This is a genomic window from Pseudomonas sp. TE4620, from assembly GCF_056279045.1.
In genome coordinates this window covers 5,113,849-5,171,519 of record NZ_JBWBQO010000001.1, presented here as the reverse complement: position 1 = coordinate 5,171,519, position 57,671 = coordinate 5,113,849, and the positions used below count along the sequence as shown (strand labels likewise).

At 58.5% G+C, this 57,671-nt stretch carries 49 protein-coding genes and 1 pseudogene (2 of these 50 only partly in view); 21 read left to right on the top strand and 29 right to left on the bottom strand.

Annotated elements, in window-relative coordinates; genetic code table 11:
* Both aroE and hemF read right to left on the bottom strand, forming a co-directional pair.
* On the bottom strand, nt 1–90 hold the 5' end (the start) of the coding sequence (gene aroE / locus ACZ9A3_RS24070; RefSeq protein WP_258595672.1) for a shikimate dehydrogenase. The gene continues 735 nt to the left of window position 1, outside the view; 90 of the gene's 825 nt are visible here — the first part of the coding sequence; it begins with the start codon at nt 88–90; its stop codon lies off the left edge, out of view.
* Between the two features lie 54 nt (nt 91–144).
* Nucleotides 145–1,071 carry an oxygen-dependent coproporphyrinogen oxidase gene (hemF, locus tag ACZ9A3_RS24065; RefSeq protein WP_045200751.1) on the bottom strand — a complete coding sequence of 309 codons (927 nt, stop codon included), beginning with the start codon at nt 1,069–1,071 and terminating at the stop codon, nt 145–147.
* Between the two features lie 131 nt (nt 1,072–1,202).
* On the opposite strand from hemF, the gene ACZ9A3_RS24060 reads away from it, so the two are divergent.
* Nucleotides 1,203–2,180: an NADPH:quinone reductase gene (locus ACZ9A3_RS24060; RefSeq protein WP_045200753.1), complete on the top strand. Its 978-nt coding sequence runs from the start codon at nt 1,203–1,205 to the stop codon at nt 2,178–2,180.
* A 90-nt stretch (nt 2,181–2,270) separates the two neighbouring features.
* Here the strand turns inward: ACZ9A3_RS24060 and tsaC are convergent, their stop codons facing one another.
* Both tsaC and dprA read right to left on the bottom strand, forming a co-directional pair.
* The gene (tsaC, locus tag ACZ9A3_RS24055; RefSeq protein ID WP_045200754.1) at nt 2,271–2,828 is read right to left on the bottom strand and encodes an L-threonylcarbamoyladenylate synthase type 1 TsaC; all 558 of its coding nucleotides are present in this window, start codon (nt 2,826–2,828) and stop codon (nt 2,271–2,273) included.
* Nucleotides 2,829–2,865: 37 nt separating this feature from the next.
* Nucleotides 2,866–3,966: a DNA-processing protein DprA gene (gene dprA, locus ACZ9A3_RS24050; protein WP_258716095.1), complete on the bottom strand. Its 1,101-nt coding sequence runs from the start codon at nt 3,964–3,966 to the stop codon at nt 2,866–2,868.
* Between the two features lie 241 nt (nt 3,967–4,207).
* Here dprA and def point away from each other — a divergent pair, with 241 nt between their 5' ends.
* From def to ACZ9A3_RS24025, 5 genes are read left to right on the top strand one after another with little or no spacing between them, the layout of a single operon-like run.
* On the top strand, nt 4,208–4,714 hold the full coding sequence (def, locus tag ACZ9A3_RS24045; RefSeq protein WP_038605133.1) for a peptide deformylase: 507 nt from the start codon (nt 4,208–4,210) through the stop codon (nt 4,712–4,714).
* 57 nt (nt 4,715–4,771) lie between these two features.
* Entirely contained in the window at nt 4,772–5,704 is a 933-nt protein-coding gene (gene fmt, locus ACZ9A3_RS24040; RefSeq protein ID WP_093377705.1) for a methionyl-tRNA formyltransferase, read from the top strand.
* Nucleotides 5,701–7,011: a 16S rRNA (cytosine(967)-C(5))-methyltransferase RsmB gene (rsmB, locus tag ACZ9A3_RS24035; protein WP_045200760.1), complete on the top strand. Its 1,311-nt coding sequence runs from the start codon at nt 5,701–5,703 to the stop codon at nt 7,009–7,011. Before fmt ends, rsmB begins: the two co-directional genes overlap by 4 nt.
* Nucleotides 7,012–7,030: 19 nt before the next feature.
* Nucleotides 7,031–8,404: a Trk system potassium transporter TrkA gene (trkA, locus tag ACZ9A3_RS24030; protein ID WP_010222685.1), complete on the top strand. Its 1,374-nt coding sequence runs from the start codon at nt 7,031–7,033 to the stop codon at nt 8,402–8,404.
* A gap of 13 nt (nt 8,405–8,417) precedes the next feature.
* A complete protein-coding gene (locus tag ACZ9A3_RS24025) occupies nt 8,418–8,729 on the top strand; it encodes a tetratricopeptide repeat protein (RefSeq protein WP_213602828.1) in 312 nt (103 codons plus the stop codon).
* Nucleotides 8,730–8,804: 75 nt separating this feature from the next.
* Here the strand turns inward: ACZ9A3_RS24025 and ACZ9A3_RS24020 are convergent, their stop codons facing one another.
* Both ACZ9A3_RS24020 and ACZ9A3_RS24015 read right to left on the bottom strand, forming a co-directional pair.
* Complete coding sequence (locus ACZ9A3_RS24020) at nt 8,805–9,692, bottom strand: lysophospholipid acyltransferase (RefSeq protein ID WP_093377718.1); 888 nt, start codon at nt 9,690–9,692, stop codon at nt 8,805–8,807.
* A 39-nt stretch (nt 9,693–9,731) separates the two neighbouring features.
* Nucleotides 9,732–10,283: a DNA-3-methyladenine glycosylase I gene (locus ACZ9A3_RS24015; protein WP_045199362.1), complete on the bottom strand. Its 552-nt coding sequence runs from the start codon at nt 10,281–10,283 to the stop codon at nt 9,732–9,734.
* 82 nt (nt 10,284–10,365) lie between these two features.
* Between ACZ9A3_RS24015 and glyQ the strand changes: the two genes are divergently transcribed.
* The 4 genes from glyQ (at nt 10,366) to ACZ9A3_RS23995 (ending at nt 14,733) form a co-directional block, all read left to right on the top strand.
* On the top strand, nt 10,366–11,313 hold the full coding sequence (glyQ, locus tag ACZ9A3_RS24010) for a glycine--tRNA ligase subunit alpha (protein WP_045199646.1): 948 nt from the start codon (nt 10,366–10,368) through the stop codon (nt 11,311–11,313).
* Nucleotides 11,310–13,364, top strand: a complete 2,055-nt coding sequence (gene glyS / locus ACZ9A3_RS24005) for a glycine--tRNA ligase subunit beta (RefSeq protein WP_045199365.1) — start codon at nt 11,310–11,312, stop codon at nt 13,362–13,364. Before glyQ ends, glyS begins: the two co-directional genes overlap by 4 nt.
* Before the next feature lie 3 nt (nt 13,365–13,367).
* Nucleotides 13,368–13,901, top strand: coding sequence for a D-glycero-beta-D-manno-heptose 1,7-bisphosphate 7-phosphatase (gene gmhB, locus ACZ9A3_RS24000; protein ID WP_093377728.1), 534 nt, complete (start codon nt 13,368–13,370; stop codon nt 13,899–13,901).
* A 61-nt stretch (nt 13,902–13,962) separates the two neighbouring features.
* A complete protein-coding gene (locus ACZ9A3_RS23995; RefSeq protein ID WP_045199369.1) occupies nt 13,963–14,733 on the top strand; it encodes a lysophospholipid acyltransferase family protein in 771 nt (256 codons plus the stop codon).
* Between the two features lie 174 nt (nt 14,734–14,907).
* Here ACZ9A3_RS23995 and ACZ9A3_RS23990 read toward each other — a convergent pair whose 3' ends face one another.
* Nucleotides 14,908–16,530: an MFS transporter gene (locus ACZ9A3_RS23990; protein ID WP_045199370.1), complete on the bottom strand. Its 1,623-nt coding sequence runs from the start codon at nt 16,528–16,530 to the stop codon at nt 14,908–14,910.
* A 100-nt stretch (nt 16,531–16,630) separates the two neighbouring features.
* A complete protein-coding gene (locus ACZ9A3_RS23985; protein WP_476253199.1) occupies nt 16,631–18,280 on the bottom strand; it encodes a GMC family oxidoreductase in 1,650 nt (549 codons plus the stop codon).
* Nucleotides 18,281–18,417: 137 nt separating this feature from the next.
* Here ACZ9A3_RS23985 and ACZ9A3_RS23980 point away from each other — a divergent pair, with 137 nt between their 5' ends.
* On the top strand, nt 18,418–19,305 hold the full coding sequence (locus ACZ9A3_RS23980; RefSeq protein ID WP_045199374.1) for a LysR family transcriptional regulator: 888 nt from the start codon (nt 18,418–18,420) through the stop codon (nt 19,303–19,305).
* 4 nt (nt 19,306–19,309) lie between these two features.
* On the opposite strand, the gene ACZ9A3_RS23975 is transcribed toward ACZ9A3_RS23980, so the two are convergent.
* Genes ACZ9A3_RS23975 through ACZ9A3_RS23965 form a run of 3 tightly spaced genes read right to left on the bottom strand, consistent with a single transcriptional unit; the run spans nt 19,310 to nt 22,323 of the window.
* A complete protein-coding gene (locus ACZ9A3_RS23975) occupies nt 19,310–20,128 on the bottom strand; it encodes a sulfite exporter TauE/SafE family protein (protein WP_093377741.1) in 819 nt (272 codons plus the stop codon).
* The gene (locus ACZ9A3_RS23970; RefSeq protein ID WP_195885357.1) at nt 20,125–21,402 is read right to left on the bottom strand and encodes an NAD(P)/FAD-dependent oxidoreductase; all 1,278 of its coding nucleotides are present in this window, start codon (nt 21,400–21,402) and stop codon (nt 20,125–20,127) included. Before ACZ9A3_RS23970 ends, ACZ9A3_RS23975 begins: the two co-directional genes overlap by 4 nt.
* A 36-nt stretch (nt 21,403–21,438) precedes the next feature.
* Nucleotides 21,439–22,323 carry an MBL fold metallo-hydrolase gene (locus ACZ9A3_RS23965; protein ID WP_045199380.1) on the bottom strand — a complete coding sequence of 295 codons (885 nt, stop codon included), beginning with the start codon at nt 22,321–22,323 and terminating at the stop codon, nt 21,439–21,441.
* Between the two features lie 239 nt (nt 22,324–22,562).
* Between ACZ9A3_RS23965 and ACZ9A3_RS23960 the strand changes: the two genes are divergently transcribed.
* From ACZ9A3_RS23960 to ACZ9A3_RS23935, 6 genes are all read left to right on the top strand, one after another.
* Nucleotides 22,563–23,876 carry a sigma-54 interaction domain-containing protein gene (locus ACZ9A3_RS23960; RefSeq protein WP_476253198.1) on the top strand — a complete coding sequence of 438 codons (1,314 nt, stop codon included), beginning with the start codon at nt 22,563–22,565 and terminating at the stop codon, nt 23,874–23,876.
* Nucleotides 23,877–24,028: 152 nt separating this feature from the next.
* Nucleotides 24,029–25,534: a DUF3300 domain-containing protein gene (locus ACZ9A3_RS23955; protein ID WP_258595636.1), complete on the top strand. Its 1,506-nt coding sequence runs from the start codon at nt 24,029–24,031 to the stop codon at nt 25,532–25,534.
* A 14-nt stretch (nt 25,535–25,548) separates the two neighbouring features.
* On the top strand, nt 25,549–26,439 hold the full coding sequence (locus tag ACZ9A3_RS23950) for a DUF2950 domain-containing protein (protein WP_258595634.1): 891 nt from the start codon (nt 25,549–25,551) through the stop codon (nt 26,437–26,439).
* Nucleotides 26,440–26,956: 517 nt separating this feature from the next.
* On the top strand, nt 26,957–28,564 hold the full coding sequence (locus ACZ9A3_RS23945) for a recombinase family protein (protein WP_476253197.1): 1,608 nt from the start codon (nt 26,957–26,959) through the stop codon (nt 28,562–28,564).
* Nucleotides 28,561–29,469: a plasmid partitioning protein RepB C-terminal domain-containing protein gene (locus ACZ9A3_RS23940; protein ID WP_459730183.1), complete on the top strand. Its 909-nt coding sequence runs from the start codon at nt 28,561–28,563 to the stop codon at nt 29,467–29,469. The genes ACZ9A3_RS23945 and ACZ9A3_RS23940 overlap by 4 nt, the downstream gene beginning before the upstream one ends.
* Complete coding sequence (locus ACZ9A3_RS23935) at nt 29,469–30,443, top strand: plasmid partitioning protein RepB C-terminal domain-containing protein (RefSeq protein ID WP_460119447.1); 975 nt, start codon at nt 29,469–29,471, stop codon at nt 30,441–30,443. Before ACZ9A3_RS23940 ends, ACZ9A3_RS23935 begins: the two co-directional genes overlap by 1 nt.
* Before the next feature lie 61 nt (nt 30,444–30,504).
* Here ACZ9A3_RS23935 and ACZ9A3_RS23930 read toward each other — a convergent pair whose 3' ends face one another.
* From ACZ9A3_RS23930 to ACZ9A3_RS23885, 10 genes are all read right to left on the bottom strand, one after another.
* Nucleotides 30,505–32,880 carry a TOTE conflict system archaeo-eukaryotic primase domain-containing protein gene (locus ACZ9A3_RS23930; protein ID WP_476253196.1) on the bottom strand — a complete coding sequence of 792 codons (2,376 nt, stop codon included), beginning with the start codon at nt 32,878–32,880 and terminating at the stop codon, nt 30,505–30,507.
* Nucleotides 32,881–33,093: 213 nt separating this feature from the next.
* On the bottom strand, nt 33,094–34,251 hold the full coding sequence (locus tag ACZ9A3_RS23925) for a hypothetical protein (protein WP_476253195.1): 1,158 nt from the start codon (nt 34,249–34,251) through the stop codon (nt 33,094–33,096).
* A 283-nt stretch (nt 34,252–34,534) separates the two neighbouring features.
* Nucleotides 34,535–35,269: a metallophosphoesterase gene (locus tag ACZ9A3_RS23920; RefSeq protein WP_476253194.1), complete on the bottom strand. Its 735-nt coding sequence runs from the start codon at nt 35,267–35,269 to the stop codon at nt 34,535–34,537.
* 125 nt (nt 35,270–35,394) lie between these two features.
* Nucleotides 35,395–35,802, bottom strand: coding sequence for a DUF6957 family protein (locus tag ACZ9A3_RS23915; RefSeq protein WP_460119455.1), 408 nt, complete (start codon nt 35,800–35,802; stop codon nt 35,395–35,397).
* A gap of 97 nt (nt 35,803–35,899) precedes the next feature.
* Complete coding sequence (locus ACZ9A3_RS23910) at nt 35,900–36,232, bottom strand: hypothetical protein (protein ID WP_476253193.1); 333 nt, start codon at nt 36,230–36,232, stop codon at nt 35,900–35,902.
* 15 nt (nt 36,233–36,247) lie between these two features.
* The gene (locus tag ACZ9A3_RS23905; protein ID WP_110599691.1) at nt 36,248–36,604 is read right to left on the bottom strand and encodes a hypothetical protein; all 357 of its coding nucleotides are present in this window, start codon (nt 36,602–36,604) and stop codon (nt 36,248–36,250) included.
* Nucleotides 36,605–36,643: 39 nt separating this feature from the next.
* On the bottom strand, nt 36,644–38,518 hold the full coding sequence (locus ACZ9A3_RS23900; protein WP_460119461.1) for a TniQ family protein: 1,875 nt from the start codon (nt 38,516–38,518) through the stop codon (nt 36,644–36,646).
* Between the two features lie 10 nt (nt 38,519–38,528).
* Complete coding sequence (locus tag ACZ9A3_RS23895) at nt 38,529–39,437, bottom strand: TniB family NTP-binding protein (protein ID WP_153403956.1); 909 nt, start codon at nt 39,435–39,437, stop codon at nt 38,529–38,531.
* The gene (locus tag ACZ9A3_RS23890) at nt 39,434–41,359 is read right to left on the bottom strand and encodes a Mu transposase C-terminal domain-containing protein (RefSeq protein ID WP_476253192.1); all 1,926 of its coding nucleotides are present in this window, start codon (nt 41,357–41,359) and stop codon (nt 39,434–39,436) included. The genes ACZ9A3_RS23895 and ACZ9A3_RS23890 overlap by 4 nt, the downstream gene beginning before the upstream one ends.
* Entirely contained in the window at nt 41,349–42,065 is a 717-nt protein-coding gene (locus ACZ9A3_RS23885) for a Tn7 transposase TnsA N-terminal domain-containing protein (RefSeq protein WP_476253191.1), read from the bottom strand. The genes ACZ9A3_RS23890 and ACZ9A3_RS23885 overlap by 11 nt, the downstream gene beginning before the upstream one ends.
* Before the next feature lie 149 nt (nt 42,066–42,214).
* Here ACZ9A3_RS23885 and ACZ9A3_RS23880 point away from each other — a divergent pair, with 149 nt between their 5' ends.
* From ACZ9A3_RS23880 to ACZ9A3_RS23870, 3 genes are all read left to right on the top strand, one after another.
* A complete protein-coding gene (locus ACZ9A3_RS23880) occupies nt 42,215–43,084 on the top strand; it encodes a hypothetical protein (protein ID WP_476253190.1) in 870 nt (289 codons plus the stop codon).
* Nucleotides 43,085–43,704: 620 nt separating this feature from the next.
* Complete coding sequence (locus ACZ9A3_RS23875; RefSeq protein ID WP_476253189.1) at nt 43,705–44,772, top strand: helix-turn-helix domain-containing protein; 1,068 nt, start codon at nt 43,705–43,707, stop codon at nt 44,770–44,772.
* On the top strand, nt 44,753–45,241 hold the full coding sequence (locus ACZ9A3_RS23870; protein ID WP_476253188.1) for a PIN domain-containing protein: 489 nt from the start codon (nt 44,753–44,755) through the stop codon (nt 45,239–45,241). The genes ACZ9A3_RS23875 and ACZ9A3_RS23870 overlap by 20 nt, the downstream gene beginning before the upstream one ends.
* Nucleotides 45,242–45,384: 143 nt before the next feature.
* On the opposite strand, the gene ACZ9A3_RS23865 is transcribed toward ACZ9A3_RS23870, so the two are convergent.
* The 3 genes from ACZ9A3_RS23865 to ACZ9A3_RS23855 form a co-directional block, all read right to left on the bottom strand.
* Nucleotides 45,385–46,791, bottom strand: coding sequence for a hypothetical protein (locus tag ACZ9A3_RS23865; RefSeq protein WP_476253187.1), 1,407 nt, complete (start codon nt 46,789–46,791; stop codon nt 45,385–45,387).
* 95 nt (nt 46,792–46,886) lie between these two features.
* Complete coding sequence (locus tag ACZ9A3_RS23860; RefSeq protein WP_476253186.1) at nt 46,887–47,846, bottom strand: restriction endonuclease; 960 nt, start codon at nt 47,844–47,846, stop codon at nt 46,887–46,889.
* 190 nt (nt 47,847–48,036) lie between these two features.
* The gene (locus ACZ9A3_RS23855) at nt 48,037–48,921 is read right to left on the bottom strand and encodes a DUF6602 domain-containing protein (protein WP_476253185.1); all 885 of its coding nucleotides are present in this window, start codon (nt 48,919–48,921) and stop codon (nt 48,037–48,039) included.
* Nucleotides 48,922–49,226: 305 nt separating this feature from the next.
* Here ACZ9A3_RS23855 and ACZ9A3_RS23850 point away from each other — a divergent pair.
* Nucleotides 49,227–49,456: pseudogene (locus tag ACZ9A3_RS23850) on the top strand (hypothetical protein).
* A 487-nt stretch (nt 49,457–49,943) separates the two neighbouring features.
* Here the strand turns inward: ACZ9A3_RS23850 and ACZ9A3_RS23845 are convergent.
* From ACZ9A3_RS23845 to gyrB, 5 genes are all read right to left on the bottom strand, one after another.
* Nucleotides 49,944–53,282, bottom strand: coding sequence for a type I restriction endonuclease subunit R (locus ACZ9A3_RS23845; RefSeq protein WP_476253184.1), 3,339 nt, complete (start codon nt 53,280–53,282; stop codon nt 49,944–49,946).
* A 16-nt stretch (nt 53,283–53,298) separates the two neighbouring features.
* Nucleotides 53,299–54,519, bottom strand: coding sequence for a restriction endonuclease subunit S (locus ACZ9A3_RS23840; RefSeq protein WP_476253183.1), 1,221 nt, complete (start codon nt 54,517–54,519; stop codon nt 53,299–53,301).
* Nucleotides 54,516–55,472 carry a hypothetical protein gene (locus ACZ9A3_RS23835; protein ID WP_476253182.1) on the bottom strand — a complete coding sequence of 319 codons (957 nt, stop codon included), beginning with the start codon at nt 55,470–55,472 and terminating at the stop codon, nt 54,516–54,518. The genes ACZ9A3_RS23840 and ACZ9A3_RS23835 overlap by 4 nt, the downstream gene beginning before the upstream one ends.
* Entirely contained in the window at nt 55,462–56,781 is a 1,320-nt protein-coding gene (locus ACZ9A3_RS23830; RefSeq protein WP_476253350.1) for a type I restriction-modification system subunit M, read from the bottom strand. The genes ACZ9A3_RS23835 and ACZ9A3_RS23830 overlap by 11 nt, the downstream gene beginning before the upstream one ends.
* A gap of 305 nt (nt 56,782–57,086) precedes the next feature.
* On the bottom strand, nt 57,087–57,671 hold the end of the coding sequence (gene gyrB, locus ACZ9A3_RS23825; RefSeq protein ID WP_045199388.1) for a DNA topoisomerase (ATP-hydrolyzing) subunit B. The gene runs 1,833 nt beyond the window's last position; only the last 585 of its 2,418 coding nucleotides appear in the window; the start codon falls outside the window, past its right edge; its stop codon occupies nt 57,087–57,089.

The following is a 57,671-nucleotide window of genomic DNA, read 5'->3' as shown; positions in this document are numbered from 1 at the left end:
TTGCTGGCCGGTCTGGTCGGCGAACAGGCGATGGATCAGCGGTGATTTGCTGTGGCCGATCGGGTTGCCGAATACAACGTACTGGTCCATTCAGGCGGTTCCTGGGTGAAGGTCGGGCAGGGCCGGAAAGTTATCCACAACGGCTCAGTGGCTGGCCTTGGCCTCACCAAGCCAGTCACGATCCTGCAGGAAATACTCGGTCAGGCGCGCTTCTTCGCTGCCTGGCGCGGCCTTCCAATCGTACCCCCAACGCACCTGCGGTGGCAGCGACATGAGGATCGATTCGGTACGTCCGCCCGATTGCAGGCCGAACAGCGTGCCACGATCGTAAACCAGGTTGAACTCGACATAACGGCCGCGTCGGTATTCCTGGAACTCACGCTGCTCGGCGCTATAGGGCTGGTCTTTACGGCGCTGGATGATCGGCAGGTAGGCCTCGACATAGGCATCGCCGATGGCGCGGATGAAAGCGAAGCAGGTGTCGAAGTCCCACTCGTTGAGGTCATCGAAAAACAGACCGCCGATGCCGCGTGGCTCGCCACGGTGCTTGAGGTGGAAATAGCGGTCGCACCAGGCCTTGTAGCGCGGATAAACATCGGCACCGAACGGCGCACAGGCGCGCTCGGCGACCTGGTGCCAGTGCACGCAGTCTTCTTCGTTGCCGTAGTAGGGGGTCAGGTCGAAGCCGCCACCAAACCACCAGACCGCTTCTTCGCCTTCTTTCTCGGCGATGAAAAACCGCACGTTGGCGTGGGAAGTCGGCACATGCGGGTTGTGCGGGTGGATCACCAGCGACACCCCCAGGGCTTCGAAACCGCGCCCGGCCAGTTCTGGTCGATGAGCACTGGCCGACGGCGGCAACCCGCTGCCGAATACGTGGGAGAAGTTCACACCGCCTTTTTCGATGACCTTGCCGTCGCCGATCACCCGGGTCCGCCCGCCACCGCCGGCCTCGCGCGTCCAGGCATCCTCGACAAAACGGGCGCCGCCGTCTTCGTTTTCGAGGGCGGTGCAGATACGGTCTTGCAGGTCGAGCAGGTAGGCTTTCACGGCCTCGGTGCGGCTAGTCATCAGGTCACCTGGAAGCGGGCTAAGGCAAATTCGGCGCGTAGCATACCACCGGCGGCGGGCTGGCCGCAGTTGACGGCGATCAAGCAAAGGCGTCCGATAGGGGTTTTCCCGCTAGCTTCAGGAGAGTGCAGATGGCCAAGCGTATCCAGTTCAGCCAGCATGGCGGCCCCGAAGTCCTGACCCTGGTCGACTTCGAGCCGGCAGCGCCCGGCCCGCAGCAGGTTCGCGTGCGAAACCAGGCGATCGGCCTGAACTTCATCGACACCTACTTTCGCAGCGGCCTCTATGCTCCGCCGTCGCTGCCCTCCGGGCTGGGTACCGAAGGCGCCGGGGTGGTCGAGGCGGTAGGCGAGCAGGTCAGCCGGCTCAAGGTTGGCGATCGCGTCGCCTACGCCGGCGGCCCGCTCGGAGCCTACAGCGAAGTGCACGTGCTGCCCGAAGCCAATCTGGTCAAACTCCCCGACAGCATCAGCTTTGAGCAGGCGGCGGCGGTGATGCTCAAGGGCCTGACCGTGCAGTACTTGCTCAAGCAGACCTACGCGGTGCAGCCGGGCGAGACCATTTTGTTCCACGCCGCCGCCGGTGGCGTCGGTTCCCTGGCCTGCCAATGGGCCAAAGCCCTGGGCGCCAGGTTGATCGGTACTGTCAGTTCTGCCGAGAAAGCCGAGCGGGCCAAGGCCCTGGGCGCCTGGGCAACCATCGACTACAGCCGGGAAGACGTCGCCCAGCGAGTGCTGGAGCTGACCGACGGCAAGAAATGCCCGGTGGTGTACGACGGCGTTGGCCAGGACACCTGGCTGACCTCACTGGACTGCCTGGCGCCGCGCGGGCTGATGGTCAGCTTCGGCAATGCCTCAGGGGCGGTGAGCGGGGTTAATCTGGGAATACTGGCGCAGAAGGGCTCGCTGTATGTCACCCGGCCAACCCTGGCCAGCTACGCCAACAACGCCGAGAACACCCAGGCCATGGCCGACGACCTGTTTGCGATGATCGCCAGCGGCAAGCTGGCTGTGGATATCCACCAGCGTTATCCACTGAGCGAGGCGGCCAAGGCGCAGAGCGAGCTGTCGGCGCGCAGGACAGTGGGGTCGACGGTGTTGCTGCCTTGAAACAGTGGTGAATTGATCGCGGGACAAGCCCGCTCCTACACAGTCGCTAGGAGCGGCGGTGCGGCGACCCGACTTGTCCCGCGATTGGCCTCAACCAGCCCGCACAACCTCACCGCTCGCCAAATCGCGAATCACACTCGGGTTACGCCGCCCGCCCAAAGCGCCACCGAGCACCAGGTCCAACTGTCCACGGAAGTACTGCTCGACGCGCAAGCGGGTCTTGGCTGCCGGGCGACCTTGCGGGTTGGCTGAAGTGGAAATCAGCGGGCCGACCAATGCACAAAGGTCACGTACCACCGGGTGATCGCTAACGCGCAACGCCACGGTGTCGTGCACCCCGGTTATCCACTCGGGCAGCAGGTTCTGATGTGGCACCAGCCAGGTGTTCGGCCCCGGCCAGGTGGCAGACATGCGGTCGAGCCAGGTTTCAGGGAAATCCTCGAAAAGGAAGTCGAACTGGCGGATATTGTCGGCGATCAGGATCAGACCCTTATCGACCGAACGCGACTTGATCGCCAGCAGGCGATCCACCGCCTCTTCGTTCCATGGGTCACAGCCCAGGCCCCAGACCGCCTCGGTCGGATAGGCAATCACCGCACCGGCCCGAATTTCACGCGCGGCTTGTTGCACACGCCAACTGCTCACCATTGTTTTCACTCCGCATAAAGGCAGATGAGCAGTGTACTTAGCCGGGCCGGGCAAACCAACGTCCGGCTTCACTACAGACCCTTCCAGCCAGTTCCAGCTCGGTCAGCGCCGCCAGCACCCGGGGCAACGGCCAGCCGCTGCTGCTGGCCAGGCCCTCGGTAGTTTGCGGTGCGGCCAGCAACAGATCGACCAGTTCATGGCCGGCAATGGCGTCCACCTGCAACGGCGGCAAGCGTTGCCAACCCTGCAGGGTTTCGACGATCTGATCGACAGTCTCCACCAGCAAGGCGCCGTCGCGAATCAACTGGTGACACCCCTTGGAGCCCGGGTGATGAATCGAACCCGGAATGGCATATACCTCGCGGCCTTGCTCGGCCGCCAAACGCGCGGTGATCAGCGAGCCACTGGCAAGGCTCGCCTCGACCACCAATACACCCAGCGACAGGCCACTGATGATCCGGTTACGCCGGGGAAAGTTGCCCGCAACGGGCCCGGCATCCAGCGGAAACTCGGAGACCACCGCGCTACCTTGCTCGATCATCGCCGCCGCCAGCGCTCTGTGCCGCTGTGGATAAAGTTTTTGCAGCCCTGTGCCGAGCACGCCGATGGTCTGCCCGCCAGCGTCCAGGGCAGCCTGGTGTGCGGCGCCATCGACGCCCAGGGCCAGGCCGCTGGTAATGACAAAACCACCCCGAGCGAGGCTGCGCGAGAAGGCCGCAGCCGTATCGAGCGCCGGCCTCGATGCCCTGCGGCTGCCGACGATCGCCAGCTGGGGTTTTTCCAGAATCGCCGGGTTGCCGGCGATGAACAGCAGCGGCGGGGCGTCGCCCAGTTCCGCCAGCAAACCTGGATAGCCAGGGTCGTCCCACATCAGTAAATGCTGGTCGCGGGCCTCTAACCAGCGCATTGCCGCGGCGGCGCCTTCGCGTACTTCAAGGCTGCGCCGGGCATCGCTGCTGTCTGCGGGTACGCCCAGCGTACGCCAGGCCGTGGCCGGCGCACTGAGCGCTGCCGAGGCATTGCCAAAGGCCTGGATCAATGTGTGAAAACGCCGCGGCCCTAGGGACGGCAGCAAGTGAAGGCGCAATCGCGCTTCGAGTTCGGCGGGAGAACACGCCGGCGATAGGGGTTGCGACATGACGATCATCCTTGATCGGGAAGCGTGGGCCAGCCGTGAACAAGCTGTGGATAACTCTGTTGATAATACTTTGACAACCGGTTGACGGATTTCCCTCGGCGGCATTCTTTCAGGCTTGGCGCCATGGGTGGAAAAGCACCCTGAAACCTTAGCTGACCTTTGCCAGGTGCCGAATGCGCCGAATCCCTTTATTATGTGTACTCATGTTTGTAATTCATCGCACAGTGCAGCTCATACGCTTATGGCCATTCTGAACATCCTCGAATTCCCGGACCCGCGCCTTCGCACCATCGCCAAGCCGGTGACCGAAGTCGACGACGGCGTTCGCCAGTTGATCGATGACATGTTTGAAACCATGTACGAAGCCCCTGGCATCGGCCTTGCCGCTACCCAGATCAACGTGCACAAGCGCATCGTGGTCATGGACCTGAGCGAAGATCGCAGCGAGCCACGGGTGTTCATCAACCCCGAGCTCGAAATGCTGACCGACGAAATGGATCAGTATCAGGAAGGCTGCCTTTCGGTGCCCGGCTTCTACGAGAACGTCGACCGCCCGGTGCGGGTCAAGGTCAAGGCGCTGGACCGCGATGGCAAGCCGTACGAGCTGATCGCCGAAGGCCTGCTGGCGGTGTGCATCCAGCACGAATGCGATCACCTCAACGGCAAGCTGTTCGTTGATTACCTGTCGACGCTCAAACGCGACCGGATCAAGAAGAAGCTGGAAAAACAGCATCGCCAGCAAGCTTGATCTGCTCTTCCCAAAGGCTTGCTCCGGCAAGCCTTTTTCTTTTTAAGCGAGAACTCCATGCGCATTGTCTTCGCAGGCACCCCAGAGTTTGCCGCCGAACACCTCAAGGCCCTGATCGCCAGCCCCTATGAAGTGGTAGCGGTCTACACCCAACCGGACCGCCCGGCCGGTCGTGGGCAAAAACTGATGCCCAGCGCGGTCAAGCAATTGGCTGTGGATAACGCCATTGCGGTGCTGCAACCAGCGACCCTGCGCAATGCCGAGGCCCAAGCGGAGCTGGCGGCGCTCAAGCCGGACCTGATGGTAGTGGTCGCCTATGGCCTGATCCTGCCCCAGGCGGTGCTGGATATTCCGCGCCTGGGCTGCATCAACAGCCACGCCTCGCTGCTGCCGCGCTGGCGTGGCGCCGCGCCGATCCAGCGCGCGGTCGAAGCCGGTGACAGCGAAAGCGGCGTCACCGTGATGCGCATGGAAGCGGGCCTGGACACCGGGCCGATGCTGCTCAAGGTCAGCACCCCGATCAGCGCCAGCGACACGGGTGGCAGCTTGCACGACCGCCTGGCCGAAATGGGCCCGCCGGCCGTGCTCGAGGCCGTTGCCGGTCTCGCCGCGGGCACCTTGCAGGGTGAAGTCCAGGACGACAGCCTGGCCACTTATGCACACAAGCTGAACAAGGACGAAGCGCGCCTGGACTGGAGCCGCCCGGCCGTTGAGCTGGAGCGCCTGATTCGCGCCTTCAACCCGTGGCCGATCTGCCACAGCACCCTCAACGGTGAAGCGCTGAAGGTGCTCGGCGCGAACTTATCCACAGGCTCCGGCAACCCGGGTGAAATCCTCTCTGCCAGCAAGGACGGCCTGATCGTCGCCTGCGGCGAGCAGGCGCTGTGCCTGACCCGCCTGCAATTGCCGGGTGGCAAGGCGCTGAACTTCAGCGACCTGTTCAACAGCCGCCGCGAGAAATTCACCACCGGCACGGTGCTTGGCCAATGAATCCACGTCTGGCAGCCGCCCGCGCCCTGGCGGCAGTACTCAGTGGCAAGGCGTCGCTGAACAGCTCGCTGCCAAGCCAGCTGGACAAGGTCGAAGTGCGTGACCGTGGCCTGACCCAGGACCTGGCCTTCGGCACTGCGCGCTGGCAGCCACGGCTGTCGGCCCTGGCCGAACGCCTGCTGCAAAAACCGTTCAAGGCCGCCGATGCCGACGTCGAGGCGCTGCTGCTGGTCGGCCTGTACCAGTTGCTCTACACGCGCATCCCCGCCCACGCCGCCATCGGCGAGACCGTCGGCTGCGCCGACAAGCTGAAAAAGCCCTGGGCCAAGGGTTTGCTCAACGCCGTGCTGCGCCGTGCGCAACGCGAAAGCGGCGATATCTTCGCCGAGCTTGAGCGCGACCCGGTCGTGCGCACCGCGCACCCGCGCTGGCTGCAAAAGTCGCTCAAGGCGTTCTGGCCCGAGCAGTGGGAGGCCATCTGCGCCGCCAACAATGCCCACCCGCCGATGATCCTGCGGGTCAACCGACGCCATCACAGCCGTGATGCCTACCTCGAACTGCTGGGTGAAGCCGGCCTTGAAGCGGCGCCGTGCCAGTTCAGCGGCGACGGCATCTTGCTCGCTGAAGCCTGCGATGTACGTGGCCTGCCCGGTTTCGACCAGGGCTGGATCAGCGTCCAGGACGAAGCCGCACAACTGGCCGCCGACTTGCTCGACCTGGCCCCCGGCCAGCGCGTGCTCGACGCCTGCTGCGCCCCGGGCGGCAAGACCTGCCATCTGCTCGAAGCCCAGACCGGGCTCGACGCCGTGGTCGCCATCGACCTGGAAGCCAAGCGCCTGACCCGCGTGCGCGAGAACCTCGATCGTCTCGGCCTCGACGCCCAGTTGATCGCCTGCGACGCCCGCGACACCGCCAGCTGGTGGGACGGCAAGGGCTTCCAGCGCATCCTGCTCGACGCGCCGTGCTCGGCCACCGGCGTAATCCGCCGCCATCCGGACATCAAGCTGACCCGCCAGGCCGATGACATTGCCGCCCTGGCCAGCCTGCAAGGCGAGCTGCTGGACGCCCTGTGGCCAACCCTTGAGGTCGGCGGCATCCTGCTCTACGCCACCTGCTCGACGCTGCCGACGGAAAACACCGAAGTGATCGAGGCCTTCCTCGCCCGCACTCCCGGCGCCCGTGAGCTGGACCTGGCGACCCAGGCCGGTATCCGCCAGCCCCATGGCCGCCAGTTGCTGGCCCAGGCAGGCGGACACGACGGCTTCTACTATGCCAAGCTGATCAAAATCGCCGCCGCGCGCGGATAACAAGAGAAAGGAACAGCGGATGAAGATCATCATCCTCGGCGCAGGGCAGGTCGGCGGCACGCTGGCTGAACACCTGGCCAGCGAAGCCAACGATATCACCGTGGTCGACACCGATGGCGACCGCCTGCGCGACCTCGGCGACCGCCTCGACATCCGTACCGTGCAGGGCCGCGCCTCCTTCCCGACCGTGCTGCGCCAGGCCGGCGCCGACGATGCCGACATGCTGGTGGCGGTCACCAACAGCGACGAGACCAACATGGTCGCCTGCCAGGTTGCCCATACCCTGTTCCACACCCCGACCAAGATCGCCCGGGTGCGCGAATCGGCCTACCTGACCCGCGCCGGGCTGTTCGACAACGACGCCATTCCGGTCGACGTGCTGATCAGCCCCGAGCAGGTGGTCACCCACTACATCAAGCGCCTGATCGAACACCCCGGCGCCCTGCAGGTGATCGACTTCGCCGAGGGCAAGGCCCAGCTGGTAGCCGTCAAGGCCTACTACGGCGGGCCGCTGGTGGGCCAGCAATTGCGCCAGATCCGCGCGCACATGCCCAATGTCGACACCCGCGTAGCGGCAATCTTCCGCCGCGACCGGCCGATCCTGCCGCAGGGCGACACGGTCATCGAAGCCGACGACGAAGTGTTCTTCATTGCCGCCAAGGCGCACATCCGCGCGGTGATGGGTGAGTTGCGGCGCATCGACGAAACCAACAAGCGCGTGGTCATCGCTGGCGGCGGGCAAATCGGCGAGCGCCTGGCCGAGGCAATCGAAAGCCGCTACCAGGTGAAAATCATCGAGATGAACCCGGCCCGTTGCCGGCACCTGTCCGACACCCTGGAAAGCACCGTGGTGTTGCAGGGCAGTGCCTCGGACCGCGACCTGATGCTTGAAGAGAACATCGCCGAAGCCGACATCTTCCTGGCCCTGACCAACGACGACGAAGCCAACATCATGTCCTCGCTGCTGGCCAAGCGCCTGGGCGCGCGCAAGGTGATGACCATCATCAACAACCCGGCCTACGTCGACCTGGTCCAAGGCGGCGAAATCGACATCGCCATCAGCCCGCAGCTGGCCACCATCGGCACCTTGCTGGCCCACGTGCGCCGCGGCGATATCGTCAGCGTGCACTCACTGCGCCGCGGTGCGGCCGAGGCCATCGAGGCGATCGCCCATGGCGACTCGAAGTCGAGCAAGGTAATCGGCAAGGCCATCGAAGACATCGCCCTGCCACCAGGCACCACCATCGGCGCAATCATCCGCGACGAAGAAGTGCTGATCGCCCATGACGACACGGTGATCGAAGCGGGCGACCACGTGATCCTCTTCGTTGTGGATAAAAAGTACATCCGTGACGTCGAGAAGCTCTTCCATGTAGGGTTGAGCTTCTTCTAAAGAGGGAGCTGGAATGCGCGAATCACTGGAAAAGATGCTGGCCAAGGGTGTGGATAACGCCCTGTTGCGCTTTGGCCTGGGCAAGGCCTGGCTCGATGAAGGCAACGGCGCCGAGGCGGCCGTGCATTTACAGCGCTGCGTCGAGCAGGACCCGAAGTATTCGGCGGCGTGGAAGCTGCTGGGCAAGGCGCATCAGCTCGAGGGTGACCTGGCAGCTGCGCGCAAGGCCTGGGAGCAGGGGCTGGAAGCGGCTCGCGCGCACGGCGACAAGCAGGCAGAGAAAGAGATGACGGTGTTTCTGAAGAAGCTCGATAAGGCTGGTTGAGCCATCGCGGGGCAAGCCCGCTCCTACAGGGATTGTGGATAACTGTGGGAGCGGGCTTGCCCCGCGACAGGGCTTTCAATACCAGCGCGGCTCGCCCGGCGGGCGCTTCTTGAAGCGCTTCATGCTCCACATGTACTGGCTCGGATACGCCCGCACATAGCGCTCGACCACCTGGCTCATGGCCGCCGCCGAGGTCTCGGTGTCTTCGCTGTACATCGCCTCGGGCGCGGCTTCCAGGATGACCTTGAAGCCCGAGCCATCCGGCAGGCGCAAGGCATGCAGGAACACCCCTACCGCCTTGCCGCCAGCGAGCATGTTCGGCACGAACTTGCTGGTCAGCGCCTTGGTGGCGAAGAACGGCACGAAGATACCCGCCGACTCGGCCGGCTCCGGGTCGGCCGGAATGCCCACCTGACCGCCTTTGCGCACTTCCTTGATGATGCTCAGGATGCCTTCCTTGGTCGACGCCGCGACGCGGTTGCCCAATTGCACGCGCTGTTCGCGCAGCAGGTCATCGACCGCCTTGAGCTTGGGCGGGCGGTAGAAAATGATCGGTTTGCACTGGCTGCAATAGAAGTGGTTGAGCACTTCCCAATTGCCCAGGTGGCTGGTGATGCCAACCACGCCCTTACCCGATGCCAGGGCCGCCTCAAGCACTTCCAGGCCTTCGACCTCGCGCACCAGGTCGAGCGAACGCTGGGCCGGCCAGATCCAGGCGCAGGCGCTTTCGGTAAAGGACTTGCCGATGTCCATCAGGGTCCGGCCCACCAGTTGCTCACGGGCAACCGGGTCCATTTCCGGGAAGCATTTGGCCAGGTTGATGCGCACCACGTTGCGCGAACTGTTCGGCACCTTCCACATGATCCAGCCGATGGCCGCGCCGACCCGCTGTACCGCGCCCCAGGGGAGCTTGGCAAACAACCGCAACGCCCCGACCATCAAGGCGCCCTTGAATTTATCCACAGGCTGGTTCCTCTTTCTGCAAGCCGGCCATTGTAACCCTCAGCGCAGCAGAGCGGCGTAGCGATCACAATCGGTGGTGTGGTCCATGACCATGCCGGTGGCCTGCATGAAGGCATAGCAAATGGTCGGTCCGACAAAGGTGAAGCCAGCTTTCTGCAGCGCCTTGCTCATTGCCTTGGCCTCGTCGGTGACCGCCGGCACCTCGCTGCGCTGGACGAAATGATTGATCTTCGGCGCGCCGCCGACGAACGACCAGAGCCATTGCCCGGGGTTTTCCAGCGCCAACCAGGCCCGCGCATTGCGCCGCGCGGCGTTGAGCTTGAGGCGATTGCGGATGATGCCCGGGTCGAGCATGCGCTCTTCAATTTCGTCGTCGCTCATCTGCGCCAGACGCTCTGGGTCGAAACCGAACAGCACCTGGCGGTAGCGTTCGCGCTTTTTCAGCACGGTAATCCACGACAACCCGGCCTGGAAGCCTTCGAGCAGGAGCATCTCGAACAGCTGGCGCGGATCGCGCTGCGGCGTGCCCCATTCCTGGTCGTGGTACGCCTGGTAAAGCGGATCGTCGGTACACCAAAAGCAACGTGGCATAAGGCTCCAAGGGTAGAGGCCTGCGCGAATCGGGTTATACTCCCGCTCTTTATATTCGCAGCCCTAGAAACAGGTGATTTTCGTGAGCCAGCCTACGCCAGCCGTGCGTACCTTCCAAGACTTGATCCTCGCCCTGCAGAACTACTGGGCCGAGCAAGGTTGTGTGGTGCTTCAGCCCTACGATATGGAAGTAGGCGCCGGCACTTTCCATACTGCCACGTTCCTGCGCGCCATCGGCCCGGAAACCTGGAACGCCGCCTATGTGCAGCCTAGCCGTCGTCCGGCGGATGGCCGTTATGGCGAAAACCCGAACCGCCTGCAGCACTACTATCAGTTCCAGGTGGTCCTCAAGCCGAACCCGGCGAATTTCCAGGAACTGTACCTGGGCTCGCTGAAAGCCATCGGCCTCGACCCGCTGGTGCACGACATCCGTTTCGTCGAAGACAACTGGGAATCGCCGACCCTCGGCGCCTGGGGTCTGGGTTGGGAAATCTGGCTCAACGGCATGGAAGTCACGCAGTTCACCTACTTCCAGCAAGTGGGCGGCATCGAATGCTTCCCGGTCACTGGTGAAATCACCTACGGCCTGGAGCGCCTGGCCATGTACCTGCAGGGCGTAGATTCGGTCTACGACCTGATCTGGACCGACGGCCCGTTCGGCACGGTGACCTACGGCGACGTGTTCCACCAGAACGAAGTGGAGCAGTCGACCTACAACTTCGAGCACGCCAACGTCGAGAAGCTGTTCGAACTGTTCGACTTCTACGAAAGCGAAGCCAACCGCCTGATCGAGCTGGAACTGCCGCTGCCGACCTATGAAATGGTCCTCAAGGCCTCGCACACCTTCAACCTGCTCGATGCCCGTCGCGCCATCTCGGTGACCGAGCGTCAGCGTTACATCCTGCGCGTACGGACCCTGGCCCGGGCCGTGGCCCAGAGCTACCTGCAAGCCCGCGCCAAGCTGGGCTTCCCGATGGCGTCCCCTGAATTGCGTGATGAAGTGTTGGCTAAGCTGGAGGCTGCACAATGAGTGCTCAAGATTTCCTGGTTGAACTGGGCACCGAAGAACTGCCACCCAAGGCCCTGAGCAGCCTCGGTGACGCCTTCCTCGCCGGTATCGAGAAAGGCCTGCAGGCCGCTGGCCTGAACTACACCGACAAGCAGGTGTTCGCCGCGCCGCGCCGCCTGGCCGTACTCATCCGCAACCTCGACACCCAGCAGCCGGACCGCAGCGTCAACCTCGACGGCCCGCCGCGTCAGGCCGCCTTCGACGCTGACGGCAACCCGACCCAGGCCGCCCTGGGTTTTGCCAAGAAGTGCGGTGTAGAGCTGTCGGATATCGACCAGAGCGGCGCCAAGCTGCGCTTCTCCCAGCACATTCCGGGCAAGGCCACCGCCAGCCTGCTGCCAACCATCGTCGAAGACTCGCTCAACGACCTGCCGATCCCCAAGCGCATGCGCTGGGGTGCGCGCAAGGAAGAGTTCGTGCGTCCAACCCAGTGGCTGGTGATGCTGCTCGGTGACGAGGTGGTCGACTGCACCTTGCTGGCGCAGAAAGCCGGTCGCGAATCCCGTGGCCACCGCTTCCACCACCCGGAAAACGTGCGCATCAGCGCCCCGGCCAATTACCAGGAAGACCTGCGCAAGGCCTACGTGCTGGCCGATTTTGCCGAGCGCCGCGAGCTGATCAGCAAGCGTACCGCCGAACTCGCCCTGCAGCAGGAAGGCAGCGCCATCGTGCCGCCAGCCCTGCTCGATGAAGTGACCGCCCTGGTTGAATGGCCTGTGCCGCTGGTGTGCTCGTTCGAAGAGCGCTTCCTGGAAGTGCCGCAAGAAGCGCTGATCACCACCATGCAGGACAACCAGAAGTACTTCTGCCTGCTGGATGCCGACGGCAAGCTGCTGCCGCGCTTCATCACCGTGGCCAACGTCGAGAGCCGCGATCCGAAGCAGATCGTCGAAGGCAACGAGAAGGTCGTGCGCCCGCGCCTGACCGACGCCGAGTTCTTCTTCAAGCAAGACAAGAAGCAGCCGCTGGAAAGCTTCAACGAGCGCCTGCAGAACGTGGTGTTCCAGGCCCAGTTGGGCAGCGTCTTCGACAAGGCCGAGCGGGTTGCCAAACTGGCCGCCTTCATCGCCCAGCGCATTGGCGGCGACGCCCAGCGCGCGGCGCGTGCAGGTTTGCTGTCGAAGTGCGACCTGGCCACCGAGATGGTCGGTGAATTCCCTGAAATGCAGGGTGTTGCCGGTTACTACTACGCCCTCAACGACGGCGAGCCGCAAGACGTCGCCCTGGCCCTGAACGAGCAGTACATGCCGCGCGGTGCCGGTGCCGAACTGCCGTCGACCCTGACCGGCGCGGCCGTGGCGATTGCCGACAAGCTCGACACCCTGGTCGGTATCTTCGGTATCGGCATGCTCCCGACCGGTAGCAAAGACCCCTATGCCCTGCGTCGTGCAGCGCTGGGCGTACTGCGCATCCTGATCGAGAAGCAGCTGGACCTGGACCTGAACGAAGCAGTGAACTTCGCCGTCAGCCAGTTCGGTGCCAAGGTCAAGGCCGCGGGCCTGGCCGAGCAGGTGCTGGAATTCGTCTTCGATCGTCTGCGTGCCCGTTACGAAGACGAAGGCATTGACGTTGCCACCTACCTGTCGGTGCGTGCCCTCAAGCCAGGCTCGGCCCTGGACTTCGACCAGCGCGTGCAGGCCGTACAGGCCTTCCGCCAGCTGCCGGAAGCCGCTGCCCTGGCCGCGGTGAACAAGCGCGTGTCAAACCTGCTGAGCAAGGCCGAAGGCGCTGTCGCCACCACGGTCGAGCCGAAGTACTTCGACAACGCCAACGAGTTCTCCCTGTACTCGGCGATCCAGCAAGCCGACCAGGCCGTTCAGCCAATGGCTGCGGCGCGCCAGTACAGCGAATCGCTGGCACGCCTGGCCGCTCTGCGTGAACCGGTCGACGCCTTCTTCGAGGCGGTGATGGTCAATGCCGACGACGCCAATGTCCGCGCCAACCGTTATGCCCTGCTCAGCCGCCTGCGCGGTCTGTTCCTGGGCGTGGCCGACATTTCGCTGCTGGGGTAAGTCTTGAAGCTGCTGATTCTCGATCGGGACGGGGTGATCAACCAGGACTCCGACGCCTACATCAAGTCGCTGAACGAGTGGATTCCGATCCCGGGTTCGATCGAAGCGATTGCGCAGTTGAGCAAAGCCGGCTGGACGGTGGCGGTGGCCACCAACCAGTCCGGCATTGCCCGTGGCTACTACGACCTGCCGACCCTCGAGGCCATGCACGCGCAATTGCGCACGCTGGTGGCCGAGCAGGGCGGCGAGGTCGGGCTGATCGTCTATTGCCCGCACGGGCCCGATGAGGGCTGCGCCTGCCGCAAACCCAAGCCGGGCATGCTCACCACCATTGCCGCGCACTACGGCGTGAATCTGGCCGGCGTGTGGTTTGTCGGTGATAGTAAGGGTGACCTGGAAGCCGCTTTGGCCGTCGATGCTCAACCAGTTCTGGTAAAAACCGGAAAAGGCGAGAAGACCCTGAGCAAGGGAATTCCAGAAAACACGCTGATTTTCGATGATCTGGCAGCCATCGCCAGAGAACTTATCCACAAATAGCGCGTCTGCATAACAGGCGCACTTTTACTAGGCGGGCAAGCCCGCAACGGTACATGCCGCTATGTCGATCTTGCAGGCGATCAGAATTTTTCTTTTTTACCTGCTGCTGGGTACCAGCTCCTTGCTGTGGTGCACCCTGAGCTTTTTTATCGCGCCGTTTTTGCCTTTCAGCGCCCGCTACCGCTTCATCAACGTCTACTGGTGCCGCTTTGCGCTGGTGTTGGTACGGGTGTTTCTCAACATCAAGGTCAAGGTCACCGGGGCTGAAAACATCCCCAAGCAACCCTGTGTGATCCTCTCTAACCACCAGAGCACCTGGGAAACCTTTTTCCTTTCCGCCTATTTCTCGCCCTTGAGCCAAGTGCTCAAGCGTGAACTGCTGTACGTGCCGTTCTTCGGCTGGGCCATGGCCATGCTGCGGCCGATCGCCATTGACCGCGATAACCCCAAGGCAGCCTTGAAGCAAGTCGCCAGCAAGGGCGATAAATTGCTCAAGGAGAACGTCTGGGTGCTGATCTTCCCCGAAGGCACCCGTGTGCCGTTCGGCCAGATTGGCAAGTTCTCGCGCAGCGGGGCCGCGTTGGCGGTCAACGCTGGCCTACCGGTACTGCCGATCGCCCACAACGCCGGCAAGTTCTGGCCCAAGCAGGGCTGGGGCAAACGTGCCGGCACCATCGAGGTGGTAATTGGCGCCCCGATGTTTGCCGAAGGCAGCGGCCCACGGGCGATTGCCGAGTTAAACGATCGTGCTGCAGCCTGGAATGAACAGACCCAGCGCGAGCTCGGCTCACTGCCTGCAGCGGCGCCGAACGCGGCGCAGGGCGTGGCCTGACCGATCTGTGGATAACTTGTGTACAGTATTTGGATTTCTTAACGAAAAATGCGCTAAGTGATTAATTTAGCTACTTATTTCTCTGTATGACTGTTTTCTGAAAATCGTGCATAAGTTTTTTCGCGGCATAAAAAAACCGGCGCTTACGCCGGTTTTTTTTATGCCTGCAAATCCTCACACCTTGTCGATATCCACATCACGGGTTTCTTTCAGGCAGAACAGCCCCACCACCAGGCTGATACCGGTGATCAGTACCGGGTACCAGAGCCCGTAGAAGATGTCGCCGGTGTACACCACCAGGGCAAAGGACACGGTGGGCAGGAAGCCGCCGAACCAGCCGTTGCCAATGTGGTAGGGCAGCGACATCGAGGTGTAGCGGATACGCGTTGGGAACAGCTCGACCATCACCGCCGCCAGCGGGCCGTAGGTCATGGTCGCGATCAGGATCATGGCGACGATCAGCACCACCACCATCGGCTGGTTGACGCTGGCTGGATCGGCCTTGGCCGGGTAGCCGGCTTTTTCGATCGCTGCACGCAGGGCTGCTTCGTCAAACCCATTGATCTTCTGCTCGCCAATGCTCACCACCACTTCGGCACCAGCAGCCGCTTCAGCCGAGCTGTAGGGCAGGCCCTGTTTGACCAGGAAGGTTTTGACCTTGTCGCAGGGGCTGTCAAAACGCGCCTTGCCCACCGGATCGAACTGGAAGGTGCAGCCTTGCGGATCGGCCATCACCACAATCGGGGCCTGGCGGCTGGCGGCGTCGATCTGCGGGTTGGCGTAATGGCTCAGAGCCTTGAACAGTGGGAAGTACAGTACCGTGGCCAGCAGCAAGCCGAGCATCAGGATTGGCTTGCGCCCGACCCGGTCCGACAACCAACCGAAGAACACGAAGAACGGCGCGCCGATCACCACGCTGATAATCAGCAAAGTGTTGGCCTGGGCCGGGTCCATCTTGAGCATCTGGGTAAGAAAGAACAGCACATAGAACTGCGCGGTGTAGAAGGTCACCGCTTGCCCGGCGTTGATGCTGAACAGGGCAGTGAGTACTACCTTGAGGTTGGGCCAGGAGCCGAACGATTCACGGATCGGCGCTTTACTGGCCTTGCCCTGGGCCTTCATCTTCACGAAGGCTGGCGACTCGTGCATGCTCATGCGGATCCAGGTGGAAATCCCCAACAGCACGATCGACAGCAGGAACGGCAGGCGCCAGCCCCAGACTTCGAACTGGTCGCCACTGATGTAACGGCTGCCGAGCACCACCAACAACGACAGCAGCAGGCCGAGGGTCGCGGTGGACTGGATAAAACCGGTGTGGAAGCCGCGTTTGCCAGGTGGTGCGTGTTCGGCAACGTAAGTCGCCGCGCCGCCGTACTCACCACCCAGCGCCAGGCCCTGCAGCATGCGCAACACCACCAGAATGATCGGTGCAGCAATGCCGATGCTGGCGTAGGTCGGCAACAGGCCGACGGCAAAGGTCGACAAGCCCATCAGCACGATGGTCACCAGGAAGGTGTACTTGCGCCCGATCATGTCGCCCAGGCGGCCGAACACCAGCGCGCCGAAGGGCCGCACGAGAAAGCCGGCGGCAAAGGCCATCAAGGCAAAGATAAAGGCAGTGGTGTCGTTCACCCCGGCAAAGAACTGCTTGCTGATGACCGCGGCCAATGCCCCATAAAGAAAAAAGTCATACCACTCGAAAACTGTCCCGAGGGATGACGCGAAAATGATCTTGCGTTCTTCCCGGCGGCTGGTGCTCGCCGTTGCAGCGCCCTGCTCTTGAATGTAATCCGACATCGTTGCTGTCCTCGGCCTGCAGGCCCCAGTGATTATTCTTGTTGTTCCACTGTCGACGCCGGCAGACTGCGTCCGGTGTCGTTGTTGCTACGCACCCTGGTCAGGGCGTCGGTACTGCGTTTTTTTTATCGATGCGGCTTGTGGATAAGCTTTCCCGGCGAATCAATTGCGCCGCCTTTTCGGCAATCATCAGGGTAGGGGAGCAGGTATTGCCGGAGACGATTTGCGGCATGATCGAGGCGTCGGCAACCCGCAACCCCGGCACGCCGTGCACGCGCAACTGGTCGTCGACCACATCCAGCGGCCCGTTGCCCATACGGCAGGTGCCTACCGGGTGGAAAATGGTAGTGCCGATCTGCCCGGCGGCTTCATGCAACTGCTGTTCGCTTTGTAGGTCGGGGCCTGGCAGATACTCACGCGGGCTGAACGCCGCCAGGGCAGGGGCCTGGACGATCTTGCGGGTCAGGCGAATGGCTTGGGCGGCGACGCGCAGGTCTTCAGGGTCGCTCAGGTAGTTGGGGTCGATCAGTGGCGCGTCGTCCGGGTTGGCCGAGCGGATATCGATACGCCCGCGGCTGGCCGGGCGCAGGTTGCACACCGAGGCGGTAAACGCCGGGAAGCGGTGCAGCGGCTCGCCAAAGCGCTCCAGCGACAAGGGCTGCACGTGGTACTGCAGGTTGGCCGAAGCCTGCTCCGGACCGGAGCGCACGAACGCCCCCAACTGGCTCGGCGCCATCGCCAGCGGGCCGCTGCGATCGTAAAGGTAACGCAGGCCCATGCCGAGCTTGCCCCAGGGACTGTTGGCAACCTGGTTGAGGGTGCGCGCCTGGGTAACCTGGTAGATCAGGCGCAGTTGCAGATGGTCCTGCAGGTTGCCGCCAACCCCGGGCAATTCGTGGCTAACAGTTATCCCCAGGCTCTCGAGCAAGCCACGCGGGCCGATGCCCGAGCGCTGGAGAATACCGGGTGAACCCACGGAGCCGGCACACAGGATAATCTCCCGGCGTGCGCTGAAGTTCTGCCAATTGCCTTGCCAGCGAGCACGTACCTGCGAAGCGCGGCCTTCTACCAGCACCACCTGGTCAACCAGCACATCGGTCAGTACCGTCAGATTGGGGCGCTTAAGGATCGGGCGCAAAAACGCCTTGGCCGAGTTCCAGCGAATGCCGGAACGCTGGTTGACCTGAAAGTATCCACAGCCCTGGTTATCCCCAGTGTTGAAGTCAGCAACGTTAGGGATACCACTCTGCGCCGCGGCTTCGCGGAAGGCATCGAGGATCGGCCAGGAGTAGCGCTGCTGCTCGACCCGCCACTCGCCTTCGTTGCCATGGGCTTCGCTGGCGCCACCGAAGTGGTTTTCGCTGGCCTTGAACAGTGGCAGCACATCCTTCCACGCCCAACCGGCATTGCCCTGCTCGGCCCAGCGATCGTAATCGCCCGCCTGGCCACGCATGTAGATCATGCCGTTGATCGAAGAACAGCCACCGAGCACCTTGCCCCGTGGATAACCCAGGGCACGGCCATTGAGGCCGGGTTGCGCTTCGGTCTTGAAGCACCAGTCGGTGCGTGGGTTGCCGATGCAGTAGAGGTAACCCACCGGAATGTGAATCCAGGGGTAGTTGTCGCGCCCACCGGCTTCGAGCAACAGCACCCGGCAGCCTGGGTCGGCGGATAAGCGATTGGCTAGCAGGCACCCGGCAGGACCGGCACCAACCACCACATAGTCGTAGACAGGATCGGCTGATGGCATGGGCAACCTCGCGCCTGATTATTATTCTTGTCCCAGCCCATGTTATTGATTAATTTCGGGATGAAAACGTTAGATTTCACTCAAGTGCTGTGCGTTTTAACACAACGTCCGTGAACACCTGATTCACAAGGAAAAGCATGTTCGACTGGAATGATCTGCGGTTTTTTCTCGAGTTGCAGCGCAGCGGCCGGCTGCTGACTGCGGCCAAACGTCTGAACACCACCCACAGCACCGTGGCCCGGCATATCGACAATATCGAACAGAGCCTGGGTACCGCCTTGTTCGTCCAGCACGCCCAGGGCTACGAACTGACGCCCTCCGGCCAGGCCCTGCTCAAGCACGCCGAAGCCATGGAAAACGTCGCCCTGCTGGCCCAGGAAGAAATCACCCAGGCCATCACCCCGCTGGGCAAGATTCGCCTGGGAGTCACCGAAGGCATCGGCATCATGTTCTTCACCCCGCGCATGGGCAGCCTGTTCGAACGCTACCCAGGCCTTGAGGTGGAGCTGGTGGCGGTACCGCGGTTTGTCAGCATCCTCAACCGCGAAGCGGAGATCAGCATTCACCTGGAGCGGCCCAACGCCGACCTGTTGATAACCCGCAAACTTACCGATTACCGCCTGGCGCTGTACGCCAGCCCCGAGTACCTGGCCCAGGCACCAGCGCTCAATCACCGCGAAGACCTGGCCAAGCACAGCTGGATCGGCTACGTCGACGACCTGCTGTTCAGCCAGGAGCTGCTGTTTTTGAACAGCTTCTGCCGGGCACCCAACGTGGTGTTTCGCAGCACCAGCGTGATCGCCCAGCAACAAGCGGCTCGCGCCGGCCTGGGCATTGCCGTGTTGCCCAACTACATGGCCCGCCACGATCCGGCGCTGGTGCGGGTGCTGCCCAGCGAGACCATCCAGCGTAGCTACTGGATCTGTACCCGCCGTGAGCTGCACAAGTCGGTGCGCCTGCGCGTGGTCTGGGATTTTCTCCTGGCCCTGTGCGCGCAGGAGCAGGACGCCTTGCTGGCGGAGTAGGGCCTCAGCCGCCCAGGGTTTTCGCCGCCAACAGCACCGCCGCACAGATACCCACGGTCGCAAACATCTGCTGCAGTCGTGGCCCGGCCAGTTTGCTGGCGACCTGACGCGCCAGCAGCAGCCCGAGCACCGCACCGCCGGCAAACGGCGCGCCCACAGACCAATGCATGACGCCGCCAACCGTGGCGCTGACCACGCTGCCGGTCGACACCAGGGCGATCACCGCCAGCGAAGTGGCAACGATGCTCTTCATGTCCAGGTTGGTGTAACGGCTCAGCGCCGGAATGATCACAAAGCCGCCGCCAACCCCGAGCAACCCCGACAGCAATCCGGACATCGCGCCGGTAAACGCCAGGGCGCGGGCGCAGGGCAGGGTCCAGCGCAGCCGCCCCTGCAAGGGGTTGAGCACACAGGGCATGACCATGCGTTGGCCCAGTGGTGGCTGGCCACGGAGTTCGCGGTGCGCCTTGAGCAGCATGCGTGCACAGGCATAGACCAGCACCACGGCGAAAGTCAGAGCCAACGGCCCGTTCGGTAAGCGATGGGCAAGCATCAAGCCGAAGGGCGCAATCGCAATGCCGATCACCGCCACAAACAACGCCGCACGATAACGCACCAGACCTTGGCGCAGGCCCAACAGGGCACCCACCGCCGCCGCCATGCCGACGGCGAGCAAGCCGACTGGCGCCGCCTCGACCATCGACAAGCCCAGACCGAATACCAGCAAGGGTACGGCCAGAATGCCGCCACCGGCGCCGGTCAGCGCCAGCACCGCACCAATGATCGCGCCCAGCCCAGCCGCAAGAAATTGATGCTCGATCACCGCAGGCCCTCGGCGGCAACCCGCGGCTTGGCCAGCCACTCACGGCCCTTGAGCATGCACCGCCAGTACAGCGGTGGCAGGATCTGCGCCTTCAGAAGCCAAGCCAGGCGCGTTGGCCGGCGACCATCGAGCAGCCAACGCGGGAAGCTCGGCGCCAGCTTGCCGCCATAGGTAAATTCGGCCAGCACGATCTTGCCGCGTTCGACAGTCAACGGGCAGGAGCCATAACCATCGTAGTGGGCGAGGTTGGGCAGGCGCCCCAGCGCCACCAGCACATTGTTGGCCACCACCGGCGCTTGCTTGCGCGCAGCCGCTGCAGTCTTGGCATTGCTGGTGTTGATGCCATCGCCCAAGGCGTGGATGTTGCCATAGCGTTTATGACGCAAGGTAGCCGGATCGACATCGATCCAGCCGGCCTGGTCAGCCAGCGGGCTGTTGCGAATAAAATCAGGGGCAACCTGCGGCGGCACCACATGCAGCATGTCGAAAGGCTGCACCCGGGTTTCGCTGCTTCCATCGGGCAAGGTGCGCACAAAGGTAGCGCGCTTGCCCGGGCCATCGACCGCCACCAGGCGATGCGCGTACTGCAGGTCTACCGCGTACTTGTCGATGTACTCCATCAAGGCCGGCACATAGTCAGGCACCCCGAACAGCACGCCACCGGCATTGAAAAACTGCGCCTGGATGTTGCCCAGCCGACCGTTGCGCAGCCAGTGGTCACACGACAGGTACAGGGCCTTTTGCGGTGCGCCGGCACATTTGATCGGCATCGGCGGCTGGGTGAACAACGCCCGGCCTTCACGCAGGTTCTGCACCAGTTGCCAGGTGTAGGGCGCCAGGTCATAGCGGTAGTTGGAAGTCACGCCGTTACGCCCAAGGGTTTCGCTCAAGCCCTCGATGGCATCCCAGTCGAGCTTCAGCCCAGGGCAGACCACCAGCTGTTCGTAACTGAGCAGTCGCCCGTCATTCAGCGTCACCGTTTGCGCCTGCGGATCAAAGCTCTCGACCCGCGCCTTGATCCACTGCACGCCGCCGGGAATGGTCGAGGCCATGGTGCGCGCCGTCGAAGGCGCCTGGAAGATACCGGCGCCGACCATGGTCCAGCCCGGTTGGTAGTAATGCACATCGGCCGGATCGATGATCGCGACATCCAGCGAAGGGTCGCGGCAGATCAAGCTGGAGGCGGCAGCGACACCGGCAGCACCGGCACCGACGATCAGCACTTTATGGTGGTCGCCTTTCGGCACCTCGGCAGGGGAGGGTTGAGCAAGCATGGCAGGGTCCTTCTAATAATAATTCTGGGGTGAAACTCAGAGCACGTTGAGCGGGATCTTCAGGTAGCGCACTCCGTTGTCTTCAGGTTCAGGTAGTTGGCCGCTGCGCATGTTGATCTGCACCGAAGGCAGGATCAGCACCGGCATCTCCAGGGTGGCGTCGCGGGCTTCGCGCATGCTGACGAAGCTGTCTTCGCTGATGCCTTCACGGATGTGGATGTTGCTGGCGCGCTGTTCGGCCACCGTGGTCATGTAGCGCAATTCGCGGCCACCCGGCAGGTAGTCGTGGCACATGAACAGGCGCGTCTCGGCGGGCAGGGCAAGGATGCGCTGGATCGAGCGATACAAAGTGCGCGCACTGGCGCCAGGGAAGTCGCAACGGGCGGTGCCGTAATCGGGCATGAACAGCGTGTCGCCGACAAAGGCGATGCTTTGCCCGTCGACCTCCACCACGTAGGTCATGCACGCCGGCGTGTGGCCGGGCGTGTGCAGGGCACGTGCCTTGAGGTTGCCGATGGTGAAGGGCTGCTCGTCGTCGAACAGCACATCGAACTGGCTGCCATCGCGGGCGAAGCCGCCATCGGCATTGAACAGCGCACCGAAGACTTTTTGCACCTGGGTGATCTGGCTGCCAATGGCAATCTGGCCGCCCAGCGCCTGCTTGAGGTAAGCCGCCGCCGACAGGTGATCGGCGTGCACGTGGGTTTCGAGAATCCACTGGACCTTGCCGCCCAGTTCAGTCACCCGCTCGATCAGCTTGTCTGCCGAAGCACTGCTGGTGCGTCCGGACTTCGGATCGTAATCCAGCACACTGTCGATCAAGGCACAGTCGCCACTGCTCCGGTCCATCAGCAAATAGCTGATGGTCGAGGTGACACTGTCGAACAGTGCCTCCACATACAAGTTGCCGCCGATGATCATTTACCACGCTCCGAATTCATCACAGGTGCCAGCTATCAAGCCTTACTGGCAATGGACAGGCTGTCATCAAGATATGTGCCATCGAACCGGTAGGCTGTTTCCCAATGTTCGCGGGCTGCGTAGGGAAAAGCGCTGCCAGACTGTCAGCATAGTTGGCAGTGACATGGCAGCAGTTGGCAGTTTTTGGCAGTCACTGGCAGCTTCAGTTAAGCTTCGCCCGAGCTTGCCCAGGTGTCGCCATGTCCTTCTCGTCCACTGTTGTTCCTCATCCTGCTGTGCAGGCGTTGGTGTCCTATCTCGAACACGACGCCCAGCCGACCATCGTGCTGGACACCGACTACAACATTCTTGCCGCCAACGCTGCATACCGACGCCAGTTCGGCATCGACGGCCAACCGCCCATCGGCGCCAAGTGCCACCGGGTGTCCCATCACTACGCCGTGCCTTGCGACCAGGCCGGCGAACACTGCCCGATGCGCAAGGCCTGGGACAGCCGTGTCCCCGAGCGTGTTCTGCATGTGCACCACACCCCGCGCGGGCCGGAACATGTGGATGTCGAGTTGCGCCCGATCCTCGATGGGCAAGGTGAGGTGGTGGCGTTCGTCGAGCGCCTGACCCGCATCACCGTCGCCTCGGCGCAGCCCCAGCAACAAGGCTTGGTCGGCCGCTCAGCGGCGTTCCAGGAAGCACTGGCCAGCCTGCAGCGCGCGGCACCTGCGCAAATTCCGGTGTTGCTCCAGGGTGAATCCGGGACCGGCAAAGAGTTGTTTGCGCGCGCTCTGCACCTGGGCAGCCCTCGAGCCAGCGGCCCTCTGGTGGTGGTCGACTGCACCGGCCTGACTGAGTCGTTATTCGAGAGCGAGCTATTCGGTTACGAGAAGGGCGCCTTTACCGGCGCCCATCAGCGCAAGATCGGCCTGGCGGAAGCGGCTCATGGCGGCACCTTGTTCCTCGATGAAATCGGCGAAGTACCGTTGGCGATGCAGGTCAAACTGCTGCGCCTGATCGAGTCTGGCAGCTTTCGCCCGGTCGGCAGCCTGCGTACGGTTCACTCCGACTTCAGGCTGGTTTCGGCGACCCACAAACCGCTCAAGGAAATGGCTGCAGCGGGCAGCTTCCGTGAAGACCTGTATTACCGCATCAGCGGTTTTCCGATCCGCTTGCCGGCATTGCGCGAACGGGTCGACGATCTGCCGTTGTTGATCGAGAGCCTGTTGCAACGGATGGCAGGGGCGGCGGCACCGAAGGTCAACCCAGATGCGATGAATCGACTGAGCTTGTACGCCTATCCTGGCAACATTCGCGAGCTGCGTAATATCCTCGAACGAGCGCGGCTGTTCGCCGACGACGGACTGATCCGTGCCGAGCACCTGCCTGCTGAGCTCGGTTCGAGACTTGAGCCGGCGCCAAGCATCAGCCGCCGCAGCAAAGACAACCTCGGGCAACTGGCCCAGGCCCTGGACAGCTTCAATGGATCACGCAGCGAGCTGGCGCGTCACCTGGGCATGAGTGAACGCACCTTGTACCGGCGCCTGCGCGAACTGGGTCTTTGAGACTGACGCAAGACAACCAACTGCGGCTTTTTCTTCTACGCTGAAACTGCTCACCCACCGCAGAGCGTTCCATGCGTCGATTGCCGAGTCGGTAACCAGGTGCCAGGACGCCTGACGTTCCGCTCTGTCTTTTCTGCCACAGGAGCATCGTCATGTCTTCCTGCCTTCACCGGGCGATCCTGCTCAGCATCGCCATGCTCGCGCTTTCTGGTTGTTTCGAAGAGGACGCGCAACCCAAGGCCACGGCTACGGCACCCGCAGCGGCTGCACCGGCTACACCAGCCGCGCCGGCGGCGCCGAGCGAGGCGGTGTTCAGCACCGAACAGCTCGATCAAATGCTCGCACCGTTGGCGTTGTATCCGGACGCTTTACTCGCACAGGTGCTGATGGCCACCACCTATCCAGGCAATGTCGCCGACGCGGTTGCCTGGTCCAAGGCGCATCCGAACGTCAGCGGTGATGCCGCGGTCAAGCAGGTCGCCGAGCAGCCGTGGGACCCCAGCGTGCAATCCTTGGTGGCTTTCCCGCAGGTGCTGGCGACACTTGGCCAGGACCCGGTCTGGGTGCAGCGCGTCGGCGATGCCTTTCTCGCCCAGCCCGACGCGGTGATGAACTCGGTGCAGCGCCTGCGCGCCAAGGCCAAGGCTGCCGGGCACCTGGAGTCCAACGAACAGCAGACGGTTATCGTGCAACCATCAAGCGCCCCCGCAGGCGGCACGACCACGGTGGTACAAGGTGCCGCGCCAGCACAGACTATCGTTATCCAGCCGACCAACCCGCAGGTTGTATACGTACCAAGCTACAACCCCTCCGTGGTGTACGGCAGTTGGTCCTCGCCGTCCTACCCACCCGCGTATTATCCGCCGCCACCGGGGTATGCCATCGGCACGGCGTTAGCCTCCGGCCTGGCGTTTGGTGCAGGCGTCGCAATCGTCAATTCACTTTGGGGGGATTGCGACTGGGACGATCATGACGTCGATATCAACGTCAATCGCTACAACAATATCAACAACGTCAACCGCAGGCTCGATGCCAACCAGAACACCTGGCGCCATAATCCTGCGTATCGCGACGGCGTCCCGTACCGCGACCAGGCCAGTCGAGCCCAGTTCGACCGACGCTTACCCGGCAGTGCAGAACGCACAGCCTACCGCGGTGACACCCCGGCCCGGGTCGAAGATCGCGCGCGAGCCCGTGAAACCCTGGCGCAGCGCGGCATCGAAGCACCGGCAACCAGCAACCTTGAAGCCCGCCAACGGGTGCAGAGTGCCGACCGCGAGCGCGCCCAACAGCGCCTGGAAAAACAGGGCATCAACCCGTCCGGCAATGCACGCGAGCGTGCTCAGGTTGCCGACCGCCAACTGAAAAATGACGGTCAGGCCCGCCAGCGAGCACAGGCGCCGCAGAACAACCGCCAGCCTCAGCAGGCGGGGCGCAACCAACAAGTACGCCAGCAAGCTCGTCAGCAACATGTTAGCGCCCAGGCACCGCGCAACAATGCGTTGGCCGGTGTGCGCAACCCTTCGCAGTCACGCATCGCAAGCAATCGTGGCCAGCTCAGCCAACGCAGCGCCAGCCGACCATCTGCAGCCGCTGCGGGCCACCAGGTACAACGACCCGCGCGGATGCAATCCGGCGGTGGCGGCCGTCGCCGTTGAGAGGAGAATCAGTCATGAATGCTGCTAGCCGAATTGTGCTGATTCTGCTGCTGTGCTGGACGTCCAGCAGCTACGCTCAGGAACATTTCCCACACCCCGAAGCCGCCGGCGAAGCACTGGTGCAGGCGCTTGGTAGCGAAAAGGCCGATAGCCAACTGTTGGCGAAATTGCTTGGCAACGACTGGGAGAGTTACATCCCGACCAAGAACATCGATCGCAAAGATGTCGATGCCTTTCTCGCCCTCTACAAGGAAAAACATCAGGTTCAGTCCGACAACCCGAAGCGTGCACATCTGGTCGTCGGCGACACGCCCTGGGTGTTCCCGATTCCCATCAGACACAGTACTGACGGTTGGGCATTCGACACCAAAGCCGGCGCCGCGGAAATCCGCCTGCGCCGCATCGGACGCAACGAGCTGGCGACCATTCAATCAGTGCGCGCCTATCACGACGCGCAGATGGATTACGCCGAGGTTGATCGCAATGACGATGGGATACTCGAGTACGCGCAGAAACTCATCAGCAGCGACGGGCAGTTCGACGGTTTGTACTGGCCGCAAGAGGAGGGCGTTGAAGAAAGTCCGCTCGGACCGCTTTTTGGTGATACCGCAAAGGGCGATGATTGGCACGGCTACCACTATCGCATCCTCACTGGCCAAGGCCCTTCGGCGCCGGGCGGCGCCTATGACTACAAGATCGGTAATCACATGACCCGTGGCTTTGCCGTGATCGCCTGGCCGGCGGACTATGGCGACACGGGCGTGATGAGCTTCATGATCAGCCACGACGGCGAACTGTTCGAGAAAGACCTCGGCCGCGACAGCGCCAAGCGCGCTGCCGCGATTACCCGTTTCGACCCCGACAGCAGTTGGAGCGAAGTAAAGGACGAGGAAGAGGGGCGCTGAACCGAACAGCTCAACACAGGAAAAACAGCACAACAAAAAGCCCGCGTGAGCGGGCTTGATGATGTTGCTTTACTTTGAACCTACAGCTGTAGGTGAGCAAAGTTAATCGACTTTGACACATTGGAATATCAGCGGTATACAACAAGATTGGACAAAGTTAATTTCCACTTCGGGAAAAGTTATTCGCCTAAAACCTAACTTCGGCCAATGTTAATGCTCCAACTATTACAGCCGGTATAAAATTGACAGATTGTCAAAACATGAGATCAATTTAAACTAAAATTTTTGCCTATTCAAGTAGGACTGCACGCTGGTAATTGCAGGTACGTAAGCGCTAAACCCTCAATATCTGTCGTAAAGAACATCAACCTTAAACAACTGTACGTATAGACACCTATGATAAGTTGATGAGCATCGCCTTCTGGCGTCTTTAAAATATCGAGAGCCCTCCCCACCACCTGACTGATGGTCATGCCTCGTCACTGTTACGTCACAAATCGTCCCTAGGCTGAATCGAATGGGCCAGGATTTTCCTGACCCAAAGGAGGCCTGCTTGCCCTCTCCAAGCACGCGGATAACTTCAGAAAACTCCTCCGACAGTCCTGTGCCGGCTGCGGAATACGTTCGCATGTCCACGGATCATCAACGCTACTCCACCGAAAACCAGTCGGCGGCTATTCATGCATACGCCATGAGCCATGGCATGGAAATCGTTACCACCTATCGTGATGAAGGGAAAAGCGGCCTAGATATTGGCGGTCGGGATGCATTGCGCACACTGCTTGACGATGTTCAGACCGGAAGGACTCAATTCCAGGTCATTCTGGTCTATGACGTCAGCCGTTGGGGACGTTTTCAGAACACAGATGAGAGTGCTCACTACGAATACCTATGCACCAGCAGCGGCATCAGGGTGGTGTACTGCGCAGAACCCTTCGAAAACGACGGCTCACCACTAGCAACTATATATAAAGGCATCAAACGATCCATGGCTGGCGAGTACAGCCGTGAATTGTCCCAAAAAGTCTTCGCTGGTCAGTGCCGTCTCGTTGAAAAGGGTTTTCATCAAGGTGGGCCAGCAGGCTATGGGTTACGCCGGGCATTGATCGATGAGAAAAGCGAGTTCAAGGCAGAACTCTCACGGGGCCAACAAAAGAGCATCCAGACCGACAGGGTCATCCTAATTCCTGGGCCCGAAGCGGAAATCGAAGTGGTTCAACGCATCTACCACCAATTCATCCACAACGGGATGAGCGAACGAGAGATTGCCCATGCGCTGAACGCTGAAGGTTTGGTCACCGACTTTGATCGCCCTTGGAGCCGGGGCAGCGTGCACCAGGTGCTGACCAACGAGAAATATATTGGTAACAACGTCTACAACAAAACATCCTCCAAGCTGCGCAAACGCATCAGTCGCAACCCACCCGACAAGTGGGTTCGCTGTGATGGCGCATTCCAAGGCATTGTTTCACTGGAGGTGTTTGCCGGCGTACGCGAAATCATCTTACAGCGCTCGCACCGCCTGGATGACGCACAACTGCTAGAGCTGCTTCGTACCCTATTAGAGCGGGCGGGCTCATTATCTGGGATGCTCATCGACGAGCAGGACAACATGCCCTCCAGCACTATCTATATAAATCGCTTCGGCGGCCTTTTACGTGCCTACACCCTTATCGGTTATACACCAGATCGAGACTATCGATATTTGGAGATCAATCGGTCTCTAAGACAGCTGCATCCGCAGGTTCTTGAAGATGTTCTAAACCACTTGAAGTTCGTTGGGGCAAGAGTCGAACTCAGCGATCAGAATGACCTGCTGACCGTTAACAATCAATGGACGGCATCCGTGGTCATTGCCCGTTGCCAACCCACACCGGCTGGAACGCTTCGCTGGAAACTCAGATTCGACAATAGCCTGGCCCCTGACATCACAATTGCTGTGCGTATGGAACAAGCAAACCTGCAAGTACGGGACTATTACCTGGTTCCCAGTATAGACATGGGGACATGGCCAAAAAGAATGGCCGAAGAAAACAGCCCCTTAATAGACAGTTACCGTTTCGCAACGCTGGATGTACTGGATGGGCTTGCTGCGCGTTGCTCCCTGAAAGAGGCTTGCCAATGACCGTCCCATCAACTGTACGTGACCATGTTGCACTCATTCCCATCTCACAAATCCACATCCTGAACCCTCGCACGAGAAACAAGAAGGTTCACCGCGAGCTGATCGAGAATATCAAAACGGTGGGCCTTAAGCGCCCTATCACCCTAAGCCGAAAAGCCTCGCCCCAAGGGCCACTCAACTATGACCTCGTGTGCGGGCAAGGTCGCCTCGAAGCGTTCCTCGCTCTGGAAGCCAAAGAGATTCCAGCATTTGTGATTGATGCCGTAGAAGAAGACTGTCTTGTGATGAGTTTGGTGGAGAACGTAGCTCGAAGGCATCACCGCCCGATAGATCTGATGAACGAGGTCGGTCGTTTGAAGGAGCGGGGCAAGTCAGATGCGGACATCGCAAAAATAATTGGCACCACGGCATCATGGGTCAGCATGATTGTTGGGCTTCTCGAACGGGGAGAAGAAAAGCTCCTGTCGGCGGTTGAAACCGGGCTGATTCCCCTCAGCATGGCCACAGACATAGCCCGCAGTACTGAAAGCGACATTCAAAATGTACTTACTGACGCCTACGAGCGCGGAATAAAAGGAAAGAAAATTACGAAACTACGACACCTTCTCGAGCTGCGGGCCAAGAGGGACAAGCTCGTTCGGGGGAGCTCGCTAGGCGCAGGTAGCCAGAATAAAAAGAAAAGAATAACGCCCGCAGACCTGAGACGCCTGTTCGAACGAGAGGCCGAACGACAACGCCTGATGGTGAAAAAGGCAGCTTTTACCCATGACCGGGTAGTTTTCGCCATTCAGGCTATCAAAGATCTCTTATCCGTCAGTGATTTCGAAAAGCTGCTTTATACAGAGCATCTGAACTCACTGCCGAAACTGATACAGGCCCGACTTTGGAATGGAAGGGGGTTGTGATGCCTGACCAAACACACGAGTCCACTAACCCCAAGCCGAACCACATTCCGACCAATGCTTTTTTGGATGAGTGCGTTCGAGTCAAAGTGGCCAATATTCTGCCCCTTAAAATCTCACGCCCAGCAGTAAAAGAAAGTACCAAGTACCAACAAATTCTCGCTTCGATCCAGGATGTGGGATTGGTCGAGCCTCCGGCTGTTACGCCAGTTCCTGGCCGCAATGGGCATTATTTTTTACTTGATGGCCATCTGCGTATTGAGGCGCTAAAGGATTTGGGCGAGTTAGACGTTGATTGTCTCGTGGCCACTGACGATGACACGTATTCCTACAACAAACGTACGAACAAACTGTCTGCCGTACAAAGCAACAAAATGATTGTGCGCGCGATGGAGCGCGGGGTCTCGGCGGAGCGACTTGGTAAAGCCCTTGGGTTATCACCACAGACAATCAAGCAGAAGTTTCGTCTGCTTAATGGCATTTGTGCGGAAGCCATAATGCTTCTGGGTGACACCGACTGCCCAGCAAACGTATTCAATCTTCTAAGGCAGATGAAACCACTGAGACAAATTGAAGCGGCGGAGTTGATGATTGGAAACAAAAATTTCTCAGTCCTGCTTGCTAAAGCCCTTTTGGCTGCCACGCCATCAGACCAACTAGCAGTACCAAGAAAGTCCCTTCCAGATCAGCAAATTTCAGCGGAATCAATCGCTCGCCTAGAGCGTGAGCTTGCCGCCTTGCAAATGCAGATCAAAACAGTCGAGGAGGACTACGGGCCAGATGTACTTCATCTCACGGTCATCAAAGGCTATCTAACCGAGCTTCTCGCCAACGCTGCAGTTGTCCGGTGGCTGGCCAAGCACCAACCTGAATACCTGAAAGAATTCCAATCCATCGCCGAGCTGACTGAACTACCTTGGGGAAGTGACGAACTAGAAACTGCTCTACCGGATCCCGCTGCCGAACCGACAAAATAGATCGATTGAGCCGAACGCTCAGGATTTGAGCAGTCCCGTTTGAAGGCCATGAACTCATCGCTCAAGCTCGAAACAGCTCCATTGAGCTGGAGGTATCTTCAAGTCGGTAACCCATCGCTCGGTACCCACTTTGGCGCTTATCCCACATTCGCATCAGCGCTGGATGCCCTGCATCGATGAAGTCGATTATGCGCACGTCTGCTTTGCTCGCATGCTCCCGATGCAAACGCCCAGCATACTGCTGAAGTGTGCCCTTCCAAGAAATGGGCATCGCCAGCACCAAGGTATCCAAAGGAGGGTGGTCAAAGCCTTCCCCGACCAGCTTACCGGTGGCCAAGAGTACCCGAGGGGCATCTGGAGACAGAGCAGCCAACTCATCCGTTAGCGCCAAACGCTGCTTTTTCGACATTCGCCCGTGCAACGTAAACAGGTTCTGCACACGACCAACCAGTGCCGCTTCAATGGCGCTCAAGTGATCCGTTCGTTCCGTCAACACCAGCACCTTACGCCCTTCGTTAAAGGCTTTTTCCACTTCGAACGTGACCCGCTGGGTACGCTCAATATTGTCAGCCAGATGCCGGAATACTTCCTGAATACCCGCGCCCTCGGGCACATTGATCTGGCCTGGCAACAGTCGAGTTTCCACCATCAAATCACTCGGGGCACTTGTTGACCTGCTTGCCGTATGTCGAATCGGCCCACACTGCATAAATATGATGGGGTGCTGTCCATCACGGCGTACCGGTGTGGCTGTCAGGCCAAGCACGTATTTTGCCCGAACACTTTTAAGGATCGCTTCAAACGAAAATGCCGACAGGTGATGGCATTCATCAACAATGACCTGCCCATAATTTTTCACCTGATCGCTCACCTCTCCTTGCCGTGACAACGACTGCATCACGGCTATATCGATCACCCCAGTCGGCTTGGCCTTACCACCGCCGATAGTGCCGACGAGACCTTTGCCGAGGCCAAGAAACATCTGCAAACGCTCCTGCCATTGTCGAAGCAGGTCAGTTCGATGGACGAGCACCAGCGTGTTAACGCCCCGGCGTGCAATCAGCGCGGCAGCGGCCACGGTTTTGCCGAATGCGGTTGGGGCACACAGGATGCCTGCATCGTGTTCTAGCATCGCCGCTACAGCAGCCTCCTGATCCTCCCGCAACGAACCGGCGAAGTTAGGGTTGATCGGCTCTCCGGCAAAACGCTCATCCTGTACAATCGGGGCGATACCGTTATCGTTCAGAAGCTCCAACGCGGCATCCAGGCAACCGCGAGGCAGCGCGATGTGCTTGGGGAAGTTCTCTGCACAGCCGATGATACGGGGCTTGTTCCAGACCGACAGACGCATCGCCTGCGCCTTATAAAACTCTGGATTCTGAAACGCGGCCAGCCTGATCAATCGATTAGCCAGTGCCTGGGGTAGCTCGGTCTTTTCGAAGTAGATCAGGTTGGCCAACGTAACGGTCAACGTTGCCGGCATTGGGCAGGATAGCTTTTGTTCGCGGGGGGTCTTCCACGGCTCCGGCTGGTCTTCCTCCGCGACAAATGTTACGTCCAGAGGGTGTGCATGACCGGTCGCACACACGATGGCCGGATCGATATCCTCCACAGCCATAGGCTGGATGCTGGCCAGGAATGCCCATTGATCGGCATACGGTTTCAGTTCATCGTCCACGAAAACGCTGCATCCGTGCTCGCGGGCTTTCTTTTGCAAGGGCAGTGCGATCAGGTTGCCGAAGCCGCCTTTCGGCATTCTGTCCTGGTTCGGGAACAATCGGTCATACGAGCTCAACTTGAGTTGGCGAGTCCGAGCGCAGGTATGGCTAATAATCGCCGTGCCCAGCCGCCTGGCGTCTTGGGCAGTGACCGCTTTAGCGAAAAAAATCCATGCATGAGCACCATTGCCCGAGCGAGAGATTTCCATAGCCACGGGCACACCCAGCTCGTGACAGGATTGGGCGAAGCCCAGCAAGTCTTCACGCCAGTCGGCCTCGTCAAAATCCACGGCAAGGAAATAACAGGTGTCATCGGTTAGCAGGGGGTAAACGCCTGCGACTATTTCGCCCGCCAAATGCCGATAAAGCACTTGGTCATTAAGCGGTACCAATTGGCGGAAGCTGCAGTCACCACACTTTATTCTCGGCTTCTGACAAACACCTGGGCGCCATTCATTGGCACAGGCCGGTGAATATCCTGCCTTACCGGCTTTGCTCTCCCAGCGTTGTGGGTACACATCAGTTCGTCCTCGAAACAAGCGCTGAAACAGCTTGAGCTTGGCCTCGGTTCCCAGATGCTGAGCGGGCAACTCGATCACTGAAATGGGCACGACGGACACAGCGACTGGCAGACGCCACTCGATAGCATTGGCTTCCAGCAAAGCAATCAATCGGGCATTTTCTGCCTGTAACTGTGCCAGTGAATCAGATTCAGTCATGGGGTCTCTATTCAATCCCGTGTCTCGTCCTTACACGATGTTCTACGTTGGTCTGAGAAGCCCATTTCGCTAGGGTCTACAGCGGCCAAACGGTGATGTTCATGACCAGTAACGCTATGGGTGGTGGGCCCTTAAGCCAAACGTGGCGGCGCTCGTGAACAATGGCCTGACGGTGCTGAGTGAAATGCGAGGGCACCCGACGGAGAACGCCCTCTACCAGCCATAGTGGTTGGGTATTGTAATATCCAGATCCAGCAGCCCGTCCGACTTATGGATAAAGGGATCAAGCCAATCCGCTTTGGCCTTGGCCCACTGTAAATAGGCGAGCTGCACTTGCGTTGGGGCTCCGGCACCGTAGGTTACTTTTTCTAACTCGACAAGATACTCCCGAAGCGCACTGGCCCGTCGCCAATGGTGGGCGTCCTCTTCAAGCCGCTGTAGTTTTTCCCGCTCGGCATCCTGCTCCGCCTTTTTGGCTAAGGCTTCATTGCGTTGTTGCCGACGCCCCACTTCAGCAATGGCCCGCTCTTCCCGCCCGATCAAAAGCTCGACGGCGCGCCGAACCATCATGATGATCAGCTTGTTGAGTTGCTGCTCAACAGGCGTATGGGTGGAGTCCATAATTTTCCCGCCATACCCTGCATCGCCCAACACATGAAGCAGGCCTGTGGGAACGTACTGCGACGACGATATCGAACTCCAATGGATGCGTTCCTTTCGCGTCAAGGTACGCGGAGGTGGACTGCTCTCAGAACGCTTAGTCGGCTCGAAAAAGCGCAGACTAATCTGTATCCCGAATATTTCGACTGTGCATCGATCACCCATGAGCACGGTATACCCCCGGGTCTCGAAGGCTTTGATCAAGGCGTCAGCAATACGAAGCGCCCGAGGCTGCATGGCCGCCGAAACCTTCATATCCAGTGCCCGCTGACGGCGACCGGGGAAGGGCATGCCCCGCTGATCCAAGATGGGATGACGCAACGCCTCCCGCGTCTGCACGACATAGGCATGGGGATTTGTGAGCCGCTCTGCCACGCGTATCCGGTGGCTCGGCTGTTGCTCATATTCGATGACCGTTTGCAGCCGGGGATCAACCGACTCGATGGCGGGCACTTTGGATGGCGGGGCCGGCACCACAGCGTGATGCCATAGGTAGCGCGCAGGCCCGGTGTAATCCCGGAGTTGGGGTTGAGGCGGCACGCGCTTACCGGCTTTACGTTTTGCCCAATACCCTCGCATGGGCGTCGGTATCTGCAGTCTTGCGCACAACTTTTTGAGTCCGACGTCAGACAGCCCATACGTGGGCGCGACCACTGACACGGGGTCAGTCCAGACCTGCTCCAGCAGCACACCACGATCATATTGCTCCATGATCGGCTCCTCAATGCTCAGCCGCTAGCAAAACACACGTTGATTTCCACCGTTTTACCGTCGTGCCACTACCACCGGTTCACCCTTCAACGGAAACCCGCGAGCCATAGTGAAGGGCGCATCGGAGTGACATCGCCTGGGTCGGCCAGTAAGGTCTTCCGAAATGTTGCAATCGGCGCCAGTGGATGCCCGCCGTTGAGTCCCACCCCTCGGGTTTAACCTTGTGCCGGTTATGCGCAGTGCGGTTCGAATCCTCGGATGGCCACCGCCCCCGCCGCCAGGCTCATACCGTGATGAGTAACCCCGGCTCAAAGCGGGTGGCTTCCCCGGGATAACCGCGCGGGTTGCACACCACCCGCGTCCCCGAGAGGACGTAATCCTCGGCTTCGTGCACATGCCCGTGCACCCACAAATTAATGGTGGGCCCCATCATCCGTTCCCATGCGTTGGCATACGCCGCGTCGAGATCGGTACCGGCATACGGGCTGTTGCGCAGCGAACGCAGTGACGGGGCATGGTGCGTGATCACCACCGTGGGGCCGGCATACGCCACCGCCAAGCGCTGCCGCAACCAAGTCAGTGCCTGATGGTTCTGTTCCATGAAATCGGCAGGGCGCACCCGCCTATAACTGGCGGTGCGAATGCGGCGAAAATCCGTCATCTGCGCCTGCGCCAGCCATTGGGCTCGCACGGCATTGCCCGTCACGGCGTAGTCTGTCCAGGCCGTTGTGCCGAGAAAACGCACGCCGTCAATGATCACTTCATCGCGCTCGAGCACCTGCACGCGCGGGGTTTGCAACGCCCGCAACTTTTCCAGCGTGCGGTTGAGGTGTCCGCCGTAGTATTCATGATTGCCGGCGACATACAGGATGGGACAGTTGAAGGTGCGCTGCGCCCAGACCAAACCTCGGGTACCGATATCGATATCACCGGCCAAGATCACCACGTCCGCGTCCACGCTGGGCGGCACGAACGGGGTGAATTCCAGGTGCAAATCGGAGAGCACGTAGATACGCATGGTACGACCTCATGATGAACGGGCACGTTCGCCCAACTGCATTGGGCCGAGGTGTTTCCGCCCCGGTGGGCCAAGCGGATCGGTGGCGGTAGCGCCTGAAAAACGTGCGAAGCTGTGACGACGCCTCAATACAGGCTGAAGACCACCTCCAGCGTTTCGGCTTTGCTGCAGCCCTCGCCCAGAAGTACATACACGGTATTGCCTGTCTCGAAAAAACCTGGTGCTGTATACGAGACCTCAAAGGTACTTCTGACCCAATAGCCCGGCGCAAAGCGTCCAGCGCTGTCGAACACAATGTTATGCGCCAACACGAGGCGCGGCGCCTTACCCGGATGCTCAGCAGCCCACTGCGCCGGATCCGCCATGAGCAGATCCACCAACATCCACTGCCTGACCAAACAGTAGGGTTTGTTCGGGTAGCGGCGCTGCGCTTCACGGCTCGCCTCCTCCGGGCTGAGGCCTAGGCCCGCCGTCGGCGTGCCGGCGCCGTACAAAAAGTTGGCCATCTGCGCTAATGGATTCGATTCGCTCATCTCGCTTACCTCCGTTTAAATGATCAACCGCCTGGGCCTGATATCGGCTAAGGGGCACCATCGCTGGGCACCGGCCTAGGCAGTGGTCTGTGCTCAGTTATTGCAGCGCAGTCGGGGTGCGAAAAAGGCCACCGGCCATCAACCGGGCGAACTCATAGAACGAGCGCCGCCCCGCTGGGCCATCGAAGCTGACAATCACATACCACTCAGCCTCAATAGTCTTGAATGTCCAATAGCCCTGGCGCATCACCAGACTCTCGATCTCGGCGGTACACAACGCAGTACCGTCGGCCATCCGTTCCAACACATCGGCATACACACGCCCGCAGGCACAATCACACTCGATCCGCACCTCGACCAGGAAGGCCGTCATGGATAACCACAGCCCACGATTACCAAGTGCCTGCGCCAACTCGAACGACGCTGTCATCCGCCTACCTCCCGGTTATTGCAGTCGGCCCGGAGTGGCGTAGAAACCATTGGACAGAATCTTCAAAAAATCGATAAACGATCTTTTTCCGCCATCGGCATGAAAGGTGACGACGACATAGCGACTTTGGCTGGCTGTCCGGATGACGCAAAAACGCCCTTCCCGAGAGACGCTGTGGATGTCAGACGTACGAATGCGCTGGCCATCCCGAAACCGCTTTCGCATAGCCGGTCGCGCATCGTGATAAATAACCCCCACCGCACAACAACTGCTGATCAACACGTCGGTCAGGTAGGCCGTGACCGGCGCCGCAAACGGGTTGTGTAGCGCTTCCTGCATCCGCCGCTCAGTCCAGGTATCCGGGACGCTCATGGCTAGGTCTCCAAGTGGGACAGCGCGTGCCTGTTCTGTTTATCCACCAGGGGCGCTCGAGGGGTCAGCCCACGCCGGTGATGGGTGGCGGGCCCAGTCGGACGACCGACCGGAGGCGACATTGATCAAGGCGTCGGCGGACAACAGAACGCCACGCTGGCTGCCCTCGCGGGTAGCGTGCGCCCCTTGCGCCAACACACCTTTGGTTTTGAGCGACTTGGTCAACCAAATCGACTTGCTTCCCAAACGCTCGGCGGCATCTGCCGCCACCACATAGCGCGAGAGAAACGTCACCAGGTTCGCCACGGAAATAAACACCCGGTGCTTGCCCTCGTCGAACTCGATGCGTGCAGGCAGCAAGCCCCTATCAATCCACGCCTTAATGGTTTCGTGTTTCCAGCGCGTGATCTTGGTCAGATCGGTAATGCTCAGGTCAGGCATGGTCGGCTCTTGCCGAAGGTGACCCAGCAGTTCGTCATGATCAAACCCGAACGCGGCCAATCCCTGGATACCGGCATCACTCACCACGGGCTTGATCTGACCGCTGAATATCAACCGGTACAGTTCATGGGTCTGCTGGCTGGAAAAACGTTTGCCGCTGATGTCCTCGAGCCCCAAGGTAGAGGCAGACGCGGCGTGGCGACAGCCTTCGGCCAAAGTATCGATCAGGCACTGGATGTCCTCCACGCGATAATCACCTTTGGCGAACAGCGGCTTATCGCTGTCAGGCACGCGGTTCAGCACACCCGACGCCAGTAAGCGTTCACGCACGCGGCGGCTGATGTTGAGCAGGCTAAGCAGTTCCTTGCCAGCGACCAAGCCCTTGGCGGCCTGCTGCTGCGCTTCCACCGCCGACCGATCGACCACACAGAATTCCACGGCGGCGCCACTCATGATTTCCCCCGAGAGTTGTCCGGTCTTCACCAAGGAAACGATTCGATCTGGGGAGGAGCCCAGCAAGCGCGCCGCCTCGCTGGCGGTAAAGGTTTTTTTCAGCCCCAACAGTTCGGCTGCGATGTACTTCATTTTGCGGTTGATGGGAGCATCGGCCTGTTCCAACATCACGCTGCACACCGTGGCTCGAACCGAGCTGTAGGCGGCGGACGTGAAGGTTGCATTCAGTTCTTTGTACCAGGGGCCGAGGTTGTGGACGAAGCGACTGGACTTCAGCTGGTTAGCCGCCTGTACCTTGTTCTGCACATAGACACGAAAGCGTTCCGGTAGATCCTCTGCCAGCACAAAGGATGCTTCATTAATCTCCAACGCTCGGTGAAAACTGATCGCGGCGTTTTTGCGCTGCGGTGTCGGCAGGGTCAAGTTCGCCAGGAACAGGAGAAACTTGTCGACATCCTCTGGCACGCCCGGCTCATCGCTCAGACCGCTCAGCACGCACGGACGGCTGGGCTCCGCCAGCAACACCGACGAGATGAACAAATTCGCCGCGTCGGCAGGGCGTCCACGAGCCTCGCTCAGCGCATAGCCGCAACGACAGCGAGACACCGCGCCGCGATTGAGTTCTGCTGGCGCGTCGCACTCGGGGCATTGCTCCATCAGCAGTACTCGATGTGTTGGGCAGGCCGTAAACAACTCATGGTGCCAAGCCTGCCGGATGTAGTCTGCTTGCCCAAGGCACTCGGGACAGACCGCGATCGCGGCCTTACGCATAAAGGCGCCGGTCACCAGCGACCCGTTAATGGTGGGAAAACTGGCCAGCCGTTGCAGTTGCTGCAGTTCCAGACCGTGATACTCGGCAATCGCCTGCAGTTCCCGGGGCGAATACTGGGCCTTGAGCCTGATCCCTATTGGGCGCAACAGGGCAGTGGTTGATCCAAGAAAATTCTCTTCGGCGAGCCGCAGTAAGTAACCGTTGAGACTTTCGTCAGCGAAGTCGGTCTCGGGAATAAATGCCAACATGCTATTGCTCCTAGACCTTCACACCGGCTTCTTGCATGACCTTGGCATACACCAAAGCCATGTGCTCTGTCTGGATCGTCTGGTCGACATCGAACGGATTGAATTCGATCAGGCGGTTCATCACGGCTTGCTCAAAAGCCCTGGCAAAGGCCTCATAACGTGCGATCTTCACTGTCCCAGCGAGTGCCTGCACCTCGATGAAAATCTTGTTGATGAGGCCATAACGGCCAGCCGTCGCGACGTACATGCGTTGGGCAAAGTCCCGGTCGTTGAATTCGAATGTGTCCCAGCCGCTGTCCTCCAGGTAATCGAGCGCACTGCCCAAGGCGCTGCGAAAGCTGATGTAATCCTTGCCTTGCCAGTAATACGGGAAGTACTCCACTGGACGGCGCGCGCGATCCGCCAGTTGTTCATTGGCGTAAAACAGGCCCATTAAACTTGGCAATCCTGCCAGCACGATACTGGCCTGGGCTTGGTCGAAGAGGCCTTTGAGAAAGTCCGCTGCCGCGCGCACGGTGGTGCTGCTACCGCGCTCAAGCATGTGCTGCGTTTCATCAAAGATGATCAGTCGTGCGCCGTGCTTGTTGACCGCCTTGATAAAGGCGTCTGTCGCAGCGACATGATTATTGAACAGCGCTGGATTCATATCGATACTCGTCAAGCATGCATCCGGCAGCGCCCGACCGGTCAAATGCTTGGGGCTGACGACACTGATAATTTCGCGGGAGCGGCTCGTCCCCGACGTCGAATTCATCGCCCTGAAATTGTCCAACAGACACGTCTTACCGACCCGTGTCGGCCCGACAATCGGAAGGATTTGTGGATCACCTGCTCTGGCCCGCGTTAAGACCTCCACCAAATGACCATGCACGGTGTTAAACCGAGCGTGACCCACCAATTCGTTGGCGATCGTGCTCATACCGTCCTCCGTGGCGCCGGACGGAACTCATCATCGCTATCGGCTAAGGTCGGAGTAGGAGGCAAAGGACGAGGCTTCGGCGCGTGCTGTGCAAACTGCGCAGCGATGTCCGCCTTCTGCGCCTGTTTCTCGCGCGCACGCAATGCCTGGTTGTTGGCTTTGATGCTGGGGCGGCGCTGACTATCAGCGGTGAACTTCGCCAGCATCTGAGCATACACACGCTGATAGTCATGGCCGGACATCGTGGCGGAATGGCCCGCGTAGGCTTTTTTGAGGGTTTTAGCGACCTCAAAGGATACTTCCGGCATGCCCACCGTCTTGTTCTGCAGCGGAATGTGGCTGCCGTCGTCCGGGTGCACGGCATAAATCACCGTGCAGTCCTCTGGGTTAAACAAGATGTCGATGTCGCTGAGGCTCCGTTCACGCGCCAGCACTGCCAGCGCCTGACTGTGGAACTGAAACCCCTCAAAATCGACGCCGTAATGCTGGATTGTGCGATTGTCCCGGTTGACCTCCAACAGCAATTTTTTGAGCTGCTCGAGTGACGGTGGCGGTACCGGTAGAAAGTTGGAGAGTGCTTCATCCATAGCGCTTTTGATCGTCATCGGCTTGCCATGCCGGAACCCCAGCTTTTGATTCGGTTTATGGATGTACACATCCGCGACGAAGGTCACCACCTGGCGATAGATCTCTTCGATGGAGTAACAGGCTTCGGCAGCCGCCTTGGCATGGCGGTTTTTGATGCGCTTGTCCTGGCTTTTTTTCGCTCCCGGCATCTTGCTGAACAAGCCCTCATCCGCCGCTTTGAAGAAGGATTCCACGTGCGGTTTATCGTCGCCGCGCCCAATGCGGGCATACTCGATCTGAATACCGAGTCGGCGCACGATAGCCAGTGCCAGATCCGAGAAATTCTCTGACGCGTTGTCGAGCACTACCAAGGCAATCCCACAGGGCTGCACCCAATCTGTTTTGATGCCGAACCGCGCGTTGAAGGCCAGGTCTTTCGGCATTAAAAAAAACTCAAACACTTTGAGCAGGGTGTATTCGCTGGGCTTGCCGCCACTGACGAATACACCTACGGGGTAGGAGGTACGCGCGCAGACCATGGCGTACAAGGTCAGCTCCGTGTAGCGATGCCCGTACTCGTCACAGCAGTACACATCAATCGTCTTGGCATCAATCTCCACCCGTTCAAAAGGCAGTTTGACGTCGTACCGACGGACGGCTTGCCGGTTCCACAAGTTGTAGGTACGCGGGTCGAGTCGCCCCTGTTTAACGAGCGAGCTGGGCATCTGTTGGAGCATACGCGCGATGGTTTTGCGATCGACTTTCTCATCGGCTCCGGTGGCCTGATTGTGCGTCTTCAGTTCCTCGTTGACCATCAATGCCACGGAAGACAAATTGACTTTGTCGTCCTTCATAAAGGTCTGAATCAACACCTTCTCGGCGACCGCCTTCGCTGCGGTTTTTTTGGCCCAGCCCGTCCCCCCTCGACGACTGAAGTTGGGAATGAGACCTTCAAAGCCTAAGCGTTTTAAGTCTTTGCGATAGCGCTGAATGGTCTTGTTTGACGGGCGTTTATGACCGTGTCGCTGACAGTATCTATCAATCTGTGCATCGCACGTCGACGGGTCGAGACCTTGCTTTTCCAGCGAACGCTGAAACTCGAGCAGCTGCTGACGGAAGTCAGCCTCGCGTTGTTCGCTGACCGTCCAGGAGCGCTGCGTGGCTTCAATTTGCCGTTGCGACAGCTCAATCTCGCCAGAGGCAATGAGATTGTAAAAGGCCCGTATATCGACAGCACGCTCTACTCCACCCTTGGCCTCGAGGACGATATCGCCCAATGTCGGCTTGATCGCCTTGATGACGTAACAAGTCTCCTGCCAAACCACGGCCTGGCTCACTTGCAGATTACTGTTCATAACGAATGACCTCGAATGCGCTCAAACTGCCGAACGCCGGAACGATGTCAAAATCCATGTGTTCAAATAGATGACGTACCAGGTCGAACTTTATGAGTCCAAGCAAAACTCCTGCGGCCAACTGATAGTTCGGCGGCACATCGCCGGTTAGCACTTGGGTGACGGGCCCCGTCAGCGCCTGAGGATCGCGCGCTTGCAAGGCAGCGGCCCAAATGGGGAGGGAAGGGGCAGCTTGCGCCAGGTACTGCATGAAGAGTTGAGCGTTTCTCAGGTAGTGGCCAGTAAAGTCGGCCTCCGTGATGACAATGAAACGCAAACCTTGCTGGTGCAAAGCCTCGCGTACTTCCTCCAGCAGCACCCTATGCTCCTGCACGAATGCGCGGGGTTTAACTTCGACCACGACCTGTAGGTCGTCCAGATCCACGGCAAAATCCGGGGTGTAATACACCGCTCCCGATGGCTTTATCAGGTGCTTTGCCGCCAGCCGTTCGCCCGTTGCTAAATCAAGCGTAAACGGCTGGGCGCGATAGGCCCGCACCCGGGGGTCTAGCTCTAATGCCTGCGCGACCGATTGCTCCAGTCGCGACTCCAGCCGAATTTCGACAAACCCATTTTTCGGCGAGCACATGACATGTGCCCTTCGCGCCCGCTTGGAGCGCTTGGCGACGTCACGGCTGAAGGAAGGGCTTTGGGTATCAAGTTTCATTGGTACACTTCACCAAATATTCGAACTGTCAGGTATAACCCCGACTCGGTAGACTGTCAATATTTGGTGAGGTGTACCCAAAAGGGTAGGCGCACCCTTGTATTGGTGGGGGAAGAGGAATGGGGAGACAGGCTAAACAGCCGTGGTACATGCTTTTTCAAGCAGTGCGTTCTCGTATCAATGCCTATCAAGGCACTGACAGCATCAACTTACTGATTCGACAATTGGCGCAAGAGGCAGGTTATGACGCCAAAGTCGTCTCGCGCATGCTCAAGGCCGGTAATTTTCTCGTCAGCCTTTCGCCTACGCTGGCCCCGGAACAGGTCAAGTGTGGCTATGCGCATATTGAGCTCTTGGAACGCTTGCATCAGCTGGACGCCGTCGTCGCAACTTCCATGTTATCCGCGACCCTGGCGAACCAACACACCTTACAAACCTTACGCGAAACCATAACGCACTACGCCACCGTAGCCGGTACACCGGCCACCACTGCCCGTTCAAAGGCACGTAGCCGCGTGGCTAACCATGAGCGTCTGGCGTCGGCGGCCATCCTAGACGCGGGCGCGGATTTTTTTGGCTTTCCGGGTGGGGAGATCATCAAGGTCACTCACTCCGATTTTTTTAGCCAATTTTTCATGATCCAGCTCAACGGACAGCAGAAAGCTGCCATCTTTATTCGAGTTGGCGACACCTCCCGCAAGCAAGAAAAAGCCGCCGCCGACCTTCTGAAACTGGCTAGCATGGCCCGACCCTATTTCGAAAAAATCTGGTTCGTTTTCCCCGAGCCCTCCGGGGTGGTACACGAGCTTGCGTATCATGCTCATGCCATCAAAGCGTTTGATAACTGGCTGTCCCTGGCCACGCTGAGCGAAGAGGAACAGGCGATTGAGAAGTTCTGGAGCCTAGCACGCGCCTTCACTGAAGAGCTGTTTGGCGGTAGCCCACTCAAATGGGAAGGCTTTGCCGTTCTGGATAGGGCCAAGAAATATGGAGAGTTCTTACCCGTTCTAGAAACCTGACTATGTCTAGGAGGGGGTTCGGTAAAAACAGAACTGGGATGTCCCGCAGCCTCCCATAGACCGGCTGTTTACCTGCAGCAACGGTCTCGATGAAGCTGTAGCTGAGTCGGATCTACGCAATAGTCGCAAGCCTTCCGACTGCCCTGTAGATACTGCGACTGGTTTCGCGGATTTTGCTAAACCTTGGAGCCCGTGTCCGACCTAGGCTAAGGGGATAGGTTTGCCAAAAATCTTCCGATTTTTTTGCGAATTTCAACTGTGGCGACCGAAGCGAACTAGACACGTTAGCCAATCGGATTGCCTACCAAGCATAAAGCATGCTTGCTCTGCTCTGGGATTTACCCTGTCGAGTAGAAGCCGAAAATGGGCAATCTCTCCGGGTGATAGGGACACGGTAAAATTATTGGAAATTATGGCTGGCTTATAATTGGTCATTTTCTGTACAGCTCTGCATCCATGCCCATAGCTTTGAACGCTTGATGTCCGAAACACCTTCCGCAAGTCTCAGGTACGCCAAGGCCATACAGGACTACTACCAGGTAACAGCCTCGACGTATCCATACTATCGGTTTACAATTTGTAGATATGTATGAATTCTATAAACCAACCGGAGGGGCAGCATGATAGGCGAACGCCTGAAGCGCGCACGCGCAGCTGCTGGCCTTTCAATGCAGGCCTTAGGGGAGCAGGTTGGCGTCAGCGCCAACATGATCAAAAAATACGAGCATGGCGAAAGCATGCCCAGCTCGGGAATTCTGATTCGCCTAAGTAAAGCCCTAGCAGTGCGATCGGAGTACTTCTTCCGCCCAGTCAAGGTCGAACTCACGGGGGTGGAGTACCGAAAGCGCTCCAGTACACCTCAGAGCACATTGAAGCGTATTGAAGCCGATGTCTTAGATCAGGCCGAGCGCTGGCAGGAGTTGGCAAACCTGTGGCCTGCGTTTCCCGTCCAGCAGTTTTCCACACCGGCTCAGCTACTGGCCAAAATCGATTCCATGGAACAGATCGACACCTTAGCTGATCAACTCCGCGCCGCTTGGAATCTGGGGCTAACCCCCATTCCCGACCTAATCGATGTCCTAGAGTCCCATGGCATCTTGGTGATCATTACCAAGGTCGACTTACAGGCGAAATTCGATGGATTGCAAGCTTCTGTAGCCGACAAGCCAGTGATCGTGGTGTCCGCTAACTGGCCCGGTGACCGCCAACGCTTCACCTTGGCCCACGAGCTCGGTCATTTACTACTGCATGGTCGCCTGGAAACAGATCTCGACGAAGAGAAAGCATGCAATCGATTTGCTTCTGCGCTTCTGCTGCCGGCCATCGTCATGCGCCAACAGCTGGGCGAAAAGCGTCACATGCTGGAAATGCGCGAGCTGTATCTGCTGAAAAACGAGTACGGCCTCAGTATGCAAAGCTGCCTGTACCGCGCAGGAGACTTGAGCATCATCCCGCAAAACGTGCGTGAGCGCCTATTCATGGTATTCGTGAAACAAGGCTGGCGAAAACAGGAGCCAGGCCAACCCTATCGCCAGGAAACGACCCTACTGTTCCAGCAACTGGTATATCGAGCCCTCGGCGAAGGAATCATCGGCGAATCCAAAGCTGCCGAGCTCCTCGGCATCCCAGTGTTCCAGTTCCATCAAGCTCGCAAACTGGAGTTGCTGGATGCAGTTGCTCATCAGTGACGCCAACATCCTAATCGACTTAGAAGAAGGGGAGTTACTGGACGAGCTATTCCAGCTCCCCTACCAGTTTAGTGTGCCCGATATTCTGTTTTTCGAAGAGCTGGAAGCTCAGCATGCTCACCTGTTGGAGCGAGGACTTATCCTCAGCGAACTCAACTCTGGCTCCATGCTCTATGCCTTAGACCTCACCGCACGAGTAAGTGGGCCGAGTCGTAATGACTGCTTCGCTCTGGCTCTCGCCAAGCAAGAAAGCTGTCCACTGCTCTCGGGTGATCAGGCATTACGCAAGGCAGCAGAGCAGGAAGCCATCGTGGTAATGGGCACCATTTGGCTAGTGGAACAATTGCTTCAACACCAAATCATCTCAGTCCCAAGGGCCGAGGCAGCCTATACGCGGATGAGGGCCAACGCCCGCCGCTTGCCTTGGGATATCGCCCTTCGCAGGCTCAAAGATCTCGAACAACCCTGAGTATGTCGACCAGACTACGTTAAAGCTGGTCACCGTTCATCACACCCCTAAGGCCCCCACCGCTTTCTCCGTCGCCACAGCGCATGAAATGAAGCTTACGCGCCAATAGAGGTGCGCAGGTTCAAAGCAACGCTGCGTGGCGTTCAGGGTTCATTGTCGGTCATGGCTAGCTGCTGCATAAAGTGATCCTCACGCCGCAGTTGCATGGGGCCATACGCCCCTGGTTTCATATGAAACTTTCTCATGGCTTCTGAGTCGGTCACGAGCTGATCAAGTGCGTTGCACTCATCGTACATAGCGTCCCAGTGACGCAGCACGTTAGCGCGTATTCGAGAAGGTGCGCGTACCCTGGTGGTATCATCAAGGAGAAGGTCTGGCAGTTTGAAACGCCGAAATGCCTGGCTTGTCGAGAGGCTGGTCTTGCGGATCTTCCTGTTGTAGGTCGCGGCCCGGAGTGATCCTGGAAGCATGAATTTTCCGCGCTCTTTCCCGCACTCTTTTCTAAGGGATTTGATGCAGAATTGGAATTCGCGGTCGCTCAAACCCTCAGAGAGCGGGTACTCCACTCCCCAATGCAGAAGCATGTCATCAATCAGTTGGCGGGCTGAGGTCTCAATGCGCTCGCTAAGCTGCTCGGTGGTCAAGCCGATGTCGTTGGTGTATCCATAGAGCATGAGTATGAAGTAGAACACCACTACGTGGCGTGACATACCCCTGCACAAATCGTTGCAGAGTGCGTCACCCAACCATTTGTTACTGACGAAGTCATTGATTACGTTGGCCAGCATTGCAAGATTGAGACTCGACATGTCCAGCGCTAGGTGGCAAAGCGTGGCAGCGAGCTTGAGTCTGTGGCGAACGGTGAGGTTCGGGAAGTGAATGGCGATGAGGATGTGGACGATGTTGTATTCAAGTCTTCCGCTGTCTTCAAGCAAGTGCTTGAACTTGGCGTCGATCCTGCTTTCTTGGAAACGGTCGAGACCACCTAGCCTGCAGGCCACCCATTTGTACTCTCCCTCGTATTCATTCGCAATGGCATTGGCTTCGAGCACTGAAAGCATGCTGAAGGCCGTCTCCGCAATCAGTTCCCCATCTTTGTACAACAATACGATGACTAGCGAGCCATAGGTTTCGCAGTGGTGCAGACGGTGTTTTGTTACCAAATTTTCCAGCTTGGTCTGGTGATGAACTCGGTTGAAAATCTCATGCATCATGATCTCGGTGATGTTTAGCATGACGACTGAGGCCGCCGATTTTCCCTGAGCCGAAAGCTTCGGCAACGCGGCAGTCCGGCGATAGAGAAATTCTGTGCCCCATACCGTAGTTGTTAAGTCAAGGTAGTGCGTGTACTCATGGATGCACAGGTTGTAGGCATCCTTTTCGGATGGCGTGAGTTTGTTTTTTCTGTGGCCAGGCTTGAGCGCGGATCGGATCAGTTTCCTATCTTGAGCGGAATATGTGTTGAGAAGAATGACGCTCGTGGTGTAGTCAAGACTTCCCAGTTCATCGGGCGAGCACAGCGTGAACTTTTTTCCCGGCGTGACTTTCATTATGTCTCTTGTGCTCGTGATGGTAGGGCTAGGGCGATTGTATCAATTGCTGCCTGGCCTTGATGATGTTCGGGTTGTGGTCAAACTGCTTCTTCCTAGCTCAGAATCTCCAGGAACGGTTTTTTGTCGACGATCGCCGCTTGAGACTTGGTTCTCAATAGCTCGACCAGATCACCCTGGCGCTGTAGCACGCTCACTATTTCCTCCAAAGAGCAAAGGAAGTTGGTTCTGTGATTGAGGAACTCCGCACACTGGGAGATCACCGACTGGGTGAACCTGCTATTGGAGATGAAAATGCCCGACACATTGGCCCGGTTCATCACCCTGACCAGATGCGACCCGAAATCGCCTACCCCCACGGGGTCTTTGAGCCACTTCATTTCCACCAGGTGGATCGTGCCCGAGAGCTCGATGACTCCGTCGATCTGCTCCAACACGATCGTGCTGTCCGGGGTTCTGCGAACGAAGTTCTCCCTCACATGGATGTCGTAGGCTCGGAAGAGATCATTGAGCACACCTTCCAGAAGTCGACCCCGTTCCTGAGGCTGATCGTCCATGCCGAAGAGGGCGAACAGGCGATTCTTGACGTCGTCGACCTCACTGCGCTTTCGTGCAGCCCTCTGCTGTGCTTCACGGTGAGCCGCCTGCGCTTGGTCACGTTCAGCTTCTCGCTCTTGCTGCATGCGGGTGAACGCATCTTTCTTGTTCACCGCTTCACGGACGCTTGCCACCAGCCCCTTTGCTTCGAGGCGATCGTCTTCCCAGCAGGACTCGAAATCCTCAAATTCGACGACCCTGCGGATCACCCCGCGACGTGGGCCTAATCCGCTATCTCCACGCATATTCAAGCGTGTCAGCACCGTGCGCACGATCTCGTACTTGGTGATCGAACCAGGTGAGGTAAGCAGGGTCGCGTTGACGCCCGCCAAATCCTCCATATCGACCCCGGCACCTTGGAAAAACAGGATTACGGACTTCTTGGATTTGACCAGTCGAGGGATGGTCTTGATCAGCAGTTCAAAGAGGTCTGCCGGGTAGTGAAATTGCTCAGCCATGAAAGCCCTCGTTTTCCGTAACCTTTCCGATGGCTCACGCAGGAGGAGCCCGTTGCGCTTACCATCATGGCGCCAGATGGCCGGAAGGTAAATCCCGGCCAAGAGGCCTTGGTGTCGGCTCGCCAACACTCACTTGATCACACCTGGTCGGGCTAAATTGCTAGCCATCATCTGCAGGCGGTGCGCGCTGTCAGGACTGAGTGCTGGTTCTTACCTTGCGCAGGTTTTCGAAGAAAGTGGCGTTCAGCGTCCCCGTCCAGTCGATAGGCAGCAGCTCAATCCAGCTCAATGCCTCAAGCAGGGTTACCAGGCCAAGGCCGTATGCGTTTTCGGGAGCCTGTTCTGCGCACAATCCCGCCCCGTACTTGGTGTCGAAAAAGAGCGACGATTTGATGCCGTCCGGCCCCAGGTTCACCGTCTGAGTCGCGATGTAGTTATTACCCAGGATCAAAAGATCAGGGGTGTGCTCGCCGTGAGTGCGGGGGACGGTAACGTCCGGTGAATATTTGCGTGCAAATACCGCGCAGAAGGGTTGGTTCTTCAGAGGCGGGAACGTGCGGGGCCAATCCCTGAGCCTCCCGTTGTAAACAGGCCCATCCACTTCATAGTCAGGGTTGTCGAGGGCTCGGCGGGTGAGCACAAGCTTTTTCACCGCTTCGGCCTGACCGATCGCCTTCTCCAGCACCGCATCGCTCGAAATGGAGTGTTTGCATTCGATGTAAGCGTACACCGCGTCAACCGGGATCTGCTCTTTAACCGGAAACTGGCGGCTCAAGCTGGAGCGCAGGGTAGGGCTGGCCATTTTGTCGTAGATGATGACGTCATCCCCGGCCGTCCTGCCATCCTCTGCGACAACAAAGCCACGACAAACCCCGTACTTGGCAGGCAGCACGTCTTCCAGCAGGGCGCAAAGGGCGAGCTCGAACTCGTCTCCTAGGTCGAAGTTGTAGATCGCTTCGATGTCCTGCAAACGCGCCTCTACCTTCTTGGCCAACCTCTCGATGTACCCACCGTACGATCCCATCATTACTCCTACGCTCGTTAGATGTATGGCCACAGACCAGGCGTCGATCATGCGTCCCACCTATGTGGCTGGCAAGCATATGGCGGCGGTAGACAGGATGCGTCTATAGCTCAGGAGCGCTTTTACCGTCGGTTCCGATCGTTGAGAATTGAACGGAGGGACGTCGCGCTGATCGACTCCCGCTTCTGCCTGCGCGTAATTGGCAGTTAGGTTAAATCGGCCCCCACGGGGTGAACGGATACGGTCGACCATAGCACCGCTACTGGCGACCGAGGCCCAGACCAACGCTATACCAGAAGGATAGGGTATGGCGTCACAGTGGAGCGGGAGGGACGACTAATGAGGAGTGCCATCGCATGAAACAAGCCATTGCGCAGGAAACCCTGGCCGCACTGGTCGAGACCGGCGCAGCGCGGGAGTTTCGCGTGTTGCGCGACGGCGAAGCCTGGCGTCTGGAGCTGCGCCTCGGGGCCAAATGGCTACCAATCCGCTCGCGACGGGAGCCGGTATGAACTGGCGCTCGCTGACGGCGGTGGGACGGTTTTGCGCAGGCGTGGGGATCAAGGTGCTGACGGTGGAGCTGTAGCCACGATGCAGATTAGAACTGTATGACGTTCTCTAACGTTAGCTGCTCTAAAGTATGCCCTGATGCGTACTCCCCCAGCCTGAAGATTATCCGTTTCACAGCCCTATCTAGCCAATCGGTCTCAATGTGAGGGAGTTCCTCAAAATCAGTGGCTTTTGCTTTTCGTGCGCTCATGGGACTACCTCTTTCGCTGCACCAAGATCTAATACGTCTCTATCGATTTTGAACAGGGCACAGGCTTGACCTCTCGGCGCCCTGGCGCTCCAGCAGAGTCAAAATAAAATAGGCCGTTACTAGCAACGGCTCCTGCCCTCGCCTATAACCGATCCATCTCCGATAGGCATATTGGGCGTACTCAGTCGCACTGAAACACGTTGGCGGCAACGGATAGCGCCTTGCTTGTTGGCGCTAAAGTTGCCCCAGAAAACATCATTAAGATCTGAGAACTGATCTAAGAGGGCTCTCACGGAGGCGTCGTATTTGGCCTTCATTGTAGAGCTTGCCCCGCTGATCCCTGCTGTAAAAACCGGAAAACAACTTCAGCTCGCGCCTCAATGTCTTCATTTGAAAACTCATCAGGCATGCCAATCAGCATGTGATCGATGATCGAGGTTTTGAGCTGCGCCTGTGTGGATGCCTTGTCACGCAGACTGCCAATTTCAGCCCGACGAGCGCCAACGACTGATAGAAGATCCATAGCCACCTTCTTCAGCTTGCCAATGTCGCCTTTACTAAGCGCTGATTTGTCTTTGCCAAGCAGGTCATAGATGGCGAGTTCTTTCTCAGTCGAGAAGCCTTCACGAATAAAGCGTTGCTCTTCCTGATCCAGCGAATCATGCACCTGGAGCAGTTGATCAAAGACCTTCTGAATCTCGACTTTGTCCTTGTCGCGGTTGTATTCCTCGATGATCTCCTCATAGCGCTTATACAAATCAACGCGGGTAGGGTTAGTCATCAGCATCATCTCTATACGCGCCTGAATCCGCTCCTGCAAACTCAGCGTTACCGCCTGCTGCTGACTCGACTTGGCGAACTCCGCACGTAGTCGCTCAAAATTAATACCAGACAGGTTGTATGGCTGAGTCGGCTTGTCGTTGACCGTCTTGAGCGGCACAACCTCAAGGGCGTTATCCACCAGCCCACGCAGCTCCTGCATGATCGAGCTGACATCAACTTTGCCTTTAGGCTTTTGCAGCATATTGTAGATGGCTGCGATAGCGCTTTCTTGGGGCTCATACTGGTGCAGCTCATCACGTGGAAATAGCCCGCGATAACGGTCAGCCACATCCTCGGCAAGCACCTGGAAAGTCTTCTTTGCCTCAGCCGAAACAGAAAGGGCGTTCTGCGCATCCAGCAGTGCCTGCCAGCGCTCTTCGCCATTTTTGGCCTTAACCAGATCGTCTAAATCAAATCCTGTACTGGTCAGGTGAGCCTGTACTTTAAATATCGCTGCGGCGTACTCCACAAGAGCTTGCTCCTCATCGAGCAAGGGATCGGTACCATCGTCTTGAGAATTACCCTGCTCACCTTGCCCATAGACGCCTAGCGCCTTGCGCAGGCTTTTAAGCATGCCGTTGTAATCAATGATTAAGCCGTTTTTCTTGTGCGCTGCCACGCGGTTCACCCGAGCAATGGCCTGCATCAGAGTATGGCCCTTCATAGGTTTATCGAGATACAGGGTCGCCAGCGACTTCACATCAAAGCCGGTCAACCACATCGCACAGACGATAGCGACGCGAAACGGATGCTTACCATCCTTAAAGCATTCCTCGATATCCCGACTATCGATGCCCTTACTGATGACTTCACGATAGGGTTTAACCTCAATGCCTTCCTGGCTGAAATCCTGGATCTCGTTCTGATCTGAACTAAATATTGGATGGATTTGCGTCGCTTTCATCCACTCGATTAGCGCAGCATCGCGGCGTAACCCCTCGGAGAACGGCTTACCCTTGGCTATGAACGGTGCCTGATCGTCCAACAGCTTGATCTCCAGCGCCTTGATCTTCTCGGCCCATTTGCTCTTGATGCGGATGGCCATCTTCACGCAAGTGACCTTATCGATGCAGACCAGCAGCGCCTTGGCATTGCCACCATACTTGATCGGTTGACCGGCCTTTGGTGGTGCCTCCATAAGCCGCCAACGTTGATGGAAGTGCTCGACAAAATCAGTGGCGACATCATTCAGATGGGTATCCGAGGTGAACACCGGATAATCACGGGCCAGCTCGCGGTAGAGCTTTTCTTCCTGCTCTTCCGTTAGGTCACCATCAGCACGGGCCTGATCGATACGATCTTCGATGCGTCTGTTCAGCGCATCATCGACAATGTGTAGCTTTTCACCCCGACTCTCGTAATAGAGGGGCAGGGTGGCACCATCTGCCACAGCACGCTGGAAATCATAGACAGAGACATAGCTGCCAAAGACTCGCTCGGTTTCACTTTTCTCATGCCCATCGATCAGCGGTGTGCCGGTGAAACCAATGAATTTGGCCCGGGACAACGCCATACGCATTTGCGTTGCCAATCGCCCGTACTGGGTACGGTGGGCCTCGTCGGAGACCACGATGATGTCATCGCGTTGTGACCAGGGCTCAGTTACGCGTTTGCGAAACTTGTGAATCAGGCTGAACACATAACGGCGATTTTCGTCTTTCAGCAGACGCTCCAAGCCATCAGCCCCAGCGGCCTTGTCGCGGCTGTTAGTGGAAATTCCACAGCCTACAAAGGTGCTGAAAATCTGATTGTCCAACTCCTTGCGGTCAGTGAGCAGCACAAAGGTGTAACCAGAGGAAATCTTGCGGTGAATCTTCTGACAGAAGAACACCATCGAATAGCTCTTGCCGCTACCTTGGGTATGCCAGAACACCCCAAGCTTACCAGCCAGAACATTTGGGCCACCTTCGCGCAGATTGTCGATAGCGCGATTAACCCCAAGATATTGGTGGTTGCGCGCAATCACCTTAGCGGTGTGCTCTTCGCTGTGGTCGAACAGCGTGTAGTTTTCAACGATATCCAACAGCCGGTTTTTGCTGCACATGCCGCGCAGCAGAATCGGCAAAATAGGCTTGAGTGGTGCCGTGTCCGGTTTCGGGGCAGGGTCTGCATCCTCCTCGGCCAAACGCTTCCAGCGATAAAAGTGATCCCAGCTACTGGTAACGCCGCCATAGCGCGCATCCAGGCCATTAGAAACAATTACCAAAGCGTTGTAGTGAAATAGCAGGGGAATGGTGCCTAGGTGACTATCATCAGGGCGACCTCGATAGTCGATATAGTTCTCGTCGAACGCTGCTTTTAACCCTTTGTCGTGGCGCTTCAGTTCGATAAAAACCAGAGGCAAACCGTTGACGAAACCGACCAAATCGCAGCGCTTGGTATAGGGGCCGCTCTTGACCCATAGCTCACGCACCACCAAAAAGTCATTGTCATCCTGCTTACCTTCAGCGAACTCGACGACTTTGACGTGAACGTCCTCTTCGGGGCGACCGCTGGGTGCCTTCAGGCTTATACCGTCACGCACCATGCGCCACTTTTCTTCATTATGTTGCAGCAGGGTCTTGGTCGGGTCGGCATCCAGCAGCAGTTCACGCGCTTGGGCTAGTTTGATCGGCGACACCTTGGGGTTGAGCCGGGCCAAGGCCTTATCCAGCTCGCGAACCAGCACCACCTCGCTACGATCCTTACGCCCCAGCGTGGAGTCTGGATCAGATGGCAAACCATGGACTTCGTCCATGGCATAAACCGAACGCCAGCCCAACTCATCAGCTAGCAGTTTGGCGGCGGGTTCCTGGACATTCTTGTCTTCCGAATAACTGGCCTTGGCCATACTGCACTCTCCCTGCTCAGGTGGCTAAGACCTGGATTGCTCCTGACATTAATTTGGGCAGCAACGCATCACGGGCTTTCGTAAGATTATCAATTTGCAGACTCAGACAATTCATCATCGCAAACAACGGTTCACATTTAAGATGCAGCTCAGCTAACGTTGCCTGGTCAGGAACGAGAATTAAGGCCTCTTCGAAGTCCTTTGCAGTAACTGCCGGGTACGCAACGCCAGTTGCCCGGTTACTCAGATGCGCTACAAATTCATCGGAGGTAACAGCCAGATAAAGAAAGGTGAATGGAACCTTTGCAGGGGAAATTACAGCGAGCCCTGTCGAAACCACTACGTTTTCTAATGGTTCCCAAATCATCGCATAAGACTTCCTCTCTGGCCGCACGCAAGACCAAATCACGTCTCCGTGCCGCACAAGCCTCCTTGCTCTCCCCGGTGCTTGGGAAAAAGGGACTTCACCAACATCCTTTATAATTCCGACGCCAACAGAAGAAATATCAATATATCGAATCGAAGAAGGTGCCTCTTTAAGCCTCAAAGTTGCTTGGTTTACTTCGGCTAATTCGGATAATGGAATATAAGCCCAACCTAAGGGAAGGCCCGTAAGACTAACGACGCTCTCATATCTTGGAAAACGCTTATTGGCGACCCACTCCTGGTATAGCAGGCGGGCCGATTCTTCGAGCAAAGCAACTCGCCGACGATGGTTCTCAATCAGATCATCATAGGCCGCGAGCAGCCCACCGATTTTTTTCTGCACATCTAATCGAGGACAAGGGATTTCCAAATTCTCGGCATCTCCAACCTTGATGTGAGGCACCGTGGCACCAAAACTCATGCCATGCAGCTTGTTCTGCATGAGAGGGCTTTGCAGTGCATAAGCAAGGTAATTCCAGTCCAACAGCTCCGGATCGGGTCGATACTGAAAAAGCCTTTGTCCAAGAAAGATATTCTGGTCGTCATCGAAGGTGCAGCGCCCTACCTCTCCAACTGGAGCCTCGCGTGTCAGAATCACATCACCAAAACGAGGCTGCGAGCGTCTTGTCCAAGACTGAAAGGTTTCCTCGTTCACATACCGCACAGTGCCTACGTCAATAAACCCCCGCTTGACGTTGGTGGTTCTAATCATTTTATAAGGCGTCGGATAGTCCACCACTGGCGCAGTCTTGTTAACGCAATCAACAGCCAGCAGACAAAGCTCGGAGAGTGGTTTTAAAGGCCAACTCATTCAGTAAGCTCCGAAAATGCCATCTGAATACGATTGGCCAGTTGTGCTGCTTTGTCGTTTAACTCGGCCAGCTCGACATGGATTTCCTTCATTCGCTCGCGGAAAGCCTCACCTTCGTCGTCATCTTCAATGCCAAGCGCCACTCCTACGTAGCGTCCTGGTGTTAGCGAAAAATCGTTGGCAGAGATGGTTGTGCGGCTGACCACGGCGCACAAACCCGGTACGTCTACATAAACGCCATCAGGAAAACGGCTCAGTAGCCAGTGCCCCTGAACGATGAAGTAACCCGCACGCTTGAAAGCCTCAACGACCAGGTCACGCACCGTGGGTTGCTCCCGTTTCTTCACATCGCGGTGGAGTAGGGCTTTTTTCACCTCACGGCAATCTTCGTAAGCAAAGGTGTAGCCAGCAGAGGCCCATTGGCGGCTGCGCAGTTGCTTGTCCGCCACATCCAGCAGCTTAAGCCAGGCCTTGTGACGGGTTTCAAGTGCGGCAAGGCCCGCCTTGAGGATAGCGTTGCCTGCTTCCGCCTTGCCCTGTACCGTTCTGCGAGCGACTAAGTTGGCCGGTGAAGACAACTCACCTAGCAACGACTTAGCCTCCGCCAGCGCGTTATCTATGAGCTTTTGCCATGCATGGCTTTCCGTTTGCACATCCTTCAACTCATCGCGAAAGCTGGCCAACAGCTCATCCGTCAACCCATGATCTTCACCCAATTTGGTACGGACAATGGCAACGGGAGTCGTGTGCAAGGTAGCGGCGGCAAGATCGCTCAGGGCCTTATCTACCAAACTGATCTGCTGATTGTCAGCGCCAATCCGTTCGGGCAACTGTTGCAGATGCTCAGCCAGTTGCTGCTGGTATTGGCCCAGTAACTCAACAAAACGCTCGGTCTGACCACGATACAGCCACGTAATTGCCGACAGGTTGCTCAGCTGTTCTTCAGTGAACACATGGGAGCGCGCTGAGAGTCACAGTGTAGACATTCCGAGCATCAATCATCAGCACGCCGTCCAAGCGCTCCTTCGGCTTACTCTTATCGTAAAACCACAAAGTGCAGGGGAGACTGCGGGTATAGAAAAACTTGGGCCCAATGGACATCATCACGTCCACATGGCCGGTCTCCACCAGTTGCTGGCGGATATCTCTGTCTTTATTGCCAGCATCCGAGGCACTGGCCGCCATGACGAATCCGGCCCTGCCAGTGGCATTTAGGTAGCTGTAAAAGTACTGAATCCACAGGCTGTTGCCATTCGAAATGGTTTCGGTGGAGTCTTTGCCACGACTCTTGCCTGCGGTACCAGGCAAACCAAAAGGCAGACGCTTGGGTGGGTTGTCTTCGAGAGTGCCAACCTGACTTTTAATCTTGGCAACCTGCACGCCATCGACGTTGAACGGCGGGTTAGCCATGACAAAGTCGCACTGACCAACCAGCTGATGCTGATCTTCATAGAAGGTGTTGCCCAGCAGGATTTTGCCTTCTAGACCATGTACAGCGAGGTTCAAACGCGCCAGCTTGCTGTTGACCTCGGCTTTCTCCTGACCGTAGAAAGTGATATCCGCATCATGGGTAAGCTTGTGCCGCACGTCCTCCATAAAGTGGCCAGTCTGTACGAACATTCCCGCCGAGCCACAGGCAGGATCAAGCACGGCTCCGTGGTCGGGTTCGATCACGTTAACGATCATCCGCACCAAGCTTGGTGGCGTGAAGAACTCACCACCTTCCTGAGCACCGCTCTGGGCGAACTGATTAAGGAAGTATTCATAGATCCGCCCGAATACGTCACCACTGGCATTTTGCAGAGCGGGGCGGTTAAAAATCTTGATCAGGTCAGGTAGTAGGTCGCGCTCTAGCCCGTGATAATTTTTGGGCAGGGCACCGGCCAGAAGCTTGTTGCCGTCTTGGTCGGTGACACTGTCTTCAATCGCCTGCATGGCTTCATGGATGGCTGCTGCGATGTTTTCGCTGGCGGGCAAACTAGCTAGGTATTCGTAGCGGGCGATTTCCGGCAGGTAGATTGCCGCTTTCCCCTGAAAACCCAATTTAATGCGGTCTTCTCGCAGCTGACCAGTCGCCCGAGCAGGAATACTGCTTTCCACTTCTTCGAGCAAAGCATAATAACGAGTCGTTGCATGTCGTAGGAAAATCAGCCCTAACACAGGCATCGAGTATTCGCTGGCGGTGAGCTTAGAGTTCGCCCGTAGCTGATCCGCTGCCTCCCATAGGTCGTCTTCGAGCTGCTTGAGTTCCTGATAGTCCATATTCAACGACGTGCCTTTTTTCGAATTCGCCATAATGAATGCGCGGGTGCTTACCTGCGATTCAAAAAATACTCGCCCTTATTATTTGAGGGGGAGTGTGATGCGCTGATTGTAACAAGGTAGCGATACTTCAATGTGCTGCTAGACAGCTAGCTCTCATGCGAAATGCCAAAGATAAAAAAAAACCCCCAACAGATCCGCATCTGCCGGGGGTTTTGTTTTTAGCTTAGGTGGCCGTTAACTCTGGCCGAACCGTTTAACTTCGGCCGAAATGGTAAATAACTTTTCCCACCTACAACAGCTGATCAGAAGTCCAGGTTGGACACCGCCAGGGCGTTGCTCTCGATGAACTCACGACGTGGCTCAACGGCGTCGCCCATCAGGGTGTTGAAGATCTGATCGGCAGCGATCGCGTCTTCGATGGTCACCTTGAGCATGCGGCGCACGGTTGGGTCCATGGTGGTTTCCCACAGCTGATCCGGGTTCATCTCACCAAGACCTTTGTATCGCTGGATGGTGTGGCGCTTGGTGCTTTCGGTCATCAGCCAGTCCAGTGCTTCCTTGAACTCGGTGATGGCTTTCTTGCGCTCGCCACGTTGCACGTAGGCGCCTTCACCCAGCAGGGTGCTCAGCTGTGCACCGAGGGCGGTGACGGTGCGGTAGTCGTTACTGCCGAAGAAGTCACGGTTGAAGGTGACGTAGCTGGCCAGGCCGTGAGAGGTGATTTCCACTTCCGGCAGCCAGACATTGCGCTCTTTGTCTTCGCGCAGGCTGGCCTTGTACAGCAGGCCGGACTTCTCGCTGGTGCGCAGACGCTCTTCGAATTTGCCCAGCCACTCCTGCATGGCAGCGTGGTCGCCCAACTGCTCCAGCGATACCGCCGGCAGGTA

Coding starts and splice junctions, on each gene's coding strand:
- ACZ9A3_RS23865 (WP_476253187.1), bottom strand. CDS start 46,791: ATGAAAGTCACGCCGGGAAAAAAGTTCACGCTGTGCTCGCCCGATGAA.
- ACZ9A3_RS23875 (WP_476253189.1), top strand. CDS start 43,705: ATGATAGGCGAACGCCTGAAGCGCGCACGCGCAGCTGCTGGCCTTTCA.
- ACZ9A3_RS23935 (WP_460119447.1), top strand. CDS start 29,469: ATGCCTGACCAAACACACGAGTCCACTAACCCCAAGCCGAACCACATT.
- ACZ9A3_RS23915 (WP_460119455.1), bottom strand. CDS start 35,802: ATGAGCGAATCGAATCCATTAGCGCAGATGGCCAACTTTTTGTACGGC.
- ACZ9A3_RS23885 (WP_476253191.1), bottom strand. CDS start 42,065: ATGAAACTTGATACCCAAAGCCCTTCCTTCAGCCGTGACGTCGCCAAG.
- ACZ9A3_RS23940 (WP_459730183.1), top strand. CDS start 28,561: ATGACCGTCCCATCAACTGTACGTGACCATGTTGCACTCATTCCCATC.
- ACZ9A3_RS24025 (WP_213602828.1), top strand. CDS start 8,418: ATGCGCGAATCACTGGAAAAGATGCTGGCCAAGGGTGTGGATAACGCC.
- ACZ9A3_RS23965 (WP_045199380.1), bottom strand. CDS start 22,323: ATGATCATCGGCGGCAACTTGTATGTGGAGGCACTGTTCGACAGTGTC.
- ACZ9A3_RS23830 (WP_476253350.1), bottom strand. CDS start 56,781: ATGGACTATCAGGAACTCAAGCAGCTCGAAGACGACCTATGGGAGGCA.
- ACZ9A3_RS23860 (WP_476253186.1), bottom strand. CDS start 47,846: ATGGCTGAGCAATTTCACTACCCGGCAGACCTCTTTGAACTGCTGATC.
- ACZ9A3_RS23945 (WP_476253197.1), top strand. CDS start 26,957: ATGGGCCAGGATTTTCCTGACCCAAAGGAGGCCTGCTTGCCCTCTCCA.
- ACZ9A3_RS23845 (WP_476253184.1), bottom strand. CDS start 53,282: ATGGCCAAGGCCAGTTATTCGGAAGACAAGAATGTCCAGGAACCCGCC.
- ACZ9A3_RS23930 (WP_476253196.1), bottom strand. CDS start 32,880: ATGACTGAATCTGATTCACTGGCACAGTTACAGGCAGAAAATGCCCGA.
- ACZ9A3_RS23985 (WP_476253199.1), bottom strand. CDS start 18,280: ATGCCATCAGCCGATCCTGTCTACGACTATGTGGTGGTTGGTGCCGGT.
- ACZ9A3_RS24060 (WP_045200753.1), top strand. CDS start 1,203: ATGGCCAAGCGTATCCAGTTCAGCCAGCATGGCGGCCCCGAAGTCCTG.
- ACZ9A3_RS23925 (WP_476253195.1), bottom strand. CDS start 34,251: ATGGAGCAATATGATCGTGGTGTGCTGCTGGAGCAGGTCTGGACTGAC.
- ACZ9A3_RS23955 (WP_258595636.1), top strand. CDS start 24,029: ATGTCTTCCTGCCTTCACCGGGCGATCCTGCTCAGCATCGCCATGCTC.
- ACZ9A3_RS23895 (WP_153403956.1), bottom strand. CDS start 39,437: ATGAGCACGATCGCCAACGAATTGGTGGGTCACGCTCGGTTTAACACC.
- hemF (WP_045200751.1), bottom strand. CDS start 1,071: ATGACTAGCCGCACCGAGGCCGTGAAAGCCTACCTGCTCGACCTGCAA.
- ACZ9A3_RS23855 (WP_476253185.1), bottom strand. CDS start 48,921: ATGATCGACGCCTGGTCTGTGGCCATACATCTAACGAGCGTAGGAGTA.
- glyS (WP_045199365.1), top strand. CDS start 11,310: ATGAGTGCTCAAGATTTCCTGGTTGAACTGGGCACCGAAGAACTGCCA.
- ACZ9A3_RS23980 (WP_045199374.1), top strand. CDS start 18,418: ATGTTCGACTGGAATGATCTGCGGTTTTTTCTCGAGTTGCAGCGCAGC.
- ACZ9A3_RS23900 (WP_460119461.1), bottom strand. CDS start 38,518: ATGTTGGCATTTATTCCCGAGACCGACTTCGCTGACGAAAGTCTCAAC.
- ACZ9A3_RS23840 (WP_476253183.1), bottom strand. CDS start 54,519: ATGAGTTGGCCTTTAAAACCACTCTCCGAGCTTTGTCTGCTGGCTGTT.
- ACZ9A3_RS23950 (WP_258595634.1), top strand. CDS start 25,549: ATGAATGCTGCTAGCCGAATTGTGCTGATTCTGCTGCTGTGCTGGACG.
- def (WP_038605133.1), top strand. CDS start 4,208: ATGGCCATTCTGAACATCCTCGAATTCCCGGACCCGCGCCTTCGCACC.
- ACZ9A3_RS23910 (WP_476253193.1), bottom strand. CDS start 36,232: ATGACAGCGTCGTTCGAGTTGGCGCAGGCACTTGGTAATCGTGGGCTG.
- ACZ9A3_RS23870 (WP_476253188.1), top strand. CDS start 44,753: ATGCAGTTGCTCATCAGTGACGCCAACATCCTAATCGACTTAGAAGAA.
- dprA (WP_258716095.1), bottom strand. CDS start 3,966: ATGTCGCAACCCCTATCGCCGGCGTGTTCTCCCGCCGAACTCGAAGCG.
- ACZ9A3_RS23995 (WP_045199369.1), top strand. CDS start 13,963: ATGTCGATCTTGCAGGCGATCAGAATTTTTCTTTTTTACCTGCTGCTG.
- ACZ9A3_RS23905 (WP_110599691.1), bottom strand. CDS start 36,604: ATGAGCGTCCCGGATACCTGGACTGAGCGGCGGATGCAGGAAGCGCTA.
- ACZ9A3_RS23890 (WP_476253192.1), bottom strand. CDS start 41,359: ATGAACAGTAATCTGCAAGTGAGCCAGGCCGTGGTTTGGCAGGAGACT.
- ACZ9A3_RS23920 (WP_476253194.1), bottom strand. CDS start 35,269: ATGCGTATCTACGTGCTCTCCGATTTGCACCTGGAATTCACCCCGTTC.
- ACZ9A3_RS23990 (WP_045199370.1), bottom strand. CDS start 16,530: ATGTCGGATTACATTCAAGAGCAGGGCGCTGCAACGGCGAGCACCAGC.
- tsaC (WP_045200754.1), bottom strand. CDS start 2,828: ATGGTGAGCAGTTGGCGTGTGCAACAAGCCGCGCGTGAAATTCGGGCC.
- ACZ9A3_RS23880 (WP_476253190.1), top strand. CDS start 42,215: ATGCTTTTTCAAGCAGTGCGTTCTCGTATCAATGCCTATCAAGGCACT.
- trkA (WP_010222685.1), top strand. CDS start 7,031: ATGAAGATCATCATCCTCGGCGCAGGGCAGGTCGGCGGCACGCTGGCT.
- ACZ9A3_RS24015 (WP_045199362.1), bottom strand. CDS start 10,283: ATGCCACGTTGCTTTTGGTGTACCGACGATCCGCTTTACCAGGCGTAC.
- fmt (WP_093377705.1), top strand. CDS start 4,772: ATGCGCATTGTCTTCGCAGGCACCCCAGAGTTTGCCGCCGAACACCTC.
- ACZ9A3_RS23970 (WP_195885357.1), bottom strand. CDS start 21,402: ATGCTTGCTCAACCCTCCCCTGCCGAGGTGCCGAAAGGCGACCACCAT.
- ACZ9A3_RS23960 (WP_476253198.1), top strand. CDS start 22,563: ATGTCCTTCTCGTCCACTGTTGTTCCTCATCCTGCTGTGCAGGCGTTG.
- rsmB (WP_045200760.1), top strand. CDS start 5,701: ATGAATCCACGTCTGGCAGCCGCCCGCGCCCTGGCGGCAGTACTCAGT.